This window comes from Streptomyces fulvoviolaceus, from assembly GCF_000718165.1.
Lineage (GTDB): Bacteria > Actinomycetota > Actinomycetes > Streptomycetales > Streptomycetaceae > Streptomyces > Streptomyces fulvoviolaceus.
In genome coordinates, this window is sequence record NZ_JOEY01000066.1 from 1 (window position 1) to 41,913 (window position 41,913).

The window sequence follows — 41,913 nt, forward strand, 5'->3', positions numbered from 1 at the left end:
CCACCCTGCACACCCGCTTGGGCATCATCCAAGGTCTCGTGCACCTGGGCCGCGAATCATGGTGAGCCGCTGCTGACCCACAACTCTTGACAATTACTCCTGACCGAGCCGCGAGTGCTGGTGTGCGGCAGCCGGCACTGGCCGTGGCCGGCGACGGTTGAGGCCGTGCTGGATCGACTGGCAGCACGTCATCACGACCGGCTGGTGGTGATCGAGGGCGCCGCCACGGGCGCGGACCGGGCTGCACACCTCTGGTGCCGCGCACACGGTCTGGGGGCTGACCGTCACCGGTGTCATCCGGTGGACTGGGAAGCTGAGCGGCATACCAGACCCACTCAGTGGCGCTCTGCGGCTGGGAGCAGCCCCAGGATGCGCTGACCGCGGCTTCGCGGAAATCTTGCCAGGGCCACGTTCACGTGTACGCAGACAGCAATTGCAGCGAATCCTCCCCGAACGCCCGGTTCCCTCCTAGAGTTTCAAGTGGGTTTCTCCGATGGGGGTGAAGATGGATCCGATCACGATGGCTGCTGGCACTGCCCTTGTTAGTGCCATGGCCACGGACGCCTGGGGGCAGATCCGTGAATCCGTGGTGGCATTGTGGCGGCGAGGGCGACCTGAGCGGGCCGAGTCTGTCGCGTTGGAACTTGAAGAGCTCAGGAACCAGGTGCTGGAGGCGCGCAGTCAGAGAGACGCTGTAACCGAGGATGCCCTTGCCGGTGCTTGGCGTTTGCGGCTGCAGCAGTTGTTGCACGGCGACGCAGAGTTGGCTGAGGAGCTTCGGTGCTTGCTCAGCGAGACCCTCGCGCCTGCGCTGGACCAGGACGAACAAGGCCGTGTGCAATCCATCGTGCAGAACGCCACCGTTTTCGGTGGCGTAAGCATTCAAGCCGGCCGAGACGTGCACAACACCTCGCCACCGCGACCATGACCGGGGATCCGCCGCTCTCAAGAGGGCGCCAGCAGGCCACGGCCCGAGGCGGAGGCGAGGTCAATCAGGCGGGGCGTGACGTTCATCGGACGACCGTTGTGCACCAGGCGCCTGCCCCGGCACGGCCCACGGTATTGCGCGGCCTACGCCGGGACGCGCCCTACTTCACGGGGCGCGACGCCGAACTGAGACGTCTGCTCTCGGCTGTGTCAGAGCAGACGCGTATCCACACCATCGACGGTATGGCCGGTGTCGGCAAGACCGCCCTGGTGACCAGAGCAGCTCACTTGCTCGCGAACCGGTTTCCTGATGGGCAGTTCTTCGTCGACCTGAGGGCTCACGCCCCAGGACATACCGCGGCCGAACCGATTGACGTGCTCACCACGCTCCTGGCCAGCTTGGGAGTTGATCCGCGCAGCCTGCCGAGCACGTTGGAGGAGCGCAGTGATCTGTGGCGTGACCAACTCGCAGACCGCCGCATCCTGCTCGTGCTCGACGACGCAGCCGATATTGATCAGATCGAGCCGCTGCTGCCTGGTGAGGCAGGTTGTCTCACGTTGGTGACAAGCCGGCGCAGACTCGTCGCGCTCGACGGCGGTGAACCGCTGGAACTCCACACCCTGTCCAAGGACGAGGCCTTCACCCTGTTTCAACGCCTCGCTCACAGAGCTCCGTCAGCCCGTGCACTGGAGGCAAGCGAGTCCACAGCAGTCGACAGCATGGTGCAACTCTGCGGATGCCTTCCACTGGCGATCGTTGTGCTCGCTGGGCGCCTAGCCCACCGGCCCACCTGGACTGCGGCTCACCTGGCTGCTGACTTCACCGCCACCACCGACCGCTTGGGCCGCCTGGTGGCCGGCGCCCGTGCCGTCGACGCAGCCTTCACGCTCTCGTACCGCGACCTCTCCCCCGCCCGGCAGCGCCTGTTTCGACGGCTTGCCCTCCACCCCGGGCCTGACATCGACCCCGATGCCGCTGCCGCTCTCGACGGCACAACCGGGGCAGAAGCACGTGCCGGGCTGGACGCTCTGTACACAGATCACCTTCTGCAAGAGATATCTCCTCGCAGATACTGCCTCCACAACCTGCTGCGCGAATTCGCCAACGACCGCTGCACCGCCCAGGACTCGACCGATGACCGAGACTGTGCCCTCACCCGGCTGTACGAGCACTACCAGAACACCATCACCGCAGCCGAGGCCGTGGTCTCGGCACGCGGCTCCGGTTCACCCACGATGCCCGACGAACGCAGCGCCTTGACCTGGCTGCGTGCTCAACGCGGCAACATCCTGGCCTGCCTGGACCAAGCAGCCGCCCTCGGCCGGACACAACAAGTGATCTCGCTTACAGCAGCGCTGGCGCCCTTCCTTCTGCGCGAGGGCCCATGGCCTCAGGCAGCCGCTCTCCATGAGCGCGCGGCACATGAGGCTCGCAGGCAAGGAGATGCTTTGGCCGAAGCAGCAGCCGTCAACGAACTCGGCCATCTCAGATACGTGAGCGGCGATTACACAGCCGCGATCGGCTTCCACGAGCGTGCCCTTGCTCTCTTCAGCGAACTGGGCGACCAGCGAGGCGGAGCCCGTGCCCTGTACGGCCTGGGCCTCGCCTGCGGAAAGGCCGACCAATACCAGGCCGCGGTCAAATTCCACGAACGCGCCCTTGCCCTCTTCGAAGAACTCGGTGACCGACGAGGCCAAGCTCGTGCTCTGCATGGCCTGGCCGGGGTCCACTACATGACAGCCGACTACGCGGCATCCAGCGCCCTCAGCGGACGAGCACTGGCACTTCTGGAACAACTGAGAGACCGCCGAGAACAGAGCAACACCTTGCTCAGCCTCGGCTTCGTCCAGTACATGACGGGCAACTACGCACAGGCGACCCGCTTCCATGAACGCGCGCTCGCCATCTGCGAAGACCTTGGGGACCGTCACGGACAGGCCCTCGCCCTGCAAGACCTCGGCCGCGTCCGGTACGTGACCGGGGATTACCAGGGTGCGGCCGACTTGCATCAGCGGGCGCTGACGCTGTTCGAAAACCTCGGAGACCGGCACGGACAGGCGAACGGACTCAACAACCTCGGCCGCGTCCGACACGTGATGGGTGATTACCAGGGTGCGGCCGACTTGCATCAGCGGGCGCTGACCTTGTTCGAAGACCTCGGAGACCGGCACGGACAGGCGAACGGACTCAACAACCTCGGCCGCGTCCGATACGCGACCGCACACCTCACGGAAGCAGCTGCACTCCACGAGCGCGCCCTCGCGATGTTCGAAGAGATCGGCCACCGACACGGACGTGCCAACGCCCTACACGATTTAGGCCGTGTGCGTGCAGCAACAGGCGAGCACGCCGAGGCCGCCGACCTCTACGAGACAGCCCTCCACCTATTCCAAGAAATCGGCGACCCTCAAGGCGAAGCACAGGTCTGGAACAGCACTGGAGCCCTCTGCAACAAAACCCAGAACCCACCCGATGGACTCACCGCCCACCACAAAGCACTTGAGATCGCGCAGCGCACACGAAGCCCACTCGATGAAGCATGCGCACTAGAAGGAGCAGCACGGAGCCACATTCTCCTCGGAGATGTCGACGCCGCCATGACAGCCCTACGACAAGCGGTGCGCATCTACGACCGGATCGGTGCCTCAGCCACAGACCCGGCCGCACGCCAGCCCAGCCCGTGAGCAACGTGCCATTCCGGGAGCACACTGCAAGCTGCCCGGAACACCTCGTTGAACCGCAGGGGACAGGTGCTGCACTCCGGATAAGCAACGGATATCCGGAGTCCACGCTGACGCGCCCTCAGAAGAGCCCGTCGAAGGGCCGATAGGCTCTGTTCGACGTCACAGTTATGCCGGTAACAGTGACGGCTCGCCGAAGCCGAGTTCCGCGAGGTCCGGCAGGGCACACGCGGAACGAGATGCCCCCCAGCTTCCTCAGCTAGCCGCCTCGAATTCGATTTCGCCGCGATCCTTCCCACGCCACAGCCCAGACACCTCCTTCCCGATGGAGCGAACCGGCTCAAGGAGTTGCTCGAAGAGGGGTGGGCGAAGGGCTTCCTCAAGGCGACGGGGATCGTAGATGGGGAAGTCGTCGGGAGCGGCGCGATGGGCGGGAACCCGCATCTCCTTCTCCGACTCCCGGCGCCTCCACGCTCGTGTCCACGCCTTGAGCCATGCAGGACGCTCACCCTCGGGCACGTCGCAGACGTTGAGGAATGCTACGAGCTGCTCAATCTGCAGCATGGTCTCGCCAAGAACCATTCGGTGCAGGGTCGTATGGGGCAGTAGACCGGGCGTGCCGGCCCGCCGCTCGATTTCCTCGATCGGCATGGCGCCACTTCTGTAGTAGAGGTGCTGCAGTGCCGCGATCATGTCTTCGGGATCCTTGACCACGCTGAGTTTCGGAGGGAGGGTGCGGACCACCTCGCTCGTACGGTGCTCCTCCCACCGGGCTTCCCTCCATAGCTGCCGCGCGTGGGCGACGTCGGCCCCGCACGCGCGTGTGAAAGCCTCCACCACGGGCAGCTTGGGGATCTTCTCCCCGGTCGTGGCCCGGGACAAGGTCACCGAGCTGTGGACCGTCCCTTCGGCCAACTGCCGGTACGACAGCCCCGCTTGGCTGCGGCAACTCCGCAGCCAGACGGCGAGTCGACCCAGGCTTCGGTTCGGCGTGGTGATCGGGTTCTCCGGTCGTCCCACGAGCGCCGCCCCCTCACATACCGGGGGCAAGGGGAGCGCGGCGGGCCACATGGGCTCCGATCAGACCACCGCCGGAGAGAATTTCCATCACCGCCGTGACCGGCATCCCCGCATAGGCGAGTACCGCGCCCAGGGCTATCACGATGATGATGACGACGGCCTCCGGCCCATTGAGCCGTTCCGGGGCGGTCGGCCCCTGCACGCACGCGTGGCGCTGACGCTTTTTCACGTCTCGATCTCCCTTGGGAGTTGGGACGCCAGAGGGGAGCCCCCTGGCGTCACTGACGGGCTGCACAACACCGCTGGGCAACTGCAATCACCCGGCTGTGGAGCATGGTGGCACTAGATCCGGAGACCGCCACAATCGTTGATTCACCGGTATCCCCGTACGCCGAGTGACGAAAGTGATGCCTTCCGGAAAGTAGTCCTCCGAAAGGCGCTGACCTGCGGCGGAACAAGATCGGGAAATTGTCAGTGCCCCGTGGTAAGGAGAATTGATTCAGCCGCAACCCGATTCTTGTTGCACGCGTACGCCCAGCCTTGCGAAGCTCCAACAGGTTCTTCCACATGTGGAAAACGTCTCGAAGCACGGGCTGCACAACCACTGCTCAGACACGAACCTGATCGCCGAACCGGCTGCAACTGGGACGGCATACACGGGAGCCCCGGCATTTTGATGCCGGGGCTCCCGTGTGCTCGGACCCAACAGTCAGCGCGGAGCAGGCAACGCGGCGGGCGCATCACCGGTCACCAGGGAGTCCCGGCCAGCCGCCAGCTCCGGCACGTACTTGTAGAGGGTCGTGCGGGAGACCCCGAGCAGCTTCGCAATCGACATGATGGTGTTCTCCGGCTGCGCGAGCAGAGCGCGAGCGTGGCGGATCTGCTCTGCGGTCATGGCCGACGGCCGCCCAATGCGCTCCCCGCGCGCGTGCCGCCGCCAGGCCCTCGTGGGTGCCCTGCACGATGAGTTCGCGGACGAACTCCGCGAGCGCCGCGAACACGTGGAAGACCAACCTGCCACCCGGGTCGTGGTGTCCAGCGCCTCGTGGAGCGACTGGAAGCCGATCCCGCGCTTGCGTAGGCCGGAGACGATAGAGATCAGGTCTTGGATCGAGCGGCCCAGCCGGTCGAGGGAGGGCACCACCAGGGTGTCGCCGGGCCGGAGCTAGTCGAGACACGTTCGACGCTGGTATCGCACCGTCAGCCCGTCGACCTGCTCCGCGAACGTGGTCTTCGGGCAAGCAGGGTTCTCGCAGTACAGGCGGCGCACCGACAGGTCGATCCGTACCGCACGGCCGCCAACTGCCTCGTCCGCAACGTGTCGCACGTACCGGCTGTGCTCCCAGTCAGAGATCCGGCCGCATCCAGTACATGCGGCCGGTCCCGCCCGGGATCGCGCGGAGATCACCACCACCTCCCCGGACTCCTCGACCGAACCGAGCTCCACAGCACTGAGCTGCGGCAACAGCTTCAACACGTCGTCGCACACAGGCAGCATCCCGTTGGAGCAGAGGGATGTCACGGCCCAGCCGGACCGATCAACGGCTACGAAAATCTTGTATGAGTCAGGATCCGCACCCATCCGACATAGCGCCGTCGGCAACGACCAGGCAAGCCCGGCAGGCAATGGTTCAGTTCGCTGCTGCGTCGGGGCAGGAACGCCGCCGTCGGCGCGCCGCTGATCCAGGATGGCGGAAACTTGATCATGCGTGACCTGATCTGCATTACATTCAACTCCCCTACTGGTAATGGCACTTGACCTGTCCGGTGGCGGGTTCCGTCGTCGTGCGGGGGTTCGGGAAAGGAAGCTGGGACACGATGGCTGACGCGCTGGAGGTCGTGCACCGGATCGAGGACGGCAGCAGGAGCATCACGGTCCCGGCGGCTCGTGCGGGGTCTGTCCCGTTGACCAGCCGGGGTGAGGTGTGGCGGCCTGCCCGGCATCCCTCCCAGCGGAGCATCGCTACGTGGTGGTGGTCGGCCACGACCGGCAAGCTGGTGGGCTGCCGGTCCATGAACGTGCTGGCAGTGGCCATGCTGCTGGATTTCAACCCGTCGGTGACGGAGTTCACCGCCTGGCCCGCGAAGATCAAGTGGCGTGCGCGGGGTCGGGAACGCAGTGTGGTGCCGGACTTCTTCGTGCGCACGGGTCAGGGTGCGACGCTGGTCGTGGCGTGTCCTCCGGCGAGCGGGCCGAGTCCTCGATGGCAGGGCCAGCAGCAAGTGTTGCGCCAGGTCTGTGAGGAGGCGGGCTGGGAGTTGGCGATGCCGCGGATTCCGGAACCGATGGCGTTGTCGAATCTGCGGTGGGCTGCGCGGTATCGGCATCCTCGGTGTGGGGACCGGGAGGTCGAGCGGGCGCTGAAGGCCGCGTTCCGTACGCCGCGCGCGCTGGAGGAGGGGGTGCGGGCTACGGGGCTTCCGCGTCTGTCGACGCTGCCGCGCCTGTATCACCTGCTGTGGCGGCAGGAGTTGGGCACGGAGTGGAACCGGGCGATGGGGCCGGACAGCGTGATCCGGGCGTCGGGCCGGATGCCGTCGGCGATGCGCCGTCCTCTGGAGAGGGACGCGTCATGACCGAGGTGTTTCGGGCGCGTCCGCAGGTGACGGGGTTGGCGCCGCGCGGCATTCTGACGCCCGGTGACCGGGTGCGGTGGGTGGGCAGCCACTACATCGTGTCGGCGCTGGTAGGTACGACGGTGCATCTGGCACCCGCCCCAGGGAGTACCGCGCCCCCGGTCGCCGTACTGATTCAGTTCCTGGCCGCCGCAGAAGACTTCGCTGTACTCGACGAGGCGGGCCTGCCGCTGTCAGCTGACCCGTTGCCGAACTGGTCAATGCTGGAGGGCGTGAGCGCCGACTGTGCCCGTGAGGCGCGGATCTGGCGGCGCCACGTCCTCGAGGTCGACACCGGCCTGCTGCCCGGTGTCCCCGACGGCAGCAGGCCGCGCGAGGGCTATGACCCCGAGCGGTTCACGTTGGTCGAGCGCTACCAGCGCAAGGCGGCCGAGCTCAGTGCCGTCCTGGACTGGAAGGTGTCGTGGAAGACGGTCCAGCGCAAGCGGCTGGCCTTCCGGGAAGAGGACATCTGGGGGCTGGTCGACAAGCGGCGCACCCGCAACAGCACGATGCACGGGCGCACCGACACGCGGGTGGTGGACCTGCTGCTGGCCCTGCACGAGCGGCAGGCGAGGGAGAAGGCCGCCACCGATGCGCGCACCCTGTTCAAGAACCTGCGGCGCACAGCGAGGGTCCTGCTCCCCGGGGTGAAGGTGCCGGCCGACCCCACCCTGTATGCGCTGTTGAAGCGGCTGGGCATCGACGCGATGCAGTTGCGGGATCCCACCCGCAGCCGCAAGGACCGCCTCAACCGTCCCGCGCCGCCGTTCGGGGTGACCACCGCCGTCGCTCCGGGTGAGCTGGTCCAGATCGACTCCACGGCCCTGGATGTGAAGATCCTGGGCGATGACGGGCAGCCCACCCAGGTGGAGTTGACGGCGGCCATCGACGTCCACACGCGCAGCATCATCGCCGCCGTGCTGCGGCCCAAGACCACGGGCCAGCGCAGGACCCGGCGGCAGACCAGGGCCCTGCTGAGCACCGGCACGAGCGTGGGCCGGGCTACCAAGGCGGTGGATGCCTCCCTGCTGCTGGCACTGTGCATGGTGCCCGCCCCCATGCGGCCCGGCTTCGACGCAGCCGCTTCCGCGGCCCGTTCGGACCTGCCGTATGAGGATCTGCTGGAAGTGGACGCGCGGATGGAGCATGCTGCGGCCCGGCCGGTGATCATGCCGGAAACGATCGTGATCGACCACGGCACGGTCTTCGCCGGGCAGACCTTCTTCGACGCCTGCTCCTACCTCGGTATCTCCGTGCGCCCGGCCCGCAAGCGCACCCCGACGGACAAGGCGATCGTCGAGCGGACGTTCGGGTCGATCAAGTCGCTGTTCAGCCAGCACGTCAACTCCTACACCGGGCGGGATTTCAGCCGCCGCGGCAACGAGATCGATCCCGACCGGCTGTGGACACTGCAGGAGCTGGACGATCTGCTGCAGGAGTGGATCGTGGTCGGCTGGCAGGCTCGGCCGCACGAGGAGCTGCGCAGCCCCTACGAGCCGAACCTCCCGCCGCTGACACCGAACCAGATGTATGCGGCCAGCGTGCAGGCGGCTGGCTACCTGCCGATCCCCCTGGGTTTTACGGACTATCTGCAGTTGCTGCCGACCACCTGGGTCGGCGTGGGCGATGAGGGCATCCGGTTCAAGAACCGCACCTACGACAACTTCAAGGGAGAACTCGAAGAGGTCCGCAACACCTCTTCGGGGCTGAAGGGCAAGAAGCGGGACGGGTGGGAGCTGCGCTACAACCCGTACACGCCCGAGCAGGTGTGGCTGCGCGACCACCGCAGCGGCGAGTGGATCACCGCTGTGTTCAAGTACCAGCACTTGATCGGTGCCCCGTGGACGCAGCATCTGTGGGAGACGGCCACGGCCGAGCACGTTGCGCGCGGCGGCCGCCACGGCGACGACGATGCCATCGCCACGGTGTTGGCCGACCTGCTGGAGCGGGCGGGAGACGGCCCGGACGAGCCCGGCGTGGTGAGCGTGCCCGACGGGTACGGGCCCATGCCGGCGGACGGGCCGGGGCTGGGGAGCATGCCCTACGGGTTCGGTCCGGTACCGGGACAAGCGGATGAGTCCGCCTTCGATCCCTTCGCCGATGTGGCCGCACTCGACCTGGATACGTTGGGGCCGCTGACGGTGCTCGAGCTGGACGAGCCGACTCTGTATGAACCCCTCGTGTCTCCGGCCGAGGCATCCGGCCCCGCACCCGGCGATGACAGCCCTGACGGCACAGCAACCGCTGATCTACCGGCGGAACTGGTGGAGTTGGGGGATCTCGACGACGGCTTGGATGCTGCCGCGCGTTTCCTGCTGGACCTGCCCGCCGATCCCGAGCCCCCGCTGGAGCCCTGACATCATGCAACCGCCGATCATTCAGGACGACGACATCCCTCTGCTGATCGACTCCCCCGCCCCCACGCCAGTGTTCGCCACGCCCCGGCCCGTGTGGCTCAACACGCTGTCCAACTGGCGTACGTTCGCTGCGCTGGAGCGCACCGCGCCGGACCTGGCCGACAGCCCGCCGCCCGGCACGGTGGTGGCCGACAATGACCTGCGGATGCGCTATCACGCGCTGATGCCGACCGTCGTCACCCCAGCCGTCGGCAGCGCCCTGGTCGTCGTCCACGAACACCTGCTGTCCAACCGGGAGCGCACCCACGGCAAGACCGGCGTGATCATCGAAGGGCCCCGGGGCACGGGCAAGACCGAGATCCTGCAGTACATCGGCCGCCACTACGAGAACAAGATCGCCCGCCTGTACGAGCCGGACGAGAACCGCATCCCGGTGATCGCACTGCGGGTGCCTCCCCCGGCCCGCGGCGGGCGCCGGAACTGGCCGGCGGCCTTCGCCTCCTTCCTCGGCCTCAAGCACGACGGCGGCACGGATCCCACCCGCTCCATCTGCCATGTGATGCGCGCCAGTTCCACGCTGCTGGTCCTCATCGACGGCATCGAGCAGCTGCGGGCCGGCGCCGACGCCCAGGAGACCTTCGCCTACCTGGAGGAGATCGGCGAGAGCACCGGTGCCACCTTCGTCTTCGCCGGGCGTGCCGCCCGTTCCATCGTCGATCCGCTGACCCGTGACCGGGAAACCGCGCTGGAGGACAGCGAGCAGATCTGGGGCGACTACGCCGCCCTGCGCACCAGCCGCATCGGCTACGACGAGGACGGCCACAAGCTGTTCACGAAGATCGTGCGCAAGTTCGACAAGAACCTGCGCCTGCACCACCACGAGCCGGACGACCTGACCAACCTGCATGAATACCTGCACCGCCGTACCAAGGGGTATCTGCGGGCCCTGTCCCAGCTCGTCACCCAGGGCGCTCAGAGAGCGATCTGGACCAAAGAGGAGCGCATCACCGAGCAGTTGATGGAATCCCTGACCATCGGCCTCAGCCGCAGCATCTGAGACCGCACGCACGCGCCCTGGGCGGGTGGCCTGCCCAGGGCGTACCCCTCTGAGGCCCGTGCGTACGGAGCAAGGGAAGAACAAGCCGTGGCGGATGCCGACTTCGAGGAGGACGAAGACGACGGCGAGGCGAAGGTGACCGTGAGAGTCCCGTTGGGGACCCGCCTTGCCCTGACGAGTGTCCTGGAGCGGCACCGGGTCTGGACTCAGCGGCTGCGGGCACGCCATCAGGCCCGCCTGAAAACCGTCGCCCCCGCGCAGCGGGCCCTCCTGAGAGGCAAACAGCACCAGGAACTGCACACTCTGCGCAGCCAGGGCGAGCTCCTGGATACAAGGGATGTGCTGGTCGCGTTCGGTCTGCGCCAGGAAGTACAGGCCCGCGGCTGGGATCATCCCTGGCCCGACGTGGACCCCGACGAGATACCGCTGAGAGGCGTTTCCGTCGGCACCGGCATGAGCCGCTATCCCGAAACCCTCTCCCTGCGTTTGCCGGCCACGCTCGTGGAACAGGTGCGTGCCGGGTGCTGGTCTGCCTCCAAAGAGAGCATCCGCCAGCTCCAGCAATGGTGTGACGACCGCCCGGCCGCCGTCCTGCGGCCGGAGGTCATCGCGCCGGAGGAGCAAGCAGCAGCGGAGTACCGGCGCCTGGCCGCCGGTGTCACCACGACGGGAGGGGTCTACCGGGCGGGCATCCGGCGGGGGCTGCATGCGGCGCTGCAGATGGCACCGTCTCCGCTGGTCACAGCTCTGGCTCCTGCGCCGCGTTGACGGGCCGGTATGCCAGCGACTGCAGGGTCTCCTGGAAGGCGGGGAAGTCGTCGATCGGGGCGAGCGGCTCCTCCTCCAGAGCGAAGTCGCGTCGTACTGCTTGGAGTTGGATCCTCAGCTCGTCTGCGTCCACGGAGTTGTCGAGTGCTGCGCCGATGTCCTCGATCAGCAGGGTGGCCTGCTCGCCGGTCGCGCCAGCCGGGTGGTCCAGAAGGAAGGACTTCCTCAGACGCTTGATCTTGGATGTGGTGCGTTCGGTCGCGATCTCGCGCAGGGCTTTGCGCTGTCGGCTGCCCAGTTCACGAAACAGGGTACGGAAGTTGCGGTCCAGGACCGCAACGGCGTCGGCAAAAGAGTCCGCGTCGTAGGTGAGCACGTCAAGGATGTTCCGTGCCAGGCCCACCTTGTCCAGGTGGAAGCCCTCCAGTTTGCGCGCGGCAGCATTTTCCAGTGCGTCGTGTGTTCCTTCGTCGCCGGCGAAGGTCACGTCATCGGTGTGCAGGTCTTCGAGTTGCTTGGCTTCGGCGGACGTGAGGAAGGCGGTGGCGTAGCGCTTGACCGCGGCGACGCCGACCTCCAGCGGAATGAGGTCCTCGATGGTCAGAACGCCGTGCGGGCGAGGGCTCGTGACGCGCTCGGTGGGCAGCGCATTCAGCTGCAGCACAAGGTCCTCGTCGATCAGCGGTTTCCCATGAGGGCCGCGGCTCAGTTTCTTGCGTGCCTCGTCACCGGAGCGGTCACCGTCGAGAAGGACGATGACGGCCGGCCGGTCAACATCGCGTCCCCGCGCGAGGTACACCAGGTAGGGGATGTGGGGTGCGGAGCCCGCCGGTACGAGGGTGAGCGTGTTGAGGTCGAGGTACTCCAGCGAGGAGATCTTCTGACGGCGCAGGCGTGTCGACACGCCTGCGAGGAGGATCTGGTCGGACATGCCTTCGAGCATGAGGTTGCAGTTGCTGATGAAGGTCGTCTCGCCGACGAAGCTGCCGAAGGCCGATCTCAGGGGCTCGTAGTGGTTGCGGGAGGCGTTGCGTACGACACGGGTGCCTTCGTCGCCTTCTCCTTTTTCGAGGACCCGGATGCGTTCGCCGTGGTTCTTGTCGATCAGGAAGGGCGAGTGCGTCACGTACACGACCTGGCAGGCGGGGCGGTCGGGGTCGGCCGGGTAGGCGAGGTCCTCGAAGATGCGCAGCAGGTCCTGCTGGCCGTTGCCGGAGAGGTAGGCGTCGGGTTCGTCCATCAGGAGCACTTCACGCCTGCCGGAGGCGGGCGGTTCGTGTGCCAGGTACTGGATGAAGTAGCTGAGGAAGTATTTCAGGCCGCTGCTGCGTTCGTTGGCGGAGTACTCGGTGCCGGTCCTGTCTTTGATGGTGAAGACCAGGTCCTGGTCGCGCAGGGTCATCTGCAGCTGGAACTGGTTGTCCTGGGTCCACCATTTGGGGAAGTTCAGAGACCGGGCCAGTTGCTGGTTCATCTGCTCGACGATGCCGTTGGCGAAGCCTTCCTTGCCGGCGTCGACGGCGGCAAGGAGTTCCTGGAAGGCAGTCCTGTCGATCTTCGCGACTTTCAGCAGGAGCTGGTCGGCGAGGGCGAGTTGCTTGTCGTGTCCTTCGTCGGGTTGGTTCGCGGTGGAGAACGCCGACGTCAGGTTCGCTGCGGCCGTGGTGAGCTGATCGGCGGAGGTGAAGGAGTCGGCGTGGTCCATGACCGTCCGGAAGAAGGACCGGCGGGCGTTGCGGGACCGGGTACGCAGCGTGCTCTGCTCGCCGGCCAGGTATTCGACGGGGACGCTCTGGGGCAGTGCCGTGTGCGCGTCGATCTCGAACCAGCTCGGCAGAATGTCCTCCAGCGGTCCGGTGTCCTCGACGGGGTACTTGCTCCAGCCGCTGCTCTCCGGGAGGTAGACGACGGGCTTGTCCGCGCCGATGCGGAACATCACGAACGTGTCGAAGTCGTCGCCGTCCTTCCTCCCGCATGCCTCGGCCACCGCGTCGCGGTCGCTGGGCTGCAGGTTGTCGAACCGGAGGCCGAAGTCGGGGTAGGCCATGGTCTTGTTGACGGCGAAGAACTGGGAGTAGCGGCAGAAGTCGCCTCGTTCGATGTTCTGCCCGGTCAGGGCTCGCTGGACGGCGGCCAAGAGCTGGCTCTTGCCTGATTCGTTGGCGCCGACGACGGTGGTGACACCTTCTTCGAGGAACACCTTGACGAACGGGTATTTGAGGTCGTCGCTGTCCAGGACGTCCCAGGGGTCCGGGACGAATTTCTCGCTGGCTTTGCGGAGGTAGTCGAAGTTGAACGAGCGGAAGAAGCGGATGTAGACAGCGGAGATGAACATGCGGACCCCGTTGCGGCTCATGATGCTCGGGCGGGCGGTCATGCTACTGCCGGGGACTGACAACGGCCGGGGCAAGCGCCGTCAGGAGGCAGCGGACCGCGGTGTGCTGTCCGGATGCGCTGCCGGTCTCCCGCAGGGCACCGCTACTGCTGCTGCGGGGGCTCTGGCGTGCCCCAGGCCATGCGGAGGATGTCGAGCGCGGCGCGTTCTTTGTCGGTGAGCTCGTTGGGGGTGCGGCGGATGTGGTCCACCCAGGAGCCGAGCCGGAAGGGGCCGATCCAGTCGGTTTCGGTGTGCTGGCGGGGGACGTTGAGGTGGCCTTCGCGGGCGAGATAGCAGGAGGCGGCGACCAGGCCGCGGCGGAAGTCGCGGCCCCGTTCGGTACGGAAGGCTTCGGGGTGGAGGCCGTCGACGTTCGGGACGATGCCGATGTCGATCAGGAGTCTGGCCTGTTCGACCTGTAGTTCGCCGAAGTGGTTGCGCTGGCGGCTGAGCCACTGGCCCAGCTTGAAGCCCTCTGGAGTGGTGAAGGAGTTGGCAACGTCCAGGCTGCCGCCCGCGTCGAGGTGCGCTTTGGTGTGGGCGTAGGCGCGCCGCCAGGTCAGCGGCCAACCTCGGGGGTTCCACCAGGGGTCGAGGTCGGTGAGCTGCGCGGCATGGTCCTTGGAAAGTGTTTGGGCGTTGTCCTTTTTGCGGCACTCGGCGAGCCAGGCACCGACGGGGTGGCCGCCTTGTGTGGCGTCGGTGGGTGCGGCCAGGTGCCCGTGGGCGGCGGCGTAGGCGCGGGCGTGGTCGAGCATGCGGGTAAAGGTGTGTGCGGGGGTGCTCCACAGCATGCCCAGGACATCGAGGGCGTCGGCGTGTTCGCCGGGCAGGCGGTCGGCCAGGTGCCGCAGGCGCTGGTTGCTGATCCACTCCCCCAGGGCGAAGCCGGTGCTGTCGTGGAAGGCGTGGGGGACATCGAGGTGATGGTGGTCGTGGTGATAGCGGGTGGCTGCGACCAGGCCGTCGGGCCAGGAGCCGGTGGCAGGCAGCGTGATCTCAAGGCCGAGGGCTAGGGCGACCTGCAGGGCGCGTTCGGCGCGGTTGTAATACACGGTTCGGCGCGGACCACCGTCGCTCAGGCTTCGGCTCCGGCGAGGCATGGCGATGTGGTCGAGGAAGCTGTCGTCGTGGGCCCTCAGGGCCTGGAGGATGGTGTAGATGCCTTCGAACTGCGAGTCGTGCAGGGCCTGTTCGGTGGCCCGTCCGTCGGGCAGGTAGACGGGCAGCACGAGGGTGGCCTTCTTGCCGCGGCCGGGTACCAGGCGTAGGGCGCGGCCGATGGCCTGGATGGCGTCGACGACGCTGTTACGGGGCGCGGCGAAGACCACGGAGTCGATGGCGGGGATGTCGATGCCTTCGGCCAGGACGCGGACGTTGCTGAGGACCGTGCACCCGTCGGCGCTCTGGAAGTCGGACAGCCGACTGCGGCGCTCGTCGATGCGCTGCGTCCCGTCGACCCAGAAGGCCTGCAGGTCCGGCCGCTTCAGCTGGGCGGCGGTGTCGGGCAGGTCTTGGGAGAACGCTGCGGCTGCCTCGATGCGGTTGTGGAAGACCAGAACGCGCCGCAGGTCGTGGTCGGTTATGGCGCGCAGGACGGCCACCTGCAGTGCGGCCGCCCGCAGGCCGCCGTGCTGCGGATCGAGGTGGGGCTTGCGGGTGAGGATGGCACGCAGCTGGCTGTCGCCGACCACGGGCATCACGACCTGGTAGTCGGCGAGGAGTCCGCGTTCGATCGCCTCGGCCATGCCGAGGCGATAGACGACAGGGCCGAAGATGTCGCGGCGGTCCATGGTGGCGGTGGGGGCGCCATCCCACAGTCCAGCGGTGAAGACGCGGGGTGTGGCGGTCATGTAGAGATGCAGCCGGGCGGGGATGGCGCGGTCGTCGTGGATGGCTCCCCAGCCCTCTTGGGTGCTCATACATGTACGGTGGGCCTCGTCCACGACGATGAGGTCCCAGGCTGGCAACTGACCGCTGTGGTGGGCTTGCTGCAGTCCCGGCAGGGATGCGTAGGTCACGAAGACCGTCGTGGGCAGGCCGTCCTGCTCGGCGACGATACTGGCCAGGTCTGCCGGCCGTTTGACCATGCGGGCCGTGCCCCGGGGCAGGCCGCTGCGGGTCTGGCCCATCGATGACAGGCCCACCATGAGACCGCCGCGTCCGCCTTCGCGCCAGCGCCGGATGGTCTGGGTCAGCAGTTCCAGGGTGGGCACAGCCACCAGGACCCGACCGTCCTCGGTGATTTGGCGGGCGGTCGCCACGGCGGTGAGTGTCTTACCGGTGCCGCATGCGGAGACGGCGGTCACGCGGCGTTCCCCCCTCGCGAAGGCGCCGGTGATGGCCGCGAGGGCCTCCTGCTGATGCGGACGCAGCGCGAGGGAGGGCATGGCCGGGGACTTCTCCTTGCGGGGCGTGCTTCCAGAACACGGGAACTGTAAAGGATCATCGGGCAGCGCTCACCAATTCCAGCCAGAATGAAGGAAGTTGGACGGCCTTCCGCTAGGGATGGGGTCGGACTGGGAAGAGAGGGACAACACGTTGACTGCACGTTCGTTGGGGTCTTTACGGGACGGGGACGGCGTGAGCGAGGTGCAACCGCTGCCGCGGCGGCTGCGGTTCATCGCCGAGGAGTCCACGAACTCGTTCGTGCACCGGCTGGCAGAGACCAACGGACTCGATCCCCGAGAGCTGCTGTCGATGCTCGGTGCCGGTGATTCACCCCTTCCCAAGCCGGAGTTCAGCGAAGTGCATCTGAACGTGGCCGCGCACAACAGGCTGGCCGCCCTGGCGGGATGCGGCACCGACGTCCTGGAATACGTGCTGCCCACGCTGCGCATGCATCCGCTGCCCGATCCGGCCGGTGCGCCGCCCCGCTGGGGCGTCCCCAACCCGTGGGAACCCGCCGATGACTGCCTGGTGCGCGTGTGTGATCTGTGCGCGCTGGCCAAGCGGGCACGCCGGGATGCGTATGCGGTGTCGGCAGCCAGCTGGAGGGTGTGCGGCCGGCACCGGCGCTGGACGGACAACCTGCGGGAGGACGGGGTGACCTGCATCCCGCTCACTGCTGTCCCGGAGGTCCTCGCAGCTCACGGGGAGCGTGTGCGGCTGGAGCGGCGGCTGGGGGCCGGCGGCCGCATCGCGTTCGCGGACGCGTTCCACATCGCTGTCTTCTGGTGGAACCAGGCCGCGCAGGTTCCGCAGGCGTGGGCGGTGCGCCATCAGCAGCTCGGCCTCAAGAAGGGCAGCGACCGACGGGTGGCTGCTTTGGTGGCCTACCCGGAGGTCGTCCAGCTTGCCGGTGCTCTGGCGGCGCGGGAGCGCCGACGGCTGCGGGGCAGCTTGTCCCGTGCTCAGGACGCCGACTGGCTGCGGGGCGTGCAGAGCCTGTTCTCCTCGTGGGGGCTGCGGGGCAGTTTCCCGATGGAACCGGTGCTGCAGTGGGCGGCGCAGCATTCCGGGCAGGCGGGCCCGTCCGGGCCGAAGCCGGTACGGGGCCGTCATCGCCGTCTGGGCGCTTCGGGTCCCCACCCGCAGGTGCTTCCCGCCGCCGCGCTTGAGGCCCTCACCTGCCTGCCCTGGCGGTTGGGCGAGACCGAGGAGGCGCCGGCACATCTGTGGAGCGTGAGCAGCCGCGTGTGAAGAGGGCGCTGGCGCGTGCAGCGGGTTCGGGCTGCGGCACGCTCAGACGCCGAAGCCGATGTGGGAGACATGACGGTAGGCACCGTGGTCGGAGCCGAGGCTGTCCGCGATGGAGTTCCACGCATCGTCCAGGGCTTGCTGGTCACCCGAGTTCCAGGCGTCCACGACCCGTCGCCAGTCGGTGCGGACATTGATCGTGCGAATGTTCAGGTCACGGCGCCGGTTGGGGGCGACATGCTGCTGGTCGACCGGATAGATCTCGATCCGGGTGCCGCGGCCCTCGTCCCAGAGGCGCTGCTTGTAGTAGCCGACGAGGTTGTGGCGACGGCAGGCCCAAAACGCCTGGTCGATCTTTTTCAGATTGGCCGGCAGAGGGCGTTGCCGTGCCGTCCTCCACCGGGCGATGGTCCGCTCGGTCACGGTGACCTGGGCCAGCCGCAACCAGGCAAGTCCCTGCTCGTCCCACGCCAGGTAGCGCAGACGGATGGACAGACCCTGCGGATCGCTGACCGGTGGCAGGCCCCTATTGGCCGCCCGCTCGTCGAGCCGACGCGCCAGCGCGGCCCCTCCGGATATACCGGCGGCGCCGTAGCGCCCGAACCCCTCCCCCGGCTGCGCGGGAGGCGGAGGGAGGGTCCCGCCGGCCGGGAGCTTCACAGGTGCCATGGTCGGCTCTTCTGCCTTTCTGCCGTTGTCTTCGTGACAAATAAAGAGCATGTCGCGGCTGCTTTTTGGATCACCATAGAAGACGGCAGGCAGTGCGCGCTGCGGGATCTTGACGGTCAACTCCCCTGCCTGCGGCGCGAGATGATGTATTCGAAGAGTGGCTTTGGAGGCTGAAAGTGGGTTCGCCCCTGGGATCGCTGCTTCGGAGCGCGAACGAGGGTGGCGTCCCGCCGGGTGGTGTAGCCGATCAAATCGCCGGAATCCGCAGGCTGGCGGCGGTGGCTCCGCGCAACCGGGACTCAACTCGCCCTAGGGCGCCTCGTAGACCGCCGGCTCGGCGAAAATCACCTGGAACCTCGTACCGGAACGCGTAACGCTTGATCCCCTACACCACGACACGGGACGCGACCCGAATGAGCCTGGGAGCAGGGGCGGTGCAGGATGTCCGGCAGCGGCGGGTGATGGACGATGTCGTAGCGGCCGGTTCTGCGGGACAGCTCCAGCAGGCACATGGCGTCCGGGATGGCGCGGCGTTTCAAGGTCTTCAAGCGGACCGCAAGTACAAGCGCGCCGGGCTGGCCATGCTCACACCCGGAGCCGGCAAGACGATTTTCGCCCTGTACGTGGCCGCCACGCTCAAGCAGATGAGAGATCAGGCTCTCCTGATGGTCGGTCTGGCGCCAGGGCGAGGCGGCGTGTCGTAGCGGAACAGTCCCGCGGGCTGGATGCACACGCCGCGAGGGAGGAGTCTCTGATCGACCTCGTTGAGCCGTACGATCCGTGGGACATCGTGGAGTTGCTGCGGCTTCGCAGCAACTCCCCCGGCCCCCGTCCCGGTCAGGAACCAAACCCGGAGGCCATCGCCGCACTCGTGGAACTCGTCGCACAGCACGCGTCACCTGCCCGAGCCCCCATGCGCCGGGCGACGCGTCCGGCGGGGAACTGGGAGGTACGCAGGCGACCTGCCCAGCCCTGGTGGAAAGCCGGAGTTACCGCGCCAGTCCATCGGCGAGGCGGCGGTGACTGTTGTGGATACGAACGGTTGCGCTGGTCACCCTGTCCCGGTTGCCGGCTACTTGGGGCGGCACATGCGCCCTCGTCATTTCGCGTACCTTGCCACAGAGCCCACACGGACGAAGACCCGGTGTGTGCAGGTCAACCCCCAGGGTGCCGGGAGGTCGCTTGCCAGACATCCAAGGAGCGTAATGGGCCCTCACGCTCGGTCGCTCGCCTTTTGTGCGCGCTGGAGCGAGACCGGCGCGGCGCGCCAGGCGTGCACCGTCCTGATGCCTGCGGCTCCGGTCGCGGACCTTCGCCTGCCCACGGGCTCACCGTCGTCTCTATCCGGTCTGCGATCACCTTTGGGTGTTTCCGCTCGCCTAGGCGGGAGCGCTCCACGGATCGGCGGGCAATGGGCCTAGCCGTGAGATTTTTCCAAGATCCCGGCCTCTTGGGCCCCTGACAGCACACAACGACGACACCCCGCACCCTCAACTCTGGCACGTTCCTGATCGACCGACCGGGTCGTCTTCACCTTCCCCTGCACAGCGTTGATGCGCCCCTGGGTGCCTTGGGCGTCTCACGCGCAACGGTGCCGGACGGAGGTGCTGGCTTGGAAGCCAATTGATCTCCAGCTGGCATGTCTGTACCAGCCATCTCGTTCAACACGGTGCCGCCACGGTCACGTTGTCGTCGGCGATGCGCAGCACCCGGCCCCTGGCATAGTAGATCGACGTTGTGCCGTTGCCGCCGAGACGCATAACGCAGCCGAGTGCTGCCAACGGGTCGGTCGCGGGCTTCGAGCCGTCGGCGAGGGCGAGCCGGACTTGGGAGACCTCGAAGGCCGGTACACCGAGGGCCATCGGAAGGCGCACCGGCCGGCCTTCGCGAACATCGGCGGAGAGATGGTCACCGAGGCGGTACGGCAACAGGACGAGGCCGACGATGACGAACCCCAGCACCGCGCCGCCGACACCGCGCAGCCACAGACTGCTGTTCCAGCCGAGTCGGACGCCCGACGGCCGCAGCCAGAGGATTACGAGGGCAGTCGACGCGCCGCAGGCCAGGATGGCGACTACCGAGACCGTGCCAGCCCTGCCGCCGCGCGCTGACGCCCAGGCGGCGACGGCGACGACCATGGCAACTGCGACGCAACTGGCGGAGATCAGCAGGGTGATCATGGCGCGGCTCCGGACGATGTGCACTACCGCCCGGCCTCGTTCGGCCGCGCGCAGCAGCCACCGGGCGCCTAGGAAGAGGGCGAGACCCGCGATGCCGACGAGGAACGCACGGATCGCCAGCCAGCTGAAGGAGATGCCGGCCTCCTCCGGTGCCACCCCGAAACTGCCGTAGAACCGTGCGGCCAGCACCCAGCCGAAGGCGTAGGAGAACCCGGCTACGCCGGTGACAATTTGTGTGGTCCGGCCGAACCAGTTCGACAGGCGCTCCGCGAACGCCGACGAAACACCCTCCCCCACCGGCGCCTCGCTCACAGCATCTCAATGAGGAGCAGAATCGCCGCTACTGCGCCACAGACCAAACCAACAGCGAGTGCAACCCTCTCCTTGACTCCGTAGCTCAAACCGCCCTGCCGTAATGGCTCGGAGACCGTCGTACGCACCGCCGTGCGCGGTGTGCGGGTACTCGCTGGGGTGTCCTCGATGGCCTCGTCGAGAATCGTGAGCCACCGGTGCAGCGGAGGGCGAGGAGTCGTCGCGCGCACTGACTCACGGAGGACTGGCAGCAGCGCCGCTGATACCCCCTCCTGGGGCGAGTCCTGGGAATCGGTGGCTGAGGGACGCCACGAAGGGGTGCCGAATACCCGTGCGGTCAGCAGGCCGACGGCGTAGGTGACCGAAGCCTGGTCGGGGCGGGGAACTTCACCGCCCAGCACACGGGGATCGGTCCAATCCGTGGTGGTGAGCAGCGGGTCGTCGACTGTACTGCCCGCTGGCCGGATCGAGTCACAGTCCAGGATGAGGACTGCCGGTTCGGGCCGCACACTCCACAGCAGATTGCCGGCGGAGATGTCCTCGTGCACCAGGCCTCGCTCCTCCAGCCAGGCAAACGCCTCGACCGTCAGCCGGAGGAGCACGAGCTTCTCCCGAACGGTCGCCGACTCGACGCCCACGCGGGCCGCGCGGGTTTCGTAGAGCAGGTAGTTGAAGTCCCGGGCCCGCACCCTGTTGGTGGAGAGCTGCGCACGGTAGGTCATTTCGGCCTTCGGTACGAGCACGCCGGACACCGCCCCGTCATCCGCCATCACCACCGCGAGCGGCCAGGCAAAGCGGCGCCGCAGGAAGGCACCGTCATTGCTGTCGCTGTCCAACTCACGGTGGAGCCGTACCAGGCGGTCCAGGTCGGCTTCGGAACGCTGGACCGCGTACTTCTTGTACAGGACGCGGTCTTCATGGCCGAAGACGTCGAAAACCGTGGACGAGCCGCCTCGCGACCCGGCCCCATACGTGCGGAGCTCTCCCTCCAGTACGCGCTGTGGCAGGCTGGGCCAGGTATGGGGTACAGGCTGAACGGTCACGTCACTCCTCCGCAGTCAGTCCCAGCGGATGTCGGTTTCGTTCAGCGGTGGGTTCGGTGGCGGCATTCGAAGCGGATCCGAGTCCCGGTTGGTCGAGACCATCGTCGAGGCGATCAACAACATGGCGTACCTCTCCAGCAGCGAGGCGATCCTAGCTGCGAGTACATCGGCGGGAACGTCGGTCCACGCCTCGGCCTCCACCGGGTTGAGGCGTCGCAGGACCTCGGGTGGCAGTTCCTCCATGCCGACGCCCATAACCACCAGTTGCGCGCGTGTCAGCTTGTCGAATTCGTGGAACGCCTGCTCCCAGCCGGAGTCCGAAGGCATACCGGCGGTGAGGAGATAGACGAAGGGCCGGAAGGTCACTGTGTCATGGGCACGGAGGACCCGCAGGTCTCGTTCGATCACCCGGCCCAGGTAGCGGAAGAGAACGCCATAGTGGGCGGAGCCGTGTCCGGACAGCCGTGGCAGGGAACGCAGTTCGGTGAGGTCGGTCAGTGGCAGAACCAGCTCCGCCTGGTCGCCGAAGGTCACGATGCCGAGCCGAATATGCTCGCCGAGGAACGGGTTGCTCAGCAGTTCCTCAGTGAACCGGACGACTGCTTCCTGCACCGCGTCGAGGCGCCCTGACACATACATGGATGTCGAGGTGTCCACAGCCAGGTAGAAGGGCAGTACACGCTGCACGATCCTGTTCCCTTCCCCCAATACGCAGCTGGCGCGTCCGTCGTGGCACGGCCTTGCGTCGTTCGCTAGATTAGCGAACGAATCGCCTGAGCGTCATCGGGCCGTGTCGTGCATGAGCCGCTCTCGAGCCCTTCGGCCGCCGTCAGCTCTCGAAAGTCACATCGCCGCCGGAGGGGCCAGTCGCCCGCCGACCCCGGGCGTCCCCCCGCACCAGTTCCCAGTGCGAGTTCCCTGAGCCGCGGGTCACTCCCCAGGACGCAAGGGGACCGACGAGCGCCAACTGGTCGAGCGCTTGGAACAGTGCCGTAGGAACGAACCCGGGCTGACGCGCGATCCGGAGGATGACCTCACTACGCCTTGCAGCCAACCGAACACGCGTAACCCATCCGACCGAACGCACCATGGCACACGGCCGAACAAGATGGCTGACGGTCCACCACGCGTGATTCTCAGGCGCAGGCACCAGGCGAACGCCAGCAGTCACCCGGCAGGCGCACCCGACGCGCGCAGCCTTGTACCGGGTCCTACCGTCGAAATGCCCTGCGCTGCGACAGGACGCCTGGACTTGGCTCGGGCGGCCCCGGACACCGCGTCCTGGATCGGGGCCGCCCGCCCCGTGCCCTGCCCTCCCGCCGGAATGAATGGGAAGGGCGCTGGGGGTGCCGTTTTCCTCGATGCGTCTGTGCACAGACACGAGGACTCGTCCTCCGTCACATGATTTCACCTGTCTCTGGCTGGTTCGCCCGGCTGGCCTGGGAGCGCTGTCCGCGACGACGGGCCTCCTCCCGTGGTGCCGGTCTGGCGAGGCCACCAAGGGAGGAGGCCGGTTAGACGGCGCCACGCCGATCGGGTGTGCCGAGTTCGCGGCCCCGGGAGAGGACCGGCAGGTTGCGGGACGGTGTCCGGTCGCGCGGAACTTCCTCCTCGATGCGCAGGGCCCCGGAGGGGCAGCGGCGTACCGCACGCAGTGCCTTGGCTTCCGCGTGGCGCGGCACCTGCGCCTGGGCGACGGTCGGGAAGCCGTCGGCGCCGAGTTCGAAGACTTCCGGGAGGATGTCCGCGCACAGGCCGTGGCCGCGACACAGGGTCCAGTCGAGGTAGATCTTTTGACGGCTGCCGCCGGCCTCTGCGGGCTCGTGTCCGCCCGGAACACTCGCGGCAGCTCTGGGACCTGCGGGCAGAAGGCCTTGCACGGGCCGTCCGCAACCGTTCCCGAGGACGTGCGCGGCCAGGTCGTCGGCGAAGGCCTTGATGGTGGACTCCAGGAACATCGCGGAGCCGTCCGGGTGCGAACAAGCACCGCGCCGCTTCACGTTCTTGGCGACCTGCTTGAGCGCCTCCAGGGCGGCCGGTCCGCCGCCGTTGAGGATGTCCTCCAAGCCGCGCGCGGCGGCCGGCAGACCGAGGTAACAGGGACCGCACTGTCCCGCGCTCTCCTCGGCCAGCCACTGCGCCACGCGCAGCGACTCGCCCAGCGGACAGGTCTCCTGGGTGATCGGCAGGATCGCGCCGGCGCCGAGCGCACCGCCCACCGCGTCCAGGGAGTTGCGGGAGACGATGGCCTCGTTGACCGTCGCCGCGTCGATCCATTTGCCGTGGTAGCCGCCCGTCAGCACGCCCTGCGGCATCGGCGGGGCGCCGGCGAGCTGAAGGACGTAGCGCAGGGGCACGCCCGTGGGGACCTCGATCACCATGGGGCGCGCGACCGCGCCGGAGACCGTGAGCATGACGGTGCCCGGCTCGTCGTACAGACCGGTGTTGCCGTAGCGCTCCGGGCCGATGCGGGCCGCGATCGCCAGCTGGGCGAACGTCTCGGCGTTCGACAGCAGGGTGGGCGCGCCGCCGACGCCGCTCTGCGAGCCGCTGACCTTCCGGCCGGGCGGGATCGCCGGGCCGCCGTCGATCGAGCGGATCAGCGACGCTGCCGCTCCGGTCACCATCCGGCTGGGGTTGCGCTGCACGGATACGCGCAGCGCCGAGCGGCGTCCGTTGCTCAGGCCGCGTTCGGCGAGCGCGGCCTCCATCGAGCGCTGCGTCGACTCACGGGTCACCCCGATGACGAGCGCGCCGGCACCCAGCGCCTCCGCGACCAGCAGCGCGCCGTCCAGGATGAGGTGCGGGGCACGGTTGATCAGCACCGTGTCCTTGCGGCATGTGGGATCGCTCTCGCTGCCGTTGACCACGACGACCGGCCGTACACCGCGCTTGATCGCCGCTTCGGCGACCGAGCGCAGCTTCTTGTGGAAGGGGAAGCCCGCGCCGCCGCGGCCCCTCAGGTTGATGTTCTCGGCAAGCCTCGCGAGCTGCTCACCGCCCAAAGGCTCGAGCGGCCCGTGCACCCTGAGGTGCATGGGCAGATCGAGCCGTTCGACAAGGTCGAAGCCGGAAGTGAGTTGCGGAATACCAACCACGCGGACTTCCGGAACGTCGGGCAGGCTGCCCTCGAGGTCCCGCGGTGTCGTCCAGTCTGTACGGGCGGCAGTCGAGACCGATGCGGATCGGCGGCCGGTGTCGGCAGGCAGACTGGGCTGCGCGGTCGCCTGCTTGTGGGCGGCTGCCTTGCGCAGCGTGTCCGCCAGCCTGTGATCGACATCGGTCGATGCCGTGATCATCTCCTGGAGCGTCTCGTTGCCGGTGCGCAGCATCCGGGTGAGCAAGGACGGCTTCGGGTCCGCCTGTGCAGCAGCGTCACACGTGGCCGACAGCTTTGCGTCGATGTCGGTCGACGCCTCCAGTGCGGCCTCCAGCTCGGCCGTCCCCGCCTCGATGAACATCTGAAGGCGGGAGTTCAAGGACGGGTTGGCGCTCACAGCCCACCTCCCGCGTCTTCATCCATCAGACGTTCCAGGTTCTGACGGGCCCGTCGCAGGTTCTGGCGTACGTTCACGGCCGGCATACCCAACGCCTTGGCCGTCTCGGACGGCTGGCAGCCATCGATTTCGAACGCCATCACCGTACGCTGCAGCAACGGCAGGCACCGAAGTAGCTGGACCAGTGCCAATCTCTCCGCAACGTCATCGCTGTGATCCCTCATCGGGCTCTCCGAGATACTCTCGGTCAGCTCGTCCGGCCTGATCCGGTGCACGGACTTCAACCACATACGGTAGGCCGTGGTGCGCAGCCATGGCTGGGGGCACTCAACGCGGTGCCAGGTCGCGGCCAGTTCCACGCACGCGGACTGCGCGGCGTCCTCTGCGTCTTGCCGTGTGCCACCTGCACTGATCAGAAAGGCCACCAGGGGCACGAACCGAGCATGGAACACGGCGTTGAAGGCTGCCTCCTCCTCAGAGCTCAGCCAGGGCAGGCACCGCTGCTGCTGCGCGAGCGCGGCCGCCTTCTCGAAGTCCGTCCCGGTGGCCTCGAGAATCCCGAGCCAGGAGCTGACCGCTGGCGCCACCCCCAAAAGTGCGCGGCGTTCTCGTTCCGACCAGCCGCCGAAGACGCCGTCCTTGATGCGGTCGTCGAGAGCGTGGGCCAGACACGGGATCTTAACCGGGCAGCTGAGGCAGTCGGTCTGGCGACGTTCTCGCGCCCTCGCTGGAACGAACATCTCCTTAGGGTCAACTGTGCGGCAGGCCGCACGGGTTGCCCAATCGGTTCGCCCGCTCACGCCGAACGCCTTCGTGTCCTGCGCCCATCCCCGACCTCGATGGTCAGCTGGTCTGCTTCGTCGACGAAGCGACTGCCCTGGGGAAGCTCACGCACCACGTCACGGCGGAAGGCTCCACGGGCTTCCTCCCGCTGGACGATCCCTCTCACGCGCACCCACGTACGCAGCACCATGGCCAGATATCCCACCGCTGTGACGCCTGCCACGACTACATACTCCGGCATCGCTCCATGCTCCGTTCGCCGCTTGGATGAAGTGGTCATAGAGAAGTGCCATCCACACAAGTCGCGCGTGACCTCGCGCGCCCAAATTTCTCTGCGCAACGGCAAAGTGCCCCGCGCTCAGGGACCATCACAGGCAGCAGGCGAAGGCGGGTCGCGGCCCCAGGCGCCAGAAGATCTCCAGGCAGGCGGCACCGCCAGTACTGCAGCAGGGGCGGCCGCCCGGTTCCTGACGCCCGATGAAGTGACTGCCCGTCAGGAGGCCTCCCGCAACTCTCTGGGGCACACCGTCACACGGACCCGCATCCGGTCCTGGCTTGTGGGCCGTTGAGTCGCAGTGGACCCATGCGGAACCTGGCTGGCTCCGGCAGGAGAAGAGACCCAGGGACGCCTGCTGTCGCCGTGCGCGCGTTCGGTCCCGCACCCCCGACGCCCGGGGCAGCCGCGACCGCCTCCAGGGTCGGGGTCTGGGGTCGAACCCGCAACCGGACAACGCCGCAGTCAGCTCACGCAAGAGCGATCACGGGCGTGGCCGTTAAGCGGTGTGCCTATGACACGAGGAGTTCTTCATCACCGTCGAGCCGCATGGAAGGCGCTGGAGCGCAGGACCGTGGCTCCCGCCACCCGTGACTCGGCTGTCCCCTTCGGACCTGCCAGCGCGACCGGCCGGGGCCGACGGGCGGGCAAGGCTGCGAACGCAGCCGGAGCGCCACCTCGGCCAGCACGGCACACGTGGCTGCGGCCTGGGCTGCAGTCGCGGGAAACACGATGATCAAGATGACCATGACAGTGGCCGCAGGCCACTAGGGCCACGACGGCACGAGTGGCAGCAGGGCGGCACTGCGTCGGCGCACAGGCATAAGCACTCCCTTCGGGACATCCAACGGACTCTGCACCTGGGACCGTTGCGTACCGGTGGGTGCACAAACGTGATGCTGTCAGCCGGGTTCTTCCACGCCAACCAGCGCGCTCACCCATGTCTCACAGTCATCCCACCGAACTGAAGTTGCCCGTGCAACCCCGGATGAGTATCTGGTCCTGACCACTGCGCAGTGGTCAGCCGGCCAGGAAGGAGTAGTTGCGCGCACGTCCCAATCCACCGAACCGGAGGCGGCTTCAAGAGCCTTGAAGCAGTCACCCACTCATCCCATAGACCACGCACTGCTCGTCCCGTCCTGAGCACTCAGACGTGGTCGGCTGCACCCTCTCCCCAAACCTAAGAAATTATCGATGCAGTTGAGACATTCTCGATCCACTTAAGACACCACAGGTCAGAGGACTGTAGGTCGGAGCCCCTTGAAGCGAGATCGCACATGTGACCAGTTCAGAGGCCTAGCCCTCCCACCCCCAGTTCCTATGAGTGCAGTTGAGGTTCTGCAGGTCACAGCGATGGGCGTGTCTCAACTGCATGGATAACTGACAGCCCGACCGGCCCGGCGGGAACGCCCCTGCCTCCCCCCTGCCCTGCCTCCCGGTGTGAGCGGCAACTCACCCGGCACCAACCCGACCAGGAGCGACCCGACATGACCGCAATCACGCACCCCGCCAGAAGCACGCGCACCCCTGCCCAGGAGCCGGCCCCGACCCCTGCCGAAGTGCCGGCGCCCACCGCCCCGATCGCCGAGCAGCTCCGCACGGCGAACGCCCGGGGCGCGTCCCTGCCCCGCAACCTGGTCCGCCTCACCGCCCAGGCCGAGGCGGCGGGATGGGCCGCCACCGTCGAGACGCAGCCCGGACACTGCGCGCTGCTGCTCACCGCCCGCCAGGAGGCCGGGGAAACCGTCCTGCGCTGCGTGTGGCAGCTCACCGCCCGGGGCTACCGCTGGGACGGTGCCACCCTGACCCGCTACGGCCAGCAGACCGCCGAGAACATCGCATGGCGTGCCGTCGGCGACCTGATGGCCGCCGAGGCGCCCACCGCCCGCACACAGCCGACCGGGCCGGACCTGTCCATGTCGATCTACGGCAAGCCGGACGCGGCAACCGTGACGGCGGAGGTCGTATCCGCCTCCGTCGCCACCACCCCGCCAGGCGAGGTCCCCGTCATGCTGCGACCGTGGATCAAGGCCACCATCCCCGTGACGCTGTACCCGTCACGGTTCGTCGGGCGCGACTACCTCTGCGCTGACTGCCTGCTTACCCCCGGAGGCGACGACGCCGCCCCCGACACAGAGCCGGTCCTGTCGGTGCTCCCCACGGGCTATCTCGCGTCGAACGCCGCCTACCTCGAAGATCTCGCCGCCTACGCCGTGACCCAGGGGCGCACGCACGAGGAAGGGGCAGCGTTCGGACGGTGGGTGATCTCGTCCGAGATCATGACGTTCGGGGTGTACGACTCGGCCTACGAGTGCTGGGTGCTCTCGCTCACGTGCAGCATGACCGCCGCCTACGCGGTGCTCACGCACACGCGGATGAACGGCACGGCGCTGGGTCTGGAGTGTGGTTGCGGGCAGCGTCACCCCGATTGGCCGTGGGAGCGCGCCACGGTGTGGAGTGAGGAGGAGTGCCACTACCCCGATCTCCGTGCCGTCCCCATGGACCGGATCGCCGACCTGATCGCCGCGCGCGGGTACCGGGTCGCGGGTCAGTGGTCGACGGGGGACGTTGTCCGCCGGGTGGCTGTCGAGCCGACCGCCCCTGACGGAGCGGAGACGGCCCCGGTCGCGGCCGCAACAGTGGACGCCCCGCCGTCCGGCCCGGGAACGGCCGAAGCGTGGGAGTCCGACGGCGGAGCCTGCCCCGGCATCGAGCCGCCCCATGGCTCCGAGCCTGGCCCGACCGCCACCGCCGCCCCGCAGGAGCCCGAGCCGACCGGCGACGCCCCCGCGGCCCCTCCCGCCGCGCCGTCCGCGGAGAAGGTGGCCAGGCTGCCCAGGAACGCGCGGACGCTGTCGAGGCAGCGACGGAGAACGGGTGGGACGTGACCGTCACCGCCAGCCTCTTGAACGGCCGTTTCGCGCGTGCGGTCAGAGTGACCGGTACGTTCCCGGTGCGCGCCGGAGTCGAGGAGTTCACCGCCCGGTGCGTGTGGGACGGCGCCCGCTACTGGGGGTCCGCCTCCGAGCACGACGGCCGTTTCGGTGCCGGTTTCCGGGAGGTGCTCGCCTGGGTACGCGACGTGCGCGCCGTCAACCGCGCGGCCGAGGAGGCAGGCCGGACCGTGTGGGGACGGGACGCGGCCGAGTGGCGCCGCCAGCTCGCCGACGCCGTCACCAAGATTGCCGAGACAGCGGCGGAAGCACGGTCCGAGCACGGCCAGGTGACCGGCGACGCCGCCGAGCGGTCCGGGGCAGCTCTGGCCAACGCCGAGCAGGCGCACCGGGACGCGGTCGACGCCCTCACCCAGGCCCAGCGCGGCTACCAGGTGTACGGGGGCGAGGACGCGCGGCCCATCGCGGCGGAGCGGGATGCGGTGCTGGACGCGGGCAGGCGGGTGCGCGCCGCCCTGGAGCAGGTCAAGGACGCACCGCGCGCGACGGAAGCCGAGTCGCTCGCCCTGGTGGCGATCGCCGAGGCCGAGCGCGAGTTGCAGGCCCAGGAGGAAGCGTGGCGGGCACGGCTTGCCGCCGAAGGACGGGAGCCCACCGCCGCCGCGTACGGGTGGCTCATCCAGATGTTCGAGGACCCCATGCGCGCGTGGGTGGCCTGGCACACCGAGCACGGGCGCGCCGGCGAACCCTTCCACGAGGCCTACGACCGGTGGACCGAGGAGCGGCACGGCCAGGGACACCGGCCCGCGTACACCCGGGCATTCCTCAACGCGAACGCCGCCCCGGTAGCCGCGACCAGCAGGCCGACGCCGCGTTCATGGCCGCCGTCGGCGCCGACCTGGCCGCCGCCGACCTGAGCGTCACCACGGCCCTGCCCGAGCCGACCCCCACCGCCTGACAGCCCCTTGGGCCGGGCGCCCACCGCGCCCGGCCCCGCTTCCTGGAGTCCTCATGCCCTCCCACGCCACGTACCAGCTCATCGGCGATCGCTCCCACCAGTGCGACGCCACCGCCACCTGGACCCACAACGGCGCCCGCGCATACGTCCTGTGCGACGGCATCGGCTCCAGTGACGCGGTGCACGCCTGGACGAACACCGCCGCCCGCCGCCTTGCCCGCACCGCCGCCCGCCGCACCGACGCCGAGGCCGGCCTACGGGCCGTCTACAGCAACTACGCCGCCGAGCCGGAGCGGCAGGACGAGTACGCCCGCTACGACCTGCCCGCCGCGTGCGCCGTCGTCGCCGTCACCGCCCCCGGCAAGCCGCTCACCGTCGCCTGGTGCGGAGACGCCCGGGCCTACGTCCTCACCCCACGCGGCACCCTCCACCGTCTCACCGACGACCACAACCGCCGCCGCGTGTCCCAGGGCAGCCGCAACCTCATCACGTCCTGCCTGGGAGCGACGGAGACCGACGAGGAGAGGAAGGCCCAGTTCGGCCACCCCGCGATCGAGTCCATGTCCCGCGTCATGGAGAACTGCCGCCTGCTGCTCGCCAGCGACGGCGCGTACGAGCCGCTGGAGGACTCGGCCCGCAACCTCGCCGACTACCTCACCGGTTCCCCCCGGCACGCCGCGCGCGACGTCGCGGCATTCGCGGTCGCCCACGCCGCGCCCCACATCGACAACGCAACCGCCCTGGTCGCCGATCTGCGCACCGCCCCCCCTCGCGTAAGGCGCAGCCCGCATCCGAGCACCCGCCGCCGATCCGGGCAGCACTCCCGGACCGGCCCCCCACCCCACCCCGAAAGGCGGCATGCCATGCCCGGAAAGCTCAGCAAGGAGCAGGCCCAGAAGCACAACCGGGCGTGCGAACTGGTCGCAGCCGAGCAGGAGTTGACGGAGGAGGAACGGGAGTTCGTTCTCGACCACTACCACGAGTCCGCGCACACCGGCCGCGCTCTGGACGGCGCGTTCTTCACCCCGGCCGAGCTGGCCGGCCAGCTCCACCTCGTGGTTCCCGGGCAACCGGATCATCGACCTGTGCGCGGGCATCGGGCGCCTGGCCTGGCACGCCCGCGACTACTGGGGCCGACGCTGGGAGCGCCTGCCGCCGCGCGAGATCGTGTGCGTGGAGAAGAACCCGGAGTACGTGCGGGTCGGGCGGCGCATCCTGCCGGAGGCGACGTGGATCTGCGCCGACGTGCTGGACGTCCCGGCCATGGATCTTGGCCCCTTCGACTGCGCGATCAGCAACCCGCCGTTCGGGCGGATCAAGCGCAGCGGCAACGCCCCCGGATACCGGGGACCGCTGTTCGAGTTCCACGTGATCGCGGTCGCCGAGACGCTCGCCCGTCGGGGCGCGTTCCTCATCCCGAGAGACTCCGCCCCGTTCCGCATCGAGACCGGATTCGTTGATCAGCACTCGCCCGAGTACGAGCGCTTCCACCGCGAGAGCGGAATCACGCTCCGCCCCAACCCCGGGATCCCCACCGACCTTTACCGCGACCAGTGGCACGACGCCTCACCGGCCGTCGAAATCGTGCTGCACAACCGCGACGAGGACATGTTGGAGGCCCAGGCCGAACGGTCCGCGCACGCGGACCGGGAAGCCCTGGCCAGCCGCCCGCGCAAGCCGAAGACTCCGCACACCAGGGCAGCGCCGAGGGCAGCGCAGGATGCCGGGTTCAGCGACTGCGGCAGGGACACATTGTCCTGAAAGGCCACTGATCAACCCCCATGAAGGTGTATTATTGATTTTACGGATTAGCGGCAATCCATCCAGCACCACTCGACACAGGAGGACCCACGATGACCACGATCCGCCGGAACTGGACCAAGCGCGTGGAGGCGATCCGCACGGCGGCCCGCACCTGCCTGTTGCGCGGCGTTGAAAATGCCGGCGAAGGCGGCGTTCACGATGCGGACGAACTCCGACGGCGACGCCCCGCCGGTTGGTGTTCCGGCGGGGCTGTCGTCGGTGAGGTGTCGTTTTCTTCGGCAAGGTGCCGGTGGATCAGCAACCTCCCGCGCCTGCGATGGCTCGGAGACCGAGAGGCGCTGGCGGCGATCAGCTTCGTGTGGACGGTGCTGACGCCCGACGCGCGTTCAGCAGTCAAACACCGACCAGCAGATGTCGTTGCGCAATCGCTGGTCGTCAAGTACGAGTTCGCGAATCGCCTCCGGGAGCTGGTCGCGCTGCCACTGGCACTCGAGTCGCCCTGCGGCCTCACTTTGGCTTTGTGGCGCGGCAGCGCGTGCGGCCTTGATCGCATAGGCGGCCGCACCGAGTTCGTGCGCGGCGACGTGTGCGACGACTCCGGCCTGGCCGGCGGCGTAGGCGGCATGCCGTGCTGCGCCACGCAGGTCTCGGGCCGCGCCCATCGCATGTCCGCCCGCCGCGCGGGCCTGCATCATCTTGACCTCGCCACGCACCCAGGCGCGGGCATGCTCGATCGCCTGGCGCGGCCGTGGGTCCTCAGGCTGAGCGGACTCGAAGAGGCCAAGGACGTGCTCCGCGCACGCTGCCGCCCAAAGGGCGAGGAGATGGTGATCCGAATCAGTGAGGGTCCCACCGCGGCGGATCGTCACGAAGCGAGGGTCCCTGACCTTCGGGAGGATCATGGTTGGCATTCCTTCCTGCCGGTATGAAGCGAAGCCTGCGAACCCGGTGGTTGATCCGCAAGCTCGGCTACCGATCTCCGGACAGACGGGACGAGTTCTCAGTCGCCAACCACCTCGCTCACTGCGGCGCGGGCGGCGGCCTCATCGGCAAGGTGCCGCCGCCGACGAACACACCAGCCTCGCGGGCATGCACCCGAATCCCTCGGCACACAGCATGCCCTCAACCCACCGCCCACATAGGCATCTTGAGTGTCGTTGAACAACCTGCCGCGCCTACGACTCCGACAGCGGCAACATGATGCCGGTCGACCCGGCGCGCGCATTCGAGGCGTGGGAGAGCATGCCGGGCGCCAGGCTCACCGAGGACACCCCCGGGCAGAAGTGGACGGTCCACGTGCACTCCAACCGGTTCTACATCCTGACCGCCGAGGACCCCGCCGCCCCGGCGGACGGCACGCCAGCCGCCGAGGTTCCCGCGGCTCCCACCGCCGCGCCCAGTTCCGCTCCAGACTGCCCGCACGCCCGCCAGGCCAGCGCACCGGACCACCGCGCGTCCCGCACGCTCGCCCGCCGCAGGCGAGCATCCGGCATGCCGGGCCGTGACCAGCTGCCCGGCCACCTGCCCGCCATGGCGGTTGAGCTCGTGGGGAAGGCTGTCCGCGTGAAACTCGCCCAGGGCTACAGCCACAAGCAGATCCGGGACGAGTTCGAGGAGCAGCGAGCCCAGGCCGTAACCGCCGGAGATACCGGGAGGGCAACGGCGCTGGGAACGATGCTCACGGTGCATGCCCTGATGGTGGCCGGGGAGGACACCGAACCCACCCCCTCCGGTCCCGGCCACAGCTCCTCGGATGAGCGGCAGCCCGTTCAGCCCCACGCCGCCAGTTCCCGGCGAGAGGGGATCGTGAGCGACGACAACGTATTGTCCCGCATCGACTCCGTCTTGCACGACGCAGCCGTCGCCGAAGACCTCACCGTCAGCGACGACGCCATGCGATCGGTCCCCCTGGCCGACGAGGACGAAATCATCCACGCCTACACCCGCGCCCAGGCCCTGGCCGACGGGTCCTGGTCGCCGCAGACGCCGACGCAGCGAAGGAGGCGGGCTTCCGCGTCCCGGTCGCCCTGACCAGCGCCGTGTGGGAGGACTGCGTGGCCTGGTCCGACCGGGACAGCAACCGGCAGACCCCGCAGGACGAGCGCGGCCGCCTCTGGGACGTGCTGTTCATGTCCCGTGCGGCCATCCGGCGCAGCGGCGGGGGCGGCGGCGAGGTCACCGTCGACCTCCGGCGGGTGCCGCGCAACGGCCGCGACCGGCAGGCGCGCAGGGTCCAGCTCGTGTGCGCGATCGGGCCCGGCGACCACGGCGAGCCCGTGATCACGATCATGCAGCCCGGCGAGGACTGATCCCCGCCACCCGAGGGGCGCGGACACTGCCCGCCCCTCGGGGCACCGGCGTAACCGAGATGTGACCCATGGTCGGGGTCCATGGTCGCCTCCGTGGTCGCCCCCGTCCGGTGTCCTTCCCTTGCCCACCCAGCGGCAACCGGCCCTGGACCGCCCCCAGTTCACGACCCCTACGCATCAACGGAGGCAGCAACCGTGATCTTCTTCAGCATCGCCGCCGGGTTCCTGCTCGGCCTCCTCGCCGCCCTCACCGCCGCGCGCGTCTCACAGCGCCTGCGGCCCGAGCCGACGTGCACCACCTGTTCGACGATGACCAACTGGCCGATTCGCGGCCACGACGACCGAGGGTGCCCCAACTACTGGCGGGACGTCAGCGCATCACCGGCCGCCCGCGACGGCGCCCAGCCACACCCCGAGTGACGGCGGACCTGCCGCCCACCCAACCGCACCGAAGACGTGCAGCCCCCGGCCGGGGCCCATGGCCGGCCTCCCCGCCGACCCGCCCCGGCCGAGCACCGCACGCAGGCCGCCAACCCCACCGCCCACCGGTCCACTCTGGAGAACCCGCCATGTCCGCGAAGACCCGCAAGTGCCGCGACTGCGACACCAACAACGACGCCACCGCGCCTGAGTGCCTCGTCTGCGGCCTCCCGCTCCCCCGGTCCCGGGTACGGGGCGCCCGCGTCTCCCGCGTACGACGAAGCCGCGACCTGCGCTGAGCAGCTCCCGATCAGCCCCGGCCGCAGCCCCGGGCTGTACCCCGCCCTCTCGACGGACCACATCGCACGCCATGCGTCGTTCTTCAACGCCCTCCGGCACGTCCAGACAGGACGGCGCCCCTGACCAGCACGGTTACCCAACTCCTCCCGGGAAAAAGGGTGTTACCCCACAGCCAGAATGGCGTATAATTGATTTCATGAGCAAGCGGCAACTTGCTCGACGCCAACCGATCGCACAAGGAGCACACGTGAGCGACACCGCGACAACAACACCGCTGCAGCGGGTCACCCTGCAGCTCGGCCAGATCCGCGTCAACGAGAACAACGTCCGCCAGAACCTCAGCCTCGACGAGAAGTTCCTCAAGTCCATCGCAGCCAACGGCGTGAAGGTCCCCGTCGTGGTCCTCCCGCTCGACAACGACACGCACGCGTACGAGCTGAAGATGGGCCACCGGCGCTACTTCGCCGCCCGGGCCACCAAGGAGACCGAGGAGGAACAGGACGCAATCGAGGTCCCCGCGTACGTGCTCGACCCCTCCCTGAGGGAGGCCGGTGAGGACTTCATCGACCAGCTCATCGAGAACGACGACGCCTACCGCCAGGGCCTGACCGAACTGGAGCAGGCCGACGCCCTGTTCGGTGCGGTCGGCGCGGGCATGAAGCAGACCAGGGTCGCCGAGCTCACCGGCCGGTCCCGCACCAAGGTCTCCCGCGCGGTCAGGACCGCCAAGACGGTCGGCGAGCGGACCCGTTCGGTGCTCACCAAAGCCGGTACGTACGACCTCGACCTCGAAGTGCTCGGTGTGCTGGGCGAGTTCGACGACGACGGCGACGCCGTAGACCGGCTGCTGGAGGCCCACCGTGCCGGTCGCTTCGAGTTCCAGGTGCAGTGGGAGCGCGACGACCGCGAAGAGCAGCAGGCTCGCGCCACGGTCCGCCCGCAGCTGCAGGAGGCCGGGGTGCGGCTGGCCGAGGACTCCGACACGCTCCCGCCGACCGCCGAGCTGCTCGCCGAGCTGGACGGCCCAGGCGGCGAGCCCATGAGCGCCGAGGCGCACGCCGCCTGCCCCGGCCACGTGGCGACCTGGGCGGAGAACCCCCGCGAGCCCGGCGAGGTGGACTACTTCTGCACCGACCCGGACCACTTCGGCCACCGTCCGCCCCAGGAGGACGAGCCGGAGACGGACGGCGACAGGGACGTGCCAAGGCCGAGGCGGCAGCGGAGGCCAAGCCGTCGGAGCCGTCGCGCGAGTACGCCAAGGCGGGCAACAAGGCCTACCGCGCCGCCGAGAAAGCCCGGCTGGCGTGGCTGAAGGACCTGATCGGCCGCAAGACCGCACCCAAACCGCTCGCCGCGTTCGTCACCGAGCAGCTCCTGACCTGCCCCAAGCCGGTGGCCCAGTGGTCGGGGGACGTCGGCCGCCGCAACGTCATCCAGGAGCTGACCGGCTACGACCAGCCCGCCGAGCGCGCCAGGACGGCGCCCCCGGCCAAGCTCACCCTGCTGAACTTCGCGGTACTGGCCGCGACGTTCGAGAAGCGGATGGGCGAGACCCGGACCTGGCGCACCGACCGCACCGCCCAGTCCGCCGTCTACGAGCTGCGCGAAATCCGCGCGGACGCCCGCACGTGGCTGACGTTCCTGGCCGAGCTCGGCTACCCGCTCTCCGGCGTCGAACAGGCCGTGGTCGACAACGAGCCCTTCCAGGAGCGCGAGGAAGGCGCGGCCGACGAGCAGGCCGCCGAGGGCACCCCGGACGGCGACAGCGCCGAGGACTCCGAGGACGCGTCCTGACCCGGGGCCGGGGCCGGGACCGGCCGGTCCCGGCCCCGGCCCCGGCACTCCTCCCGCTCCCTTCAGTCTCCCGCTGCGCGCCGCCCGGAAGGCCTCACCATGCTCCGCTCCGAACTCCGCCTCCACGCCCCTCTGTTCGTCACCCAGGCCGCCGTCAGCAACCACACCGGGCTCATCGCCCGGGCCGGACTCGCCATGCCGGCCGCGCCGTTCGGCTCGCCCGCCTGGCAGCTGCCCGCCCTGGTCTCCTACCTTCACCGCCTCCACCAGGACCAGGAGGACCCCTCCCCCGAACTGTGGCGCGCGCACACCGAACGCCCCACCGGCCCCCTCGTGCCCCGGCCGCACATCCGCTATCAGGCCGACGGGCTGCACGACCCGGACACGGTCTGCGTCCTCGATATCCAGCTCGGCCCGCGCGATGAGGAGACCGGCTGGCCCGCCTGCGACCTCGCCGTCATCGAGCAGGAGGAGGGCGCCTGCCCGTTCGGGCGTGTCACCCGCCGCCACGGCGCCGAAGCGATCGCCGCGTACGCCGCCGAGGAACTCACCGCCGAGCACGCCCGCCTCATGGACCGTGCCCGCCAACACCAGGACACCTCCTTCGTACGCCTCGCCGACCTGACACAGCGCGCCGCCAACTGGGCCGACAAGATCCGCGCCGCCGCGCACGCCGATGCCGTCCACGCCCAGGCCGACCGCGCCCAGGCCGACCGCGCCCGCGCCCGCATCACCCGCTGACCGCCCCATAAGCCCGCGCCGACTGCCCGCATTGGAGGCCTGCACCATGACCGAGTTCGAGCCCGCCTCTCCGACCTACGGCATCTCTTGTGCGGGTGCGGACTTCGGCATGAGCTGGTGCCGAGTTCCAGGGCAGGGTGAGGTGCGCCGACGCGAGCCGGGAGCCGCCCCTCGTTCGAGTGAAGCCCTCGCTGCTCAAAGGTCGTCGGCTGGGACGGCCGGTAGGAAGCGGAGGTATGGCGATCAGGGGGACGGGCGGATCAGCAGCGGCCAGACGCCGACGTGACGGATGGTTGTATCTGTCGCTGACGTCGACCGGCATGGCCGGGGCAGTGTGGGTGAGCTGGCGCTTCGGGTTGCCGGTGGCAGCCACGGTCATGGCATTGCTGCCGACGGTGGGCGGGATATACCTGTCGTGGGCGACCTTCCGCAACACCAGCGTGACGCATTACGCGGCCGGACCCGATCTCGCCGCGGCAGCAGACTGGCTGGCCACTGAAGTGCGTGGGCAGTGGGCGGCCGAACTGGCGGCGCGACGGGTCACTGTCCCGTATGCGCTGGCCGTCTCCTGGTGCCCCGCCGAAGGAGCGGCGTTAAGCGAGCCCTGGGAGCTGATACAGCGCACGGCCCGCGGATGGCCGGGAGGCCCGCCCGGGAACCCGGAGGATTGGGCGCAGGAACCGGCAGGGCTGGCGGGGCGAGATGGGGAGATCACCGATGTATTCCTGCGGCTCATCCCGACCCGCCGCCTGACGGTTCTGGGAGAGCCGGGATCCGGCAAGACCGTACTACTGATCCGGCTGCTCCTGGGTTTGGTGGAGGCACGGGCCGAGGGAGGGCCAGTTCCGGTGCTGCTGCCGTTGGCGTCCTGGGACCCCGCCACGCTGCCATTTGGGGAATGGCTGGCCCAACAGCTCGCTCGTGACTACCCGATGCTGGGCCGTGCCGAGGCAGTGCCCGACGGACGCGATGCATCCGCGCGGGCGTTGACCGAGGCGGGCCTGGTGCTGCCGCTGCTGGACGGGTTCGATGAATTGCCCCCGCGGACCAGGGCGCTGGCGCTCGACGGGATCAACGAAGCACTGCCGCCGGGGCAAGCCGTGGTGCTCTCCAGCCGCAGGGACGCCTACCTTGATACGGCAGGCTCCGTCGGCCGGCTCCCGGTCCGGCTGGCGACCGCCGCAGCGGTGGAACTGTGTCCCCTGGGCCGGCAGACGGTCGCCGACTATCTCGTGCGAGGCACTGGAGACTTGGAAGGGACCGCCGAAGCCCGCTGGCGGCCGGTGCTGGAGCAATTCGACGGCCCAGCGCGATCACCGGTGGCGGCCGCTCTGTCCACACCGCTGATGCTGTCACTGGCCACCGCTGTCTATAACTCCCGTCCTGGTGAGGACCTTACGGCCCTGCCGGATCCGGCCGAGCTGTGCGACCGCGCCCGCCTGCCCGAGCGCCGCGACGTGGAGCGGCACCTGCTGGGCGCATCCGTCCCCGCTGCCTACCGGCCGCACCCCCGCCGCTCCTGCCGCTGGAGCACCCGCACCGCGGTGCGCACCCTGCGCTTCCTGGCGGCCCACCTGTGCCGTCTCGACGGCGGCAGCACCGATCTAGCCTGGTGGCGACTGCGCTCTGCAGTGCCGCGCCGTCTAGTGGCCCACACCACCGGCGTGCTCCTCGGGCTGGTTTCCTGGACCACCGCACTGCTGGCCGCCTACGTCCGTACTAGCCTGACCGGCGACACACACCTCTGGTGGGTGGTGGGAGCGCCTTCGGCGTTGATCGCCGGTATGGCTGCCGGGCTGGCCTGTGACGTCAGCGCGGCGATGACCGCCGGGACGACCTCCACGGCCGCCAGCACGCTAGCGTTCTGGATAGTCGATCCCGCCCAGGCGGGGCCGCGCTTCCCCTCGGATTACGTTCCGGTCGGCGGGCTCGCCTTCGGATTCGCTGCCGGCCTGATCGGAAGTCTGGTTGGTGCCCGAACTGCCCGCTCGTGCAACTCTTCACATACAGCGGCTCCCTGGTCCTGGGACTGGGGAATGTGCCTGCGCGGCCTGGCGGCCGGGCTGGCCCTGTGGTTCCCCTGCGCCTGGCTCGGCGCCGTTACCGCCTGGTCCGTTGCCCTGGTCAACGCCGCTGTCTATGCCACCGCTGGCGGCCTTCTCGGATCCGCTGCCAGCCGTCCGGACACCTACCTTCCTGCCCCAGCCACCCGACTGCGCTGGTCCTTCGACCCACGCGTCATCGCCGTCGGGCTGGCCGCCGGCCCCGCCTTCGGAATGGCGCTGCTCCTCATGGATTACCCTGCCGCAGTTCTCGCGGGCGGCCAATACTCCCTCGTCGACGGGCCCACCAGCTACGTCCTGTACTCCGCGCTGGACGGGCTCGGCCTCGGCCTGGCCGCGGCGGTGCGGGCCCGCCCCGCCGACGCGGCCACTGCCTCAGCGCCCGGTTTCCTCCTGCGCCAGGACCGCGCGACCTTCCGTCACCTCGTCCTGCTCACCGCCCCCTTCGCAGGACTCGCGCTCGCTGCGCCTAACGCGCTCGCCGTCCTGATCACCGGCGACCCGTTCTCCAGCTTCCTTGTCCCGCCCGACGGCACCCACATCCTCTCCCCCCTTCCCCCGGCAGCCCGATCTGGGGCATATTGCTTGGCCCTCGCCGTGTGCGGACTCGCCGTGGGCCTGGCCGCCGCCATCAGCCGCACCGCCTGCTGGCCCTACACCCTCACCCGCGTCTACCTCGCTGTCCGCCACAATCTCCCGTTCCACCTCACGGAGTTCCTGGCCGACGCCCACGGGCGCCGTTCCGTACTCCGCCAAGCCGGAGCCGTCTATCAGTTCCGCCACCTCGAACTGCAGCACCACCTCACCCAACCAGCGGATGCCGCCTCCCGTCAGAGCCCAGCACAACGGACCGGTGAACCCACCGCGGCGAATGTGGCTGCACCTGAAACGGACAACGGACGGAGCTGATGGTCACCGCACCGTTCCACGTCCGGGACAAGCAGGTGCCGCACTTCGAGAAGGAGTGGGTCGCGTACGGCAGCAGCCGGTCGTGACACGCTCACTGTGCCGGCGAGATTGACAGCCACCCACCAAGAGCGTCATATTGATTACGCGAACTTAGCGTCAAAAGCGGTGGGCGGCGGAAGGCACCCCCAAGGGGGTGTCGGCCCAGGGCGGCAACCCCGGCCGAACGTCCCGCCGACCACCTTCACCAACTCGACTCGCCCGCCGGCGCGTGAGCGCCGGAGGAACAAAGAGGAGCAGGCCCAAAGTATAGGGCCGCAGCCAGAACCGGAGAGTGCAATGACCAAGGCCCTGAACCCGCAGCGTCGCCTCGTCGGCGGCCGCGCCGTGGTGAACCGCGACTGGATCCGCGAGTTCACCGGCGCCAGCGTCGGTTCCGCGGCCCGCTGGTACAAGGTGCGCGACGAGCAGCCCAAGGAGCACCGCCACCCGGAGAAGGAGCGGATCGACGGGACCGACTTCTACGACGAGCAGCAGTTCCGCAACTTCTACACGTGGTTCCAGCAGGACAAGGCAAGCAAGGTCCTCAAGGCCGACCCCGAGCTGCACAAGCTCAACCCGAAGGACGTCGTCTCCATCAACAAGGCCGCCGCGCTGCTGAACTTCAGCGGGGCCTCGGTGATCCGCAAGTACCAGCAGGCGAACCCCGGCTACTTCCCGGACTCCGTCGGCGAGGTCGAGGGTCCCACCGGCCGCATGATCCAGGCCTTCCGCGTCGGCGACCTGCAGGACTTCGACCGCAAGCGCACCGGGGACAAGCTCGGCAAGGCCGGCCGCCGTCCCGGGCCGCAGGACGACGCCGCTGTCGGCCGTCCGTCCGCCCTCGAGGAGGCGCTCGCGGCCGAGCTGAGCCCCTACACCCGCGAGGAGCTCTCGGCCACGCAGCTCGCCGAGCAGTACGCCGCCGAGGCGATCGAGCGCGACGGCTACCACCCGGGGCTGGCCGCGGAGCTCAGCGTGCAGTACGGAGGGCCGCAGAGGTCCTGGGAGTACGTCGTGCGCAACACCCTCGAGCACCTCCCCACGCCCGCGGCCGCGCCGTCCCGCTCGGAAGCCGACCGGCGGGCGGACATCGCCCTGGCCGCCCTGCGCGAGCGCGGCGACGTCCGCGGGCTTGCCGCCTCCCTCGCCCGCGAGCACGGCGGCAGCCCCGATGTCTGGTCGCGCGCGGTGAACGCGGCACGCAGGCTTGCCGACCCCACCACCTGATCACCCCGACCAGCCGGAGGACCAGCCCCGATGCCCAGCTATCAGCTCCGCGACACCGCCACCCGCCAGGTCCTCGCCCGCGACCTGGCCGACTACCCCGCGGCCGAGGCCGCCCTGGACCGCCTCGACGACCAGCTGGAACAGGACCTTGAAACCAACGGCGAAGGGGCCGGACGCATCCGGCTACGCTTCAACATCGAAAAGGTCATGGACGGCGTCGCCGAGGCCGTCGGGCACCACGTACTCCTCCTCGGCACCGACAACCAACCCGACCCCCTTCCCGCGCTGTAA

The 41,913-nt window shown here is 68.8% G+C and carries 36 protein-coding genes and 2 pseudogenes; 22 read left to right on the top strand and 16 right to left on the bottom strand.

Annotation, left to right across the window (positions count from 1 at the left end; genetic code table 11):
* The first annotated feature begins 120 nt into the window (after positions 1-120).
* From IG08_RS63235 to IG08_RS58130, 3 genes are all read left to right on the top strand, one after another.
* Positions 121-378, top strand: a complete 258-nt coding sequence (locus IG08_RS63235) for an SLOG family protein (protein ID WP_420823322.1) — start codon at positions 121-123, stop codon at positions 376-378.
* Between the two features lie 127 nt (positions 379-505).
* Entirely contained in the window at positions 506-928 is a 423-nt protein-coding gene (locus IG08_RS0146200; protein ID WP_030618446.1) for a hypothetical protein, read from the top strand.
* 206 nt (positions 929-1,134) lie between these two features.
* Positions 1,135-3,612, top strand: a complete 2,478-nt coding sequence (locus tag IG08_RS58130; RefSeq protein ID WP_158812365.1) for a tetratricopeptide repeat protein — start codon at positions 1,135-1,137, stop codon at positions 3,610-3,612.
* Positions 3,613-3,864: 252 nt separating this feature from the next.
* Here the strand turns inward: IG08_RS58130 and IG08_RS0146215 are convergent, their stop codons facing one another.
* From IG08_RS0146215 to IG08_RS62885, 6 genes and pseudogenes are all read right to left on the bottom strand, one after another.
* Complete coding sequence (locus IG08_RS0146215; RefSeq protein WP_158812366.1) at positions 3,865-4,629, bottom strand: helix-turn-helix domain-containing protein; 765 nt, start codon at positions 4,627-4,629, stop codon at positions 3,865-3,867.
* A 13-nt stretch (positions 4,630-4,642) separates the two neighbouring features.
* A complete protein-coding gene (locus IG08_RS0146220) occupies positions 4,643-4,858 on the bottom strand; it encodes a hypothetical protein (RefSeq protein ID WP_078656009.1) in 216 nt (71 codons plus the stop codon).
* 480 nt (positions 4,859-5,338) lie between these two features.
* Positions 5,339-5,464, bottom strand: coding sequence for a helix-turn-helix domain-containing protein (locus IG08_RS63240; protein WP_234343152.1), 126 nt, complete (start codon positions 5,462-5,464; stop codon positions 5,339-5,341).
* Positions 5,465-5,524 (bottom strand): annotated as a pseudogene (locus tag IG08_RS63395) (hypothetical protein); the annotation flags it as partial. It lies immediately after the preceding gene.
* 79 nt (positions 5,525-5,603) lie between these two features.
* A pseudogene (locus IG08_RS62880) lies at positions 5,604-5,773 on the bottom strand (recombinase family protein); the annotation flags it as partial.
* Positions 5,774-5,794: 21 nt separating this feature from the next.
* The gene (locus IG08_RS62885; RefSeq protein ID WP_106981147.1) at positions 5,795-6,211 is read right to left on the bottom strand and encodes a transposase family protein; all 417 of its coding nucleotides are present in this window, start codon (positions 6,209-6,211) and stop codon (positions 5,795-5,797) included.
* Positions 6,212-6,447: 236 nt separating this feature from the next.
* Between IG08_RS62885 and IG08_RS0146230 the strand changes: the two genes are divergently transcribed.
* The 4 genes from IG08_RS0146230 to IG08_RS56165 all read left to right on the top strand — a co-directional run bounded on the left by IG08_RS0146230 (position 6,448) and on the right by IG08_RS56165 (position 11,430).
* The gene (locus tag IG08_RS0146230) at positions 6,448-7,206 is read left to right on the top strand and encodes a TnsA-like heteromeric transposase endonuclease subunit (RefSeq protein WP_052425182.1); all 759 of its coding nucleotides are present in this window, start codon (positions 6,448-6,450) and stop codon (positions 7,204-7,206) included.
* The gene (locus tag IG08_RS0146235; RefSeq protein ID WP_052425183.1) at positions 7,203-9,605 is read left to right on the top strand and encodes a DDE-type integrase/transposase/recombinase; all 2,403 of its coding nucleotides are present in this window, start codon (positions 7,203-7,205) and stop codon (positions 9,603-9,605) included. Before IG08_RS0146230 ends, IG08_RS0146235 begins: the two co-directional genes overlap by 4 nt.
* Positions 9,606-9,609: 4 nt before the next feature.
* The gene (locus IG08_RS0146240) at positions 9,610-10,662 is read left to right on the top strand and encodes an AAA family ATPase (RefSeq protein WP_030618465.1); all 1,053 of its coding nucleotides are present in this window, start codon (positions 9,610-9,612) and stop codon (positions 10,660-10,662) included.
* 87 nt (positions 10,663-10,749) lie between these two features.
* Positions 10,750-11,430, top strand: coding sequence for a hypothetical protein (locus IG08_RS56165; RefSeq protein ID WP_052425184.1), 681 nt, complete (start codon positions 10,750-10,752; stop codon positions 11,428-11,430).
* On the opposite strand, the gene IG08_RS0146250 is transcribed toward IG08_RS56165, so the two are convergent.
* Positions 11,402-13,765: an AAA family ATPase gene (locus tag IG08_RS0146250; RefSeq protein WP_030618471.1), complete on the bottom strand. Its 2,364-nt coding sequence runs from the start codon at positions 13,763-13,765 to the stop codon at positions 11,402-11,404. The two genes, IG08_RS56165 and IG08_RS0146250, sit on opposite strands and share 29 nt — an antisense overlap.
* A gap of 143 nt (positions 13,766-13,908) precedes the next feature.
* Positions 13,909-16,197: a DEAD/DEAH box helicase gene (locus IG08_RS0146255; RefSeq protein ID WP_052425185.1), complete on the bottom strand. Its 2,289-nt coding sequence runs from the start codon at positions 16,195-16,197 to the stop codon at positions 13,909-13,911.
* 193 nt (positions 16,198-16,390) lie between these two features.
* Here IG08_RS0146255 and IG08_RS0146260 point away from each other — a divergent pair, with 193 nt between their 5' ends.
* Positions 16,391-17,449, top strand: coding sequence for a TniQ family protein (locus tag IG08_RS0146260; RefSeq protein WP_030618479.1), 1,059 nt, complete (start codon positions 16,391-16,393; stop codon positions 17,447-17,449).
* A gap of 42 nt (positions 17,450-17,491) precedes the next feature.
* Here IG08_RS0146260 and IG08_RS0146265 read toward each other — a convergent pair whose 3' ends face one another.
* Entirely contained in the window at positions 17,492-18,235 is a 744-nt protein-coding gene (locus IG08_RS0146265) for a transcriptional regulator (protein WP_234343149.1), read from the bottom strand.
* Positions 18,236-18,492: 257 nt separating this feature from the next.
* Here IG08_RS0146265 and IG08_RS60400 point away from each other — a divergent pair, with 257 nt between their 5' ends.
* Positions 18,493-18,819, top strand: a complete 327-nt coding sequence (locus IG08_RS60400) for a hypothetical protein (RefSeq protein ID WP_158812368.1) — start codon at positions 18,493-18,495, stop codon at positions 18,817-18,819.
* A gap of 957 nt (positions 18,820-19,776) precedes the next feature.
* Here the strand turns inward: IG08_RS60400 and IG08_RS0146275 are convergent.
* The 6 genes from IG08_RS0146275 to IG08_RS0146300 all read right to left on the bottom strand — a co-directional run bounded on the left by IG08_RS0146275 (position 19,777) and on the right by IG08_RS0146300 (position 26,171).
* Complete coding sequence (locus IG08_RS0146275; RefSeq protein WP_030618490.1) at positions 19,777-20,607, bottom strand: hypothetical protein; 831 nt, start codon at positions 20,605-20,607, stop codon at positions 19,777-19,779.
* On the bottom strand, positions 20,604-21,650 hold the full coding sequence (locus tag IG08_RS0146280; protein ID WP_030618493.1) for a hypothetical protein: 1,047 nt from the start codon (positions 21,648-21,650) through the stop codon (positions 20,604-20,606). Before IG08_RS0146280 ends, IG08_RS0146275 begins: the two co-directional genes overlap by 4 nt.
* A 15-nt stretch (positions 21,651-21,665) precedes the next feature.
* Positions 21,666-22,337 (bottom strand): vWA domain-containing protein, encoded by a 672-nt coding sequence (locus IG08_RS56170; RefSeq protein ID WP_052425187.1) that lies wholly within the window; start codon positions 22,335-22,337, stop codon positions 21,666-21,668.
* Between the two features lie 827 nt (positions 22,338-23,164).
* A complete protein-coding gene (locus IG08_RS0146290) occupies positions 23,165-24,748 on the bottom strand; it encodes an NADH-quinone oxidoreductase subunit NuoF family protein (protein ID WP_052425191.1) in 1,584 nt (527 codons plus the stop codon).
* Positions 24,749-25,143: 395 nt separating this feature from the next.
* Positions 25,144-25,947 (bottom strand): WhiB family transcriptional regulator, encoded by an 804-nt coding sequence (locus IG08_RS56175; RefSeq protein ID WP_078656014.1) that lies wholly within the window; start codon positions 25,945-25,947, stop codon positions 25,144-25,146.
* Entirely contained in the window at positions 25,944-26,171 is a 228-nt protein-coding gene (locus IG08_RS0146300) for a hypothetical protein (RefSeq protein WP_030618504.1), read from the bottom strand. The genes IG08_RS56175 and IG08_RS0146300 overlap by 4 nt, the downstream gene beginning before the upstream one ends.
* 1,520 nt (positions 26,172-27,691) lie before the next feature.
* On the opposite strand from IG08_RS0146300, the gene IG08_RS0146305 reads away from it, so the two are divergent.
* The 3 genes from IG08_RS0146305 to IG08_RS61905 all read left to right on the top strand — a co-directional run bounded on the left by IG08_RS0146305 (position 27,692) and on the right by IG08_RS61905 (position 31,516).
* A complete protein-coding gene (locus IG08_RS0146305; RefSeq protein ID WP_158812369.1) occupies positions 27,692-29,092 on the top strand; it encodes a hypothetical protein in 1,401 nt (466 codons plus the stop codon).
* Complete coding sequence (locus tag IG08_RS0146310) at positions 29,089-30,015, top strand: hypothetical protein (protein ID WP_030618509.1); 927 nt, start codon at positions 29,089-29,091, stop codon at positions 30,013-30,015. The genes IG08_RS0146305 and IG08_RS0146310 overlap by 4 nt, the downstream gene beginning before the upstream one ends.
* A 94-nt stretch (positions 30,016-30,109) precedes the next feature.
* The gene (locus IG08_RS61905; protein ID WP_234343151.1) at positions 30,110-31,516 is read left to right on the top strand and encodes a protein phosphatase 2C domain-containing protein; all 1,407 of its coding nucleotides are present in this window, start codon (positions 30,110-30,112) and stop codon (positions 31,514-31,516) included.
* Between the two features lie 690 nt (positions 31,517-32,206).
* Here IG08_RS61905 and IG08_RS61910 read toward each other — a convergent pair.
* Positions 32,207-32,722: a putative immunity protein gene (locus IG08_RS61910; protein WP_030618511.1), complete on the bottom strand. Its 516-nt coding sequence runs from the start codon at positions 32,720-32,722 to the stop codon at positions 32,207-32,209.
* Between the two features lie 295 nt (positions 32,723-33,017).
* On the opposite strand from IG08_RS61910, the gene IG08_RS60895 reads away from it, so the two are divergent.
* The 10 genes from IG08_RS60895 (at position 33,018) to IG08_RS0146375 (ending at position 41,913) form a co-directional block, all read left to right on the top strand.
* Positions 33,018-33,851: a hypothetical protein gene (locus tag IG08_RS60895; protein WP_199821070.1), complete on the top strand. Its 834-nt coding sequence runs from the start codon at positions 33,018-33,020 to the stop codon at positions 33,849-33,851.
* Between the two features lie 23 nt (positions 33,852-33,874).
* Positions 33,875-34,129, top strand: coding sequence for a DUF6573 family protein (locus IG08_RS60900; RefSeq protein ID WP_199821072.1), 255 nt, complete (start codon positions 33,875-33,877; stop codon positions 34,127-34,129).
* Between the two features lie 195 nt (positions 34,130-34,324).
* Entirely contained in the window at positions 34,325-34,549 is a 225-nt protein-coding gene (locus tag IG08_RS0146335; protein ID WP_030618513.1) for a hypothetical protein, read from the top strand.
* Positions 34,550-34,698: 149 nt separating this feature from the next.
* Complete coding sequence (locus tag IG08_RS60405; RefSeq protein WP_158812370.1) at positions 34,699-34,848, top strand: hypothetical protein; 150 nt, start codon at positions 34,699-34,701, stop codon at positions 34,846-34,848.
* A 248-nt stretch (positions 34,849-35,096) separates the two neighbouring features.
* On the top strand, positions 35,097-36,161 hold the full coding sequence (locus IG08_RS0146345; RefSeq protein WP_030618515.1) for a ParB/RepB/Spo0J family partition protein: 1,065 nt from the start codon (positions 35,097-35,099) through the stop codon (positions 36,159-36,161).
* An 80-nt stretch (positions 36,162-36,241) separates the two neighbouring features.
* Positions 36,242-36,643 (top strand): hypothetical protein, encoded by a 402-nt coding sequence (locus IG08_RS0146350; RefSeq protein WP_030618517.1) that lies wholly within the window; start codon positions 36,242-36,244, stop codon positions 36,641-36,643.
* Between the two features lie 99 nt (positions 36,644-36,742).
* Positions 36,743-37,384, top strand: a complete 642-nt coding sequence (locus tag IG08_RS0146355; RefSeq protein WP_030618518.1) for a hypothetical protein — start codon at positions 36,743-36,745, stop codon at positions 37,382-37,384.
* 320 nt (positions 37,385-37,704) lie between these two features.
* A complete protein-coding gene (locus IG08_RS55105; RefSeq protein ID WP_052425190.1) occupies positions 37,705-40,356 on the top strand; it encodes an NACHT domain-containing protein in 2,652 nt (883 codons plus the stop codon).
* A 336-nt stretch (positions 40,357-40,692) separates the two neighbouring features.
* Positions 40,693-41,622 (top strand): hypothetical protein, encoded by a 930-nt coding sequence (locus IG08_RS0146370; protein ID WP_030618522.1) that lies wholly within the window; start codon positions 40,693-40,695, stop codon positions 41,620-41,622.
* 30 nt (positions 41,623-41,652) lie between these two features.
* Positions 41,653-41,913: a hypothetical protein gene (locus IG08_RS0146375; RefSeq protein ID WP_030618524.1), complete on the top strand. Its 261-nt coding sequence runs from the start codon at positions 41,653-41,655 to the stop codon at positions 41,911-41,913.

Bases quoted from the DNA above. Each gene is read 5' to 3' on its own strand.
- IG08_RS60895 (WP_199821070.1), top strand. From the start codon at position 33,018: ATGATGCCGGTCGACCCGGCGCGCGCATTCGAGGCGTGGGAGAGCATG.
- IG08_RS62885 (WP_106981147.1), bottom strand. From the start codon at position 6,211: ATGGGTGCGGATCCTGACTCATACAAGATTTTCGTAGCCGTTGATCGG.
- IG08_RS0146200 (WP_030618446.1), top strand. From the start codon at position 506: ATGGATCCGATCACGATGGCTGCTGGCACTGCCCTTGTTAGTGCCATG.
- IG08_RS61910 (WP_030618511.1), bottom strand. From the start codon at position 32,722: ATGATCCTCCCGAAGGTCAGGGACCCTCGCTTCGTGACGATCCGCCGC.
- IG08_RS0146255 (WP_052425185.1), bottom strand. From the start codon at position 16,197: ATGCCCTCCCTCGCGCTGCGTCCGCATCAGCAGGAGGCCCTCGCGGCC.
- IG08_RS0146250 (WP_030618471.1), bottom strand. From the start codon at position 13,765: ATGTTCATCTCCGCTGTCTACATCCGCTTCTTCCGCTCGTTCAACTTC.
- IG08_RS0146235 (WP_052425183.1), top strand. From the start codon at position 7,203: ATGACCGAGGTGTTTCGGGCGCGTCCGCAGGTGACGGGGTTGGCGCCG.
- IG08_RS0146370 (WP_030618522.1), top strand. From the start codon at position 40,693: ATGACCAAGGCCCTGAACCCGCAGCGTCGCCTCGTCGGCGGCCGCGCC.
- IG08_RS60405 (WP_158812370.1), top strand. From the start codon at position 34,699: ATGTCCGCGAAGACCCGCAAGTGCCGCGACTGCGACACCAACAACGAC.
- IG08_RS61905 (WP_234343151.1), top strand. From the start codon at position 30,110: ATGCCCTCCCACGCCACGTACCAGCTCATCGGCGATCGCTCCCACCAG.
- IG08_RS0146355 (WP_030618518.1), top strand. From the start codon at position 36,743: ATGCTCCGCTCCGAACTCCGCCTCCACGCCCCTCTGTTCGTCACCCAG.
- IG08_RS63240 (WP_234343152.1), bottom strand. From the start codon at position 5,464: ATGTCGATTGCGAAGCTGCTCGGGGTCTCCCGCACGACCCTCTACAAG.
- IG08_RS0146305 (WP_158812369.1), top strand. From the start codon at position 27,692: ATGACCGCAATCACGCACCCCGCCAGAAGCACGCGCACCCCTGCCCAG.
- IG08_RS0146230 (WP_052425182.1), top strand. From the start codon at position 6,448: ATGGCTGACGCGCTGGAGGTCGTGCACCGGATCGAGGACGGCAGCAGG.
- IG08_RS0146300 (WP_030618504.1), bottom strand. From the start codon at position 26,171: ATGCCGGAGTATGTAGTCGTGGCAGGCGTCACAGCGGTGGGATATCTG.
- IG08_RS55105 (WP_052425190.1), top strand. From the start codon at position 37,705: ATGGCCGGGGCAGTGTGGGTGAGCTGGCGCTTCGGGTTGCCGGTGGCA.
- IG08_RS0146240 (WP_030618465.1), top strand. From the start codon at position 9,610: ATGCAACCGCCGATCATTCAGGACGACGACATCCCTCTGCTGATCGAC.
- IG08_RS0146375 (WP_030618524.1), top strand. From the start codon at position 41,653: ATGCCCAGCTATCAGCTCCGCGACACCGCCACCCGCCAGGTCCTCGCC.